Genomic DNA, 57,671 nt, shown 5'->3' with positions numbered 1-57,671 from the left:
TTACTACACACTCGGCATGAATAATCGCGAGCTTCATTAAATTGCCCAAGCAGGAGGATGCCCATGCACTTACGGTTTTGAACAGATTGAAACAAGGTGCTATTTGAAAACAATATCACCCGGGTGCTATCTCGATGTCGATGCAATACGTGAATTCTTGTACGAGTTTATTGACAAATTCGGTAAAGGATGTGTTGAAAATGGGAGAAGTAATAACTCCGGAAATGCGGGATTTTTTCCATACGAATGGTTATATTGTCGTTAAAGGTGTGGTGCCGAAGTCAAACTGCGACAACTTGATCGAGGCGATTTGGCAGTTTACCGGCCAGCAGCCGGATGATCCTGAAAGCTGGTACCGCCCAGCTGCAGGGATGGACACCTTCTGGAAGCATCAGCAGGAAGGAATGCTGCCTCTGTACCATCATCAGGCGATGTGGGACAACCGGCAAAATCCAAGGCTGTATCAGGCGTTTGCTGAATTGCTTGAGGAGGAGAAGCTGTGGGTCAGCATTGATCGTGTAAATATGAAGCCTCCACGGCGCGATGACTTTACGCAATTCAATACCGGCTTTATTCATTGGGATACGGATACATCGAATCTGACTTTTCCGCTGTCGAGGCCCCGCTTTGTTCAAGGGGTATTGTATCTGGCTGACACAGCAGCCAATCAGGGTGGTTTTCAATGTGTTCCTAGCATTTACCGCGATTTCGAAAACTGGATCAAGACTCAGCCCGCGGATCGTCATCCGACCCTTCCCGATACAACGGGGCATGAAATCGTCGCGATTCCCGGAGAGGCTGGCGATTTACTCATATGGGACGGTCTGCTCGCGCATGGCAACGGGCAAAACTATACGACCGAGCCGCGGCTCGCACAATACATCACGATGTTTCCCGCCGCTCCTGGTGTGATCAGGGAAGATGCGGTAGCAAGCTGGCGAAACCGAACAGGATCTTCGTCCATATCAGATGATCCCCGGGGTTGGGAAAGACTTCCGGGAACAGAACCGGCGAAGTTGACGGAGCTGGGCCGCAAGCTGTTGGGTCACGATCCGTGGTAACTATAGTTCAAGGGTAGGTCAATTGTGAGGCCTATTTAGCTCTAGCTGAAGCAGTCAGGAAAAGTCATGCCAGATTAATCATTAATCGGAGGTGTTTGACAATGAGCGAATCAACCCAAAAGTTACTTATTAAACAAGAAGGAATTCCGATCGGATTGTTTGTACCGCCGCCTAATCATGAAATTACGACGGAACGTTACCGTGAAATAAAAGATGCGGGATTTACATTTGTTCTCGGTCTGACAGAGTATGATGGCGGAACCGCTCATATTCACAGAGCTCTTGCTGCCGCGCACGATAACGGCTTGCAGTATCTGGTTTGCGACCCCCGGCTGGTAGCACTCCCCGCAAACGAACTGGATAAGGTCGGGCCATACGTTACGGAATTTTCCAGCCACCCGGCTTACGCTGGCCATTTGTTCATGGATGAGCCCAACATTGCCCAATTCGGAAAGCTGAGAGATTTGAAAGCGGTTTATCAGGAAGCAGCTCCTCAAGGGCTCGCTTATGTCAATTTATTTCCTACCTATGCTTCAAATGAACAGCTGGGTGGTGAGTACGATGAGTATGTGAGATTGTTCATGGAGCAGTTCAAGCCTGATATTTTATCTTACGATCATTATCCTTTTATTGATCTTCGGCCTGACAGAGAGCTGACGATTACGAAGGATTACTATGAGAACCTGGGGATTATTAGAGAAGCCGTGTTACGGAGCAAAGTCCCATTCTGGTTGTTTATTCAGACGCTGTCCTATAATGAATGGAGCCGGGATCCTTTGGAAGCGGAAATACGCTGGCAGGTTTACACAAGCCTGGCTTTTGGAGCTAAGGGGATTCAGTATTTTACGTATTGGACACCTGAGGATGGAAATGAAACGTTCTGCCCCGGCATGATCGACAGGTCAGGCAACAAAACCCGGCACTATGACGAAGTGCAGACGCTCAATCGCGAGATTGCGCCGCTTGGAGAAGTTCTCATTCATTTAACCTCGATCGGCGTGCTGTCCCATGGTAAAGTATCACCACCGATCGAAGGCGGGCTGACGGAATTCGCTCCTATACTACGGATCGAGGGTGATCCGGCTGTTATCGGATGTTTTCACGATGCTGACGATAACGCTTACGCATTGGTTGTAAACGAAAGCTTTCAGGAGTCTTGCTCCCTGAACATATGGCTGCGTAAATCGGAGGAGCCCGTAAGCGTTTGGGAAAACGGACAAAAAACCGTATTGCATCCTGAGCAGGGCTCACTGGCACTGGAGTTAAGGCCTGGTGAAGGGAAATTAGTTTCTTTTTCATAAATCCGCACTGGATAATGTTTGTACATTAATTTGTTCGTCAATTGAAACCGATCATGCCCAATAAACTTAAAGATTAAATAAAGTGTGTCGGAAGAGAGGAAGTGCTTGGATAGTGGTTCGGGTGACGATTTGGAACGAGAATAGTCATGAGCGTCGCGATGAGAGGGTAGCTGCCATTTATCCAAAAGGGATACACGGAGCGATTGCGAGTGGAATAGCCCAAGACGGCTATTCGATCCGGACGGCAACGATGAACGAGCCGGAACACGGGTTGACGGATGATGTCCTGCGGGATACCGATGTCCTTATTTGGTGGGGGCATTGCGATCACGAGGAAGTAGATGATGCTATCGTAGATAAGATTTATGCCAGAGTGCTTCAAGGTATGGGACTCATAGCACTGCATTCCAGCCATTATTCGAAAATATTCAGGAAGCTGATGGGCACATCCTGCTTGCTTAACTGGAGAGTAGCCGACGAAAAGGAAAGGCTGTGGGTCGTGAATCCTGCCCATCCGATCGCACAGGGCGTGGACCGTTATTTCGAGCTGGAGCAGGAGGAAATGTACGGCGAGTTTTTTGACATTCCCGATCCGGATGAATTGGTGTTTCTCAGCTGGTTTCAGGGCGGCGAAGTGTTCCGCAGCGGATGCACGTTCCGGCGTGGACAGGGCAAAATCTTTTATTTCCGCCCTGGTCATGAAACGTACCCAACCTTTCACCATCCTACCGTCCTGCGCATTATCTCCAATGGGGTGCGTTGGGCAGCGCCCGAGCCCGAGCTTAAGCCTATTAGCAATTTCCCTGGTCCGGCTCCTGCGCTGGAACCGATCACGAATGAACATAAGAAACGATGAACCCATGAAAGCATGAACCTATGAAAGCATGAAAGCATGAAACCATGAAACCATGAAACCATGAAACCATGAAACCATGAAACCATGAAACCATATTACTTGCAAAAAAGCGGGGGTGCATCAAATGTCCAAGTCTAAATTGAAGGTTGGAGCGGTCGGAACAGGAAGTATGTTCAAAGGGGTTCATTTGCCTGCGTGGCTGTTGAATTCGGATGTGGAGCTTGTAGCTTTGTGTGATACGAACATCGAAGTGGCGCAGAAGATTGCTGACGAGCAGGGGATTTCCGATGTATATGAAGATTACCGGGATATGCTGGCTCGAGACGATCTGGACATTATTAACATCTGTACACCGAACTTGTATCACTCCGAAGTGGCGGTGGCAGCCTTGCAGTCGGGTAAACACGTATTTTGCGAGAAACCGGATGCCGTCAGCGCGGAGGAAGCGGTAAAAATGGCCGAGGCGGCAAAGGAAAGCGGCAAGGTGCTTATGGTTATGCGTAACAACCGTTTTCGCTCGGTTGCCCAATTTCTTAAAGCCTATGTAGAGAAAGGGCATATGGGAGAAAGCTATACAGGCAGATGCGGGTGGATCCGCAGGAGAGGCATTCCCGGCAAGGGTGGCTGGTTTACAACGAAGGAGCTGTCGGGAGGAGGGCCCCTCATTGATCTGGGCGTCCATATGATCGACCTGGCTGTCTGGTTCATGGGGAATCCGAAGCCAGTAGCCGTCAGCGGCGCAGTATATACGAAATTCGCGGAAACCGAATTGAGTGATTCAGAGCATAGTGAATTCGGTTCAAAAAATGCCGAGGGCATCTTCGATGTAGAGGATCTGGCCACCGGATTTATCCGGTTTGCTAATGGAGCGACGCTGCAAATCGAGTTCAGCTGGGCGTCCAACATTGAACAGGAGACCCAGTTTGTTGAGCTGCGGGGGACGAAAGCGGGCTTCAGCTTGAATAACGAAGAATTGAAGCTGTTTACGGAAATTGAGGGGACGTTGTGTAATATACAGCCGCAAATTTCCAGAAAGGGCAATGGACACGGAGATAACATCCACCATTTCGTCGATGTTGTGATGGGGCGTCAGGAGCCGATTTTTAAACCGGAGCACGGCGTCGATATGATTAAAATATTGAGTGCCATATACGAATCTGCAAAGCTGGGCAAAGAAATTCAACTGACTTAAATCATCGGTTTTAAACCCACCTAAATAATGGATAGAGTGATCAGGAGATTTGCTTCTGACGCCCTGTCCATTTTTTTGTTGTGGGAGGAGAAGCTATTGCTACTTTTTGACGCTGCTCCCCGGGGAGGAGTGGAGCGTGCTTCACTTAACGATGTTTTTCATCGTTAAAGGAAGTGTTTCCGCTCAATCTGTCACGTTAGTGATGTTTTTCATCGTTAAAAGTGGGCGGATGGCCACACTGGGTGCTAAAAAGGGATTTTAACGATGTTCATCGTTAAAGGAAGGTTGTTGAGGCGACCGGGTGCTTTTAGCGATGAAAAACATCGTTAAAGTAGCAGATCTTTCTCAGCTGTGCGCCGCTGCATTCCCGGCGCTCGCGTCCGTTAGGAAATTTCCTCCAATCAAGAAGAAAACCTTGCTGGCTGTCCGTTTGAACTTGGGGTTCGTGCAATTCGTCCGCCTTTAAAGATTTGTTCCAACCTCCCCATCCATTCCAATCAAGGGAACGAATCTTTAACAGCGGCTGGAGCCCACAGCCATTCCCTCTCTCTATGCACCATCGTAATGAACATACTCCTCAAAGGACGTCGCAAGACGTTTTTCTTTTATGAGTATGTTTTCAAAACCTTCACATTTAGCTTGTCGACTAGGTTCGACAGGTAGGTATAAAGCATGATAGAATATGGCGAAAGCGATGTTAGCTTTGAATGGACTAGTGAAATAAGTAGTACATATTGACTAAAGATTCGACAAATGAATTGGATCATCAAGAGAGGAGTTTGGATGAAGACATGAATTTTAAAATTACAAGTATTAGAACGAAAATGGTCGGGTTTTGTATTATTTTATTGATTATCCCTACATTAATTATAGGCGTGGTTAGCTATCAGGTCAGCAAAACAGAAACGAATCAATTAATTGAGAAGGATTTGAAGCATAACGTCCAGTATGCAGCTGTGATTCTAGATTTAATGAACAAAAAGGTGGATTCAGGAGAGATTACGCTGGAACAAGCTCAGGAAGAGATGAAGCAGATTTTGCTGGGCCAGAAAAAAGAGGATGGGAAGCGCGAAATAAATAAGTCTATTGACCTAGGCGATAATGGCTATTTCTTTGTGCTTGATCAAGAAGGTCTGCTTATGGCGCATCCTAATTCTGAAGGTGACAACATATGGGACAAGCAGTCGTCGGACGGCGTTTTCTACATTCAGGATATGATTGCCAAAGCTAAAACTGGCGGCGGGTTCACTTATTATATGTGGCCGCTCCCCAATGAGAAGAAAGAAGCGTTGAAGGTGTCATACGCCCAGTTGGACCCTAATTGGAATTGGGTCATAGCAGCGGGCTCCTATATGCAGGATTACAATATGGGGCAGGCCAAAATTATTAAAGCTATTTTAATTACACTTTTGGCTTGTATAGTTGTAGGCTCAGCCCTTGTTTTGTGGAGTGCAAACCGGATAGCCAGACCGCTGAAGCTCATCACCAGACAAACGCAAAGAATTGCTGAAGGGGATCTTTCACTGGATGACCTTAAGGTTGTAAGTCAGGATGAGATTGGCCAACTGGCCGAACACTTTAATACGATGAACCGCAACTTGAAGTCCTTGGTGACTCAGGCTATATCCACATCTGAGCATGTGGGTGCTTCATCCTCAGAGCTGGTCAGGTCTGCAGTAGAAACCACACAAACCTCTCGTCAGATTGCTGAATCGATTCAGGATATAGCGGACGGAGTGGATCATCAGGCGCAGAACACGGAAGAAAGCTCCAAGAGTATGGAAGAGATGACGCTGGGGATTCAGCGGATTTCAGATACTTCATCGTCTGTACTGGAACTTTCATTAATGACTGCTGAACAAGCAGATAAGGGCTACCGTTCCATTGAACAGTCTGTGGCGACGATAAATAAAGTCAACACTACCTTCGAAGAGCTCTCGGATGTAATTAAGGGGCTTCAGGTAAGGTCAGAAGAAATTGGAGTCATTACATCTGCGATATCTGAATTTGCGGACCAGACGAATCTATTATCCTTGAATGCTTCTATTGAAGCTGCCAGGGCAGGGGAGGAAGGAAGGGGCTTCGCAGTAGTTGCGGCAGAAGTGAAGAAGCTTGCCCAGCAGTCGAGCAGCTCCTCGCAGCAGATCAATGTTATGGTAGAACAAGTTCAGAGTGATATTGTTGATGCCGTGGAGGTTATGGTTAAAACGCAAGCAGAGGTTTCACAAGGTGTTGCATCGATTATGGAGAGCGGCCAGTTGTTCAATCAGATCGTTGATTCTGTAAAAGGAATCGTCGATCAGATGCAAGAGGCTTCCGGCGCAGCCGAGCAAATGTCTGCCAGCTCGCAGGAGGTTTCCGCATCCCTGCAGGAAATGTCGCGATCCTCAAGCCAGGCAGCTAGCAGCTCACAGAATGTGTCTGCGGCTGTAGAGCAGCAGCTGGCAACATTTGAAGAGGTATCCGCGGCTGCAGAAGTACTATCGGAGCAGGCGGAAGCATTGCGAAAGATTGTGCATACTTTTAAGGTTTAGGATGGATTTGACCGATTAATCGGCGTAAATGTCCGCCGGCAATGTTGAACTTGGCTTCCTCGGGGATGTCGGCCTCGGTGATCATCATCATGGCGCTGTTCGGGTCATTGTAAGGGAAATAGGAGCCGAAAATCAGACGATCAATAGCCCGGTCATTGACAAGATATTCCACGCCGCCATGTTGAATCAGGTTATGGGTTTCGATATACAGATTAGGGCACATTTCGAGCAGCCGAATGAAGTAGCGGTTGTGATAGAGCAGCTTCTGGTCGTTCCCTTCAATGATGACGGGAAGCTTCGGGTACTGTGTGCAAATATCATGGACCGTCTCCCAGCTTGCTTCCATGTGCCAGAGGATAAGCGGCAGCCGTCTCGCTTCCATCTCAAGGAGCACATCGCCAACCTGCCATTTCTGCAGGCTGTAGTTTAATTTCTTCGGAAACATGCGCACAGCAGCTATGTTGTGTGCGATCATCCGATCGAGATAGCCGGCGATGTGCTGGCGTGAAGCCGCCAGCTCGGGAGCCCAGATGATCGCCCCGTACACCGAAGCAGAGCCGGATATTTGTTCGATAAGCTGCTCATTGCCGACCCCGGCGTTGTAATCGAGGCATTGTGGGTTAGTTATCAAGACGTCGTGAATGTGGTGGCTTCCAAGCTCCCTGATGAGTACTTCTAGGCCGGTAAGAGGCGTTAGCTGCCCCTCCCCGGTTGATGCACTCCAGCAGTTGAGATCAAAGAAACGGTATTTTGCTTTATTTCCCCGATAGGATTCAATCAATTCCGTCAATTGTATACTCAAGATAAACAACCTCCTTCTAAGTTCACACGAGTTTACTCGGATTTCATCCGAGAATCGATACTTAAACGAGACACATATTAGATTTAAACGTCTCTCATACGTCACTCATACAAATCCCGCACTGTTCCCTTTCGTCAGACTGCTACGACTTTGACCGAAAGCTCCTCGATTTTTTTCAACTCGTCTACAGGAGCTTTATCATCCGTTATGAGCATGTCGATTTCGCTCAGATCAGCGATTTGGATAAATCGGGATACGCCTACCTTGCTAAAGTCTGCGGTCACAATGACCTGGGCAGCATTATTGATCATAGCCCTGCATATTTCAGTTTCGTACGGATGCTCCGATGTGACTCCACCGCTCCCGCTAATGCCGTCCACCGACAAAAAAAGCTTATCGAGCTTATAATCACTCAACTGTTGAATGGCATGATACCCGAATACAGCGTTAGTATCAGGATTATAATAGCCACCCAGCATAATTGTTTTGATGTATGGATTTTTACCGAGCTCATAGGCGGTAATGATCGAATTGGTAACAACAATCAAATTTTTGTGATCCTTCAGGCCTTTGGCAATCTGGAGCGATGTGCTGCCTGTATAAATCATGATCGATTCATTCTCCGCCACGAGATTTACCGCATAATCACCGATCTTTTTTTTCTCCGTCAAATTTTTAATATGACTTTCGTCGAACACATCTTTTAGTTGGTTTTCTTTCAGGCTGACCGTTCCGAAGTTGCGTTCAATCAATCCCTTATTCTCCAAATAAATCAGGTCGCTGCGGATCGTCACCCCCGAGGTGGAGAAAATATCTTTCAGATCAGAGACGCGGACCTGCTTTTCTTTATGAATCAACTCAAATATTTCTTCTCTTCTCTTGGACGCAGATAGCATGGTTACACTCTTACCTTTCTAAATGAAAGCATTTTTGTTATAAGTCTATTATATTTGGTTTAAAGTATCTTTTCAATTAATAATACTCCTTGTATTGAAAAGATTGCTGCATCACTTGTGCTGCTTCCCGTATCCCGTTGATTTCACCATGGGCGATAAGCTGGACGAGGGCATTGCCCACGGCGCTTGCTTCATGCGGGCCTGCTACAACCCTGGTGCCAGAATGCTGCGCAGTCAGCTTACATAAATAAGCGTTCCGGGAACCGCCGCCGATCATGTGAATCTCTTGGATACGCTGCCCTGTCAGCGCCTGCAGTTCCTCCACCGTTTCGGCATATTGAAGGGCAAGCCCCTTCATAATGGTCATGAATATTTCAATTTCATTTTGCGGCTGCCGTTGGCCTGTTAGCTTGCAGTAGTCTACTATTTTGCCTGGCATGTTCCCGGGAGAGCTAAAGGCATCGTTCTGCACATCAATATGGGAACGGAAGCCACTTGTCTCAGCAGCCTTCTGCACCTGCTCATAATCAAAGCCTTTTCCTGAGAGGCTCCACTCCCGTATACATTCCTGTAAGATCCACAAGCCTGTCAAATATTTAACCACAAACGTCGTATCTTCATAATACCCGGCTTCACTGCAGAAATTTTCTTTCATTGCGCTGTCGCTCAGGATCGGGAGTGCAGCAGTTATGCCCACGACAGACCATGTGCCGCAGCTGATATAAGCGACACGAGGCCTGTTTTTCGCTTCAACTGCCAATATGGCGGAAATCGTATCGTGCTGGGCGACGGAAATGAGGGGCAGGTTGATGCTCCCGCTGATGCCCGCATGCTGCTTCACATCCTCCCTAACGCAGCCGATTGTATGACCCGGAGGGCTAATGGCAGGCATTAGCTGGGGCAGGCCAAAAGTGCGCAGAATGGAATCACTCCAGCTGCGCTCTTGCGCGTTATACAGCGCGGAGGCTGATGCCAGGGTAACATCACAATTGATTTCACCAGTTAAGTAGTAACCGAGCAGATTAGGCATGAACAATAAGCTGCTGCTATTTTCAAGTGCCGCTGGCTCACTTTCTTTCATCGCTAACAGTTGAAATAGAGTGCAGACACTGCTTGGTACTTTGCCAGTAACGGAGAACAGTTCTTCCGCGGGCATTTTGAGAAAAGCTTGCTTAGGGATATGCTGCGTCCTTGGATCGCGGTAATGACGGGGCAGTCCGAGCAGATGTCCCTGTTTATCCAATAGGCCGAAATCCTGCGACCAACCGTCGATGCCCAGTGAGATCAGGTTGGAGGATGTCTGGCTGGCTGCCCGAAGACAGTTCAGCACTTCTTTATATAAATGAAAGGTATCCCAATATAAATGGGAGAAGATCACTACCGGTTCGTTCACAAAACGATGAACTTCCTGAAGCTTCATGGTTTGTCCGTCAAATGAGGCTAAGATGCCTCTGCCATTGCTTGCCCCTAAATCGATGCTTAATACCTCTAATGCAGCCAAGGGAGTTCTCCTTTCCGGATCGGTCGAAATATAGCTCATATCTTATCATAAATCAAAATATCTTAAAAGTACTTTGCTAAAAAGGGTTATAAATATTTATATTGATATTATTTTATTTATTAATTATAATACAAATGAAACTAAATTATAAGTAAGTTATAAAAAACTGACAAGGTGGTTATGACTCATGGATTCATTACTTGAACGCATTTATTCTACATCAGCCGATCAAATGGAGGAGTTTGGGCGTCACGTTATGGTGGGAGGGGGTACCCCGGGACCTTGTCTGGTCAAGGGCAAAGGAGTCAGAGTGACAGATAGCAATGGCAAAAGCTATATCGATTGTACCTCGCAGAGCTGGGCGATGTATCTGGGTTATGCCCATGATGAGATCAGGCAGGTGGTTAATGAACAAATGTCCTATTTTTCTCATATTCATCAAGGCTTTCATACCATGCCCAGATACAGCCTGGCTCAGAAGCTGGCAAGCTTGGCACCCAAACATTTAAACCGCGTTTCCTTTACTGTAGGAGGCGGATCTGCTATTGAGGCAGCGATGAAAATTGCCATGAAGAATAAGCCGGAAGCCAAGCATTTCATTACACTGTGGGACGCCTATCACGGCAGTACGTTGACAACAGCGGGAGCTTCATGGACAGCGACGCAAGCATCTGGACAATTTACGGGTGTTAAGCATTTCATGCACAATATCAACAGCAACTTTATCCGTGTTCCTAATCCTTATTGCTATCGCTGCCATTTCGGGCATAATCCCGAGACTTGTGCCCAGCAGTGTGCCGATATGCTGCGAAAGACGATGGAAATGGGCGTCAACGGGCCTGTTGCCGGAGTGATTATCGAGCCGATCCAGGCTAGTGGCGGACAAATTCCATGTCCGAAATCGTATTTGCAAAAGGTAAGGGAAATTTGCGATGAATTCGGGGCCTTGCTCATATTCGACGAGATTCAGACCTATTGCCGGATCGGAGAATTTTATGCAGCTGATTATTATGGGGTTGAGCCGGACATTATCGTACTTGGTAAAGCTCTGGGTGCAGGCTTTCCGATAGCGGCTATCATTATCCACGACCGTCTGCAGGGCTTTGAAATGCATGCCGAGGAATTGCACACCTTCGCCAATAATTCAGTATCGCAAGTAGCTGCGCTGAAGCAGATTGAGATTATCGAACGTGATAATATTCTCGACAATACGCGCAAAATGGGCGCGTACATTGCTGAAAGTGCGAGGGCAATGTCGAAGCGGTTTGAGCAAATCGGTGACATTCGGCAGATCGGCCTCCATATCGGTTTGGAAATGATCGAGGACGCCGATACCAAGCGTCCGCTTTCTTTGGAGAAAGCTGTGCAAATCCGTAATGTAGGACTTGAGAAGGGGATTATTCTGGGTACCGGAGGATATCGTAAAAATTTGTTGAAAATTAAGCCGCCGCTAGTTGTCAAGCAGGAAGAAGTTGACGAATTGTTGAATATTTTTGAGGCAACGCTGGAGCAAGTATTTCATAAATAAGCTGAAGGAGAGAGTGCAAATGCTTAAGATTGATTCTGGATTGACATCGTTTTCTACATGTAATGACCGCTTTGTAAGAAATGGTTATCGGGACCCGCTCAGCTTGGATGAACAATTAGAGCTTGCAGCACAAGTCCCGGGGTTAACAGGGGTCGCATTCGACTATCCGACACAATTCGAGGATCCGGTTCAGACGAAGCAGAAATTGGCTTCCTATGGACTCGTTGTAGGGATGGTCGAAATCGATATGTACAGTCAAGCCAAATGGAAGTATGGGTCTCTTACATCTGCCGATCCGAGGACCCGGAAGGAGGCTTTGGAATTGATCAAGCGAGGGATTGATTTCGCTGGGGTGGCCGAAGCTGCTGATGTACAGCTATGGCTTGGGCAGGACGGATACGAATATCCCTTTCAATCGGATTACTCAATGGCTTGGGATCAGCTCGCCGAAAGTCTTAAAGAAGTGGCTGCATATCGCCCTGACGTAAAAATTACCGTGGAATACAAATCAAAGGAACCACGGGCACGCTGCTTTATCGCCAATGCGGGTGTGGCGTTAGCTCTCGTAAACGATGTGGGGACTCCTAATATCGGAGTGACTCTGGATGTAGGGCATTCGCTTATGGCCAAGGAAAATCCGGCTGAGGCAGCCGTCCTGCTTAGTAAATACAAGCGCTTGTTTCATTTGCATATTAATGATAACTATCGGGATTGGGATCATGATATGGTGCCTGGTACAGTCAATTTCTGGGATACGCTCGAATTTTTCTATTGGCTGCGGAAGGTCGGCTTTGACGGGTGGTTCGGAGTGGATATTTACCCATACAGGGAAAACGGTTTGGAAGCGCTATCTCAAACAGTGCGCTATATACACCGCTTCTACGAAGTGGCCGGAACGCTTGATGAGCACAAGCTTCAGGAGCTTAGAGCTGCAAACGAACCCCTGAAAATTATGGATATGATGATGGAGCGATTTCTGAAATAAACGAAGCCTGGATATTTGGTTGGTAAGAAATAAGGAAGGTGATATTTCCTATGATCGTGGACGCTCATTTTCATCTTGGCTATACATATTCGAGGTTTCATTTTTATGATACGTCCATTGAACAATATTTAAATTACATGGACCGGCTGCATATTGCAACTTGCATGAATATTCATTCTATAGGTCTTGTTACGGGTGAGCTGGAACAGGGAATGGAGGCCAATATAGCCGCCTATGAACAGTCTGCTGGCAGAATTCTGAGCTATCTCGTGTTCAATCCGAATGATGTTGTCCGCAGCTTGAAGGTGATGGAGCGGTACTACGAGGGGAACATTTTCAGAGCTGTGAAGCTGCATCCATCCATGCATGGCGTTTGTGCTGACGATCCCCGTTACGAGGCGGCCTGGGAGTTTGCTGCCGCTCACAATCTGCCTATCATGTCGCATACCTGGACACCGTCGAGCTATAATCCATCCCAGCAATTATCGTATCCCCCTCTATTTGAGGCTTATATTGCTAAATATTCTACTGTCAATTTGATCTGCGGGCATGCTGGAGGAAGAATCGATGGCATTAGGCAGACTATCAAGCTGGCCCGGACCTATGACAATGTCTACATGGATACAGCGGGGGATGTGTACAACAACAAATTGATTGATTTTCTAGTCGGAGAGGTGGGCTCAGATAGAATCGTCTTTGGCTCGGACGGATTTTTGATGGATGCGAGAAGCCAGCTCGGGATGATTCTGGATGCTGCCGTGCCGATCTCGGATAAGGAAAACATGCTGTTTAAGAACGCTATGCGGTTATTTCGGCTTTGAAAATGAATTCAGGCAGGAGGTGAGCCGAACGTTGAACCGCGGAACGTTTCGCAGAAATTGGGATTTATACTTACTGATCTCTCCGGTACTTCTTTATTTTATAGTATTTCACTATTTGCCGATGTACGGAATCCAGATTGCCTTCAAGGATTACATGGCGACGAAAGGGATTTGGGGAAGTCATTGGGTTGGCTTGAAGCACTTCGAACGATTTTTCGATAGTTACTTTTTTGAGCGTCTTATACGCAATACGTTGGAAATAGGTTTATATGGTCTTGTTGTAGGGTTCCCCGTGCCTATTCTGCTTGCACTTATGATTAATGAAGTCAGAAGTAAATTTTTTAAACGAACCGTTCAGACCGTTACTTATGCGCCTCATTTTTTGTCCGTCGTCGTTATGGTAGGCATGCTCGCGATATTTTTATCACCGAAAAATGGTCTTATCAATCAGTTTATCCGCCTGTTCGGTGGCGATCCTATTTCCTTCCTGACAGAGCCTGCATGGTTCAAAACGTTGTATGTGTTTTCGGATGTGTGGCAGCAGATGGGATGGAGTTCAATTATTTACATTACTGCCCTGACCGCTATCGATCCCCAACTGCACGAAGCGGCCAGGGTCGATGGGGCGACACGCTTGCAGCGCATTTGGCACATTAATATTCCGGGCATCAGACCAACCATCGTCATCTTGCTTATATTGAGCACAGGGTCGATTCTCGGAGTTGGTTTTGAAAAGGTGTTTCTAATGCAGAATGACCTCAATCTGGAGAGCTCGGATGTCATCTCCACTTACGTTTACCGTACGGGTATTTTAGGGGCACAGTTCAGCTTCTCCACTGCGGTCGGTTTATTCAATGCGGTCATCAATTTTATGCTGCTGTTTATCGTGAATTTTATAGCGAGAAGAGTAGGCCAAACCAGCCTATGGTAAAAAAAGGAGAGGCTCAAATGTTAATGAGACAGACGGCAGGCGACCGATTATTTGGAGTGATCAATGGCATACTGCTGCTGCTTGTGCTTGCTGCTGTGCTGTATCCGTTATTATTTGTCGTCGTTGCCTCCATCAGCAGACCGGAGGCCGTCATTAACGGTGAAGTATGGCTTTGGCCAAAAGGGATAACGCTTCAGGGCTATGCGAAAGTATTTCAAAATAAAGATATTGTGACCGGCTATTTGAACACGATCCTGTATACGGTTGCAGGAACGGCGCTTAACCTTGCCATGACAGTGATGGCTGCTTATCCGTTATCACGCAAGGACTTCCGCGGTCGCAATATCATTATGGCTATGTTTGTTATTACGATGTTTTTTGGCGGCGGCTTGATTCCTACTTATTTGCTGATTAAAAAGCTGGGCATGCTCAATACGTTTGCTGTTATGATCATACCCGGAGCAGTTTCCGTGATGAACATCATCATTATGCGCACCTTTTTCCAAACCTCCATTCCTATAGAAGTACAGGAAGCGGCACAAATCGACGGCTGCTCGAATATGCAGCTTTTAGTCCGGATTGTATTGCCTTTATCTGTACCGATCCTTGCTGTTATGGTGTTGTTTTATAGTGTTGGACACTGGAATGCGTATTTCAATGCACTGATTTTTTTATCTGATCGGGAAAAATATCCACTGCAGCTCATTTTGCGTGAAATTCTTATTTTAAGCCAGATGCAGGACATGGTGAAAATGGGGGAAGAAACGTTTACCCGCCAATTGATGAATGCGGAATCGATCAAATATGCCGTGATTATCATAGCGAACCTGCCTGTGCTGATGCTCTATCCTTTTTTACAGAAATATTTCGTCAAGGGTATTATGATCGGTGCTATTAAAGGCTGAGAAGAATAAGGAATGATTTCGATTTCATAACTATTTGTGGGGGGATTAACTGAAATGATGATGAAAAAGCGGTTTTCATTGTTGATTTGTATGATGTTGGTGCTGACAATGCTGGCAGCGTGTACAGCAGGCAAGACGGATAAGGAAAATAAGGAAAGCGATCCTGTAAGCGCTACAAAGAAACCAGATTCTACTTCTGAAGCGGCTGGAAAGATGAACCCGACGGGGATGCCGATCATGAAGGAGCCGATTACCATTAAGATGTTCGCAGGTAAACCACCCGCTTCTACCGATTGGAAGGAGCTGATGCTGTGGAAGGAATACGAAAAAATGACCAATATTCATATTGATTGGGTAGAGCAGGTTCCATTTGCCAATCTTGCGGAGAAACGAAATCTGACTTTGGCTAACGGGGACTATCCGGAAGCATTTTATACTTCATATATGCCTGCTACCGACTTAATCCGCTATGGCGGTGAAGGGGCGTTCTTAAAACTGAATGACCTGATCGATGATTATGCACCGAATTTGAAAGAGCTGTTTGATAAGTTTCCTGATGTGAAAAAGGCGGTTACGATGCCAGATGGCAATATATATACGGTTCCTACGATTATTGATCCTGAATTTACGTCCGCACGGACGGGAGGGAAGATCTGGCTAAATCAAAAATGGCTTGAAGTACTAGGTATTGCTGAACCGAAAACGACAGATGATTTCTACAACATGCTAAAAATGATGAAAGAGAAAGATTTTAATGAAAACGGCAAGTCTGACGAGGTGCCTTTCGCTTCTGTTGGTATTGACGGGCTTCTCGGATATTTGAAAGGCGCCTGGGGACTTGGCAACCGGGGTGTGAGCATAGGCAATGTAGATATGGACCCTGATGGAAAGGGATTGCGATTCATTCCGGCAGATCCGAGATACAAGGAAGTGCTGCAGTTTGTGAATAAGCTCTACACGGAGAAGCTGATATCAGAGGATATATTTACTACCGATTATGCCAAGTTTATTGCTGAGGGCTCCAAGGGCGCATTCGGCTCGATTTATGGAGTTGATCCGACGGTGACAGTTAAACAGGAGGGTTTTATCGGATCTCCGGCATTAACAGGGCCACATGGCGATCAATTGTATGCGGCAGTAACGTCTCCTCTGATCTGGATGGGCGGGCTTGTGTTGACGGACAAAAACGAGAACCCGGAAGCGACGATTCGCTGGTTGGATTATTTCTATGGTGAAGAAGGCAGCAGAATGTTTTTTATGGGCTTCGAGGGAGTGACCTATAACAAAGCGGATGACGGAAAGCTGGTGTATGTCGATGACATCAAAAACAATAAGGATGGATTAAATCTGGATCAGGCTGTGAGCCGCTACTTATCCTGGCCGGGAGGGGGCTATGCTGGAGTCGTCAGTCAAAAGTATTTCCAAGGAGCAGAAGGCTCCGAGGCTTCGATTGCTGCGACGAAGAAGCTGGAGCCATACTTCCCTAAAGAAATCTGGCCTTATTTCAGCTTCACTGTAGAAGAAAATGATCAGATGGCGGCACTGGGAGCGGATATTGAGGTTTACACAGCCGAAATGCAGGCTAAATTTATTACCGGGAAAGTACCGTTTACGGAATGGGATGATTACGTAAGTAAATTGAACAAGATGGGGCTTAAAGATTATTTAGGTATCTATAACGCAGCGTACGAGCGTTACAAGCAATAACGGGGTGGCATTGCTTAACAGGCAGAATCGCTTACGAATATTTGAAACCTACGGAGGTATGCACGCTTATGCTGGACAGAGAGCAGTTTGCAGCGGGATTTGATGAATATCGCCCGGTAATGATGTGGTTTTGGAATGATGAGATGGACGAAGCTGAAATTCGCAAGCAAATCGAAGGCTTCCACGCTCAGAGAATTTATCAGTTCTATATCCACCCGCAGAGCACTCTGCAGGTAGAGTATTTGTCGGAAAGGTACTTCGAGCTGATAGGAGTGGCTATAGAGCATGCGAAGCTGCTGGGGATGAAGTTCTGGATTTATGACGAATACAATTGGCCTAGTGGTATGGTGGGCGGCAAACTGCTGCGCGATTATCCGGAGTATCGCATGCTTGTCGTACGGCATAAACAAGCATGGATCAACCAGGGGCAAACGGACACCATTGCCTATTCCGGCCGGCTGCTGCAAGCACAGGCGATGTACGGCGGGAGCGGAGCTGTAAGGGATGTGATACATGAAGGCATATGGGATGAAACTGCCGGTACGTTTACCTGGACCAATCGGGATACTTCGATGGCAGAGCTCCACCTGTTCTCTGAAGAGAAGCAGGGCGGTGTGTTTGCGGCATCGATGCTGACTCCGTACAGCTGGTATCAGGAAGGATATCTGGACACGATGAACCCCGAGGCGGTTCGCAAGTTTCTGGATATGACCCATGAGCAGTATGCTGCTCGCTTCGGAGAGCATTTCGGGCATACGGTAGCTGGTGTATTTACAGATGAAGTCAACCTGGCGAATCCCTTTGATTTCGGGCCAGGCACAATCCCTTGGACGAAGGATTTCGATCGTGTATTTTATGAGGCGAACGGCTATGCATTGCTGCCGCAGCTTGCTAGTCTTGTCATCGATACGGGCGATTACCGGCGCATCCGCTATGATTTCTGGCGGACATTAACCGAACGCTTCGCTGAGGCCTATGCGGTGCAAGTAGCGGCATGGTGTGAAGAACATAATGTGCTGCTGACCGGACACGTATCCGGAGAGGAAAATCTGATCGCCGATTTGCTGCAAACAGGCAACGCCTTTACGTTCCTGCAGCATTTTCATATTCCTGCCATTGATTCCATTTTCTCGAAGCAGCGGATTGTTAATGAGGACTTTAATTTAGCGGGGAAATTGATCGTCAGCATAGCTGAGCATATCGAAGCGCCCCGCACCCTGTGCGAAACGTATACAGGCAGCGGTTGGGATTTAACGATGGAGGAAATGAAGCAAATATTGAACCGTCTTGCTGTACTAGGGGTAAATACGATCCAGTTCATGGGAGCGTATTATTCGCTGCGCGGGCTGCGCAAACGCATGCCAATCACCTACCCGACTACGCATAATTTTCAAATTCCAGCCTGGCCTTATTACGGATTGTTCTCGGATTATACCTCGCGGCTGTGCTTTGCGAATTCCTTCGGTACGCACCAAGCGGATATCGCTGTTCTGATGCCGACAGCTTCCGTATTCAGTGAATATGCGCTGCGTCATGAATTCTGGGATTGCGTCAAGCCTTATGAGGATCGGCCTTATGGAGACTTGGACATCACCGAAAGTACGCTTCAGGGCGTAAACAATGCTTTGCTACAGATTCAGCGTGAGTTCGACCTGCTGCATGAGCCGTCTTTCCTGGAGGCGGAGGTGGGCGCTGGCGGGACCTTACTTTTCCGCGGCCATGCATATAAGCAGCTGATCGTACCTTCTTTGCTTGTGCTTACGGGCGCACTTAGTGACAAGCTGTCTCAGTTTGCAACTGCAGGCGGGCATGTCTGCTTCGTCAATTTGCTGCCTTTCGCAAGTCCTGACCAGGGTGACATAACGGAGGAACTGGAGGGCATAACCGGATTTGCTCCCTATAAGGTGGCGGATGAGGTGCGGAGCTGTTTTGGCAAAAGAGCAGACACGAAGACGGCTGTCTATCAGAGTGGAGCGATTAGCCGAATTGTCAGCAATGAGCTGAAGCAAACGGAGAATGCGGGTCTGCGTGATGCTTTGCAGCAATGCTTGTCGTGGAATGAGCCGCTGCTTTCGCTAAAGGAGGCCTGCAGCCATATTTTTGTCTGCCACAGACATGAGGTTGCGGCTGATAAGAGGGCTGGAACGGACTTGTTCCTGTTGGTCAATGACGAACAGACCGTATATGACGGTGGTCTTCGGATAGGCCGTGATGGAGTCGTCATCGCTCATGACCCGGAAACAGGACGATCACATGTGCCGAAGCAATGGACGGATGAAAATGAACGGCTTGAAGTGCAGCTTTCTTTTGCTGGAGGTCAGGCGTGGATTATTGAAGTCAACGATGAAATAGGGCAAACCAGCGATTTAGCAGATAAAGCTTTGTTGACCTCCTCTTCAGTTCAAGAAGGAATGGATTTATCCGGAGAATGGGAATTTGCAGCGCCCGGTGACTACAATTTAATGAGGTTGGCGATCGATGTAGCCGTTGTAGATGAGTCAGTAAGTATTGAAGCTGTGGCGAAAAGTTTGGAGAATAGTATGGAGAAAAGTTTAGAGAATAGTTTGACGAATAGTTTGTTGAATGAGCGGAAGTGGCTGTCTGCATCGGATTTTTATTTTCCGGCAGGGGTTGGATTTTCTTTAGGAGCGATGTATGAGGCACGGGCTGCGTTCAAGGTTAAGCAAGTGCCTCATAATCTGGAGCTGGTCATAGATCCGGAGGAGGAGCAGCAGGTTTGGGTAAATGGAGTACGGATAGAGCCGGACCGGACGGAGCATGTGTGGGATCGGACCAATTTGATTTTTGAAATCCAGCAATGGGTGAAGCAGGGTGAAAATGAGATTGTATTGCGTGAGCGAATACCTAATTATGGCGCGCAGCACATGCCTGCATTCATGGCACTACGCGGAAGTTTTGGCGTCGACGCCTCAAGATCGTTAGTTGCAATGCCGAGCAGGTTGTCTGTGCCAGGAAGCTGGACCGATCAAGGGCTGCCTGATTACTCGGGCTCTGGTATATATAAACGCATCGTAACTATGGATAGCGATAACTCTATGGCACCTTGTTCCATAGAACTGGTTGCTGAAGACAGCAGAGACATTATGGAGCTGTGGTGCAATGGCGACTACGTGGGCACTAGCTTGTGGAAGCCGCATCAATTTGACTTGACCGGTTTCATGAAGGGAGGGAACAATGAGCTTGAGCTGAGGGTATCCAATACAATGGCTAACTTTATGGAGAACCCCCTTGTAAGCAGCGGTTTAACAGGAAAAGTGAAGCTGCATTTCAGGGATTAAGAGTGTATGGAGGGTACGGGGGAGTGTGTACGGGCAAGTACATACTAGCAAGTGTATGTAAGCGGATGTATTACACTACTCGTACCTTCATTACTTCAATTACCTCAAATACTTCCATTTCTGGATGGTGATAAAAATGGATTCATATGTACACACACCCATTAAATTTAAATTGGAAGGAAATGATCATAAATGGAAAAAAATGAAATGAGTAGAAGGGGCTTTATAGGAAAACTAGGAATGGGAGTAGCGGGCTTGACAGTGGCAAGCTTGCCTATAGTTTCCAAGCAGGCTTATGCACTGGCCAGCAGCAGTATCTACAACGTTCTTGACTACACAACGATTCAGGATGCAATAACAGCGGCGAGTAGTGCGGGCGGTGGTACTATACTTTTTCCGACCGGGGTGCATACAGTAACTTCAAACTTGACCTTTCCGATGCATGTAGACGTTGAGTTTATTAATGGAGCGTATCTAGACATAAGCAGCGGGGTGACTGTCACGATTAATGGGGGTATACTGGCAGGTTTTAACCGGATTTTCAGTGGCAGCGGCAACCTCAGTTTAGTTGGAGCCAGAATCGAGCAAGTGTATCCCGAATGGTGGGGAGACGGTGGTCCCAACGATGCCCCTGCCATTCAAAAAGCAATCAATGCTTTTGATATCGTTTTTTTTCGCAATGTTACCTATAACATCACCTCTACCGTTACGATTCCACAAACCAGAAAGCTGCAATTGATAGGGTCGGGTTTCCGCAATACCACATTTAATATTTCGGCTTCCATTACAGGGCTTTCCTTTCTTCGTGATCCGGGTGTTGGAGGAACCATTGTAGTCATACGCGGCATACGATTTATAGAAAATAATGAAGGGAAGACCGCAACCGGTATTGCATTTAAAGGAAATGATCATACTCATCATGACAACTGGCTGCGGGTGTACGATTGTTCCTTTTATGGATTCAGTCGTGCTGTGCATTTGAAATTTTGCGGAAATTGTTTTTTTAATGGCTGTTATGCACAAAGGAATAATGTGGTCTACTTCCTTGAGAGAGATGCTTCCTTCATTTGGTTTGAACAATGCATGAATCTCGATAATCGTACCTTTATTTATGCCGATGATACGCTTGCTGATGGGATTTCAAATGGTATTTTCATTCATAATTGCTCATCCGTTCTATGTGAAACAGAAGATATTAGAATTGTTGGATGGCAAGGTGTATATATTACTGGCGGGGGAGGTACCGATTTAGGGGGCTATGGAGGCGGTACCAATGCTATTTATCTGGGTAAATGTCAGGATTTTGCTATTAGAGACATGTGGGTAGCAAGTGATCCGGTAAATATGACAAATCGTACGGGCATTCAAATAATCGATTCTCATTCCGGCGTCATAACCGGATGCTCCATTGTGAATAACACGATTGGAATTAGGATTGACGGCAATTCAGTTCACTCGACAAGAGTTGCCATAACTGACAATAAGTTTGAGGGAAATATTTTGAATGATATTTTGTTTGGCAGCTATGCCAAAGCGGTGAAAGTGATGTGCAATCATTTCATGTCTACCGTTTCCAGAACCGCAACGAATTATGAGGTTTACGCCAATACAGGAGGCTCTGACTACAATATTATTAAAAATAATACGTTTAAAGGAGCAAACTACAGTATTATTGCCGGTACGAATTCTATTGTAAATGAGAATATTTTTAGCGTTCCGAATTGAGATGTAAAAAGGAATTAAGAAATCCGCTTGAGACAAGTTCTGATTATTACACATTATCATGTGCTTGCGTGGTGCCGAAGCGGCCGAATGTGTGGAAAACCGCACATATTTAGCCGGCTAAACTGACAACATTGAGTTGAGTAGCAGCCCGCCTCCTCCGAATGGAGCATGTGCTTCACTTAATGATGTTTTTCATCATTAAAGTTATTATTCCAGGTCAATCCGTCACTTTAATGATGTTTTTCATCGTTAAAGTGACGGATGGCCACTTCTTCTGGGGGATAAAAGGGATTTTAACGATGTTTTTCATTGTTAAAGTAGTATATGGAGAGAATCTGGTGCTTTTAGCGATGAAAAACATCGTAAAAGTAGCAGATCCTTTCAGTGCAGAGCGTGCATCCTCTCCAGCCCCTTGCCCACTAGGAATTCTCCTCCAGCCAAGAGAAAAACCCTTGCTGGCTGTCCGTTTGAGCTTGGTGTTCGTACGATTGTAGCTGAAAGAGGTAAGGGGTATGGGTGGAAAAGCGATAGCGTCCGCATTTAAAGATTTGTTCCACCCTTTACATTCCATTCAGGGAACAAATCTTTAACAGCGGTTGGAGCCCATACCCCTTACCTCCCCCAAGCACTAGCGTTGCGAACACGCACATCATAGGACGCCGCAAGGTGTTTATTTCAATTACACATTCATCAAAGCATCAAGGATGCCTATTCTTCCGGTTGGGGACCAGCTCATGGCCGCCCAATTGTCAGTGTAATGGGTGTGGTTGCAGGTAACGGCTTTGATGGAGTTCCATTCAGGCAGAGCTTGAATGTTTCTGAAAACGATCTCGTCCGCAGGATAGTAAAATTGACTCTGAATAAATAAATGATCGGTACCCAGGTTAGGAAATTTATCGGGTGAGAATTCTATATTCATGATGGTTGTCGGTACACAGTAGCCCGGCTTCAATCCAAGGTCTGAATAGATCAAATCGTTGAGTGGATGATTATTTGCTCCTTGAATGCGGATCAGCTTATCCATAACTCTCATCAGTGTCACGGTCTCATTGCCAAAGCGTTGGCGCAAAGCGCTTCTGGCATGGGTCAGCTTCCTCTCCAGCCTTTTAATATTATGCTCAGCTTCGTTCTCCCGGCCAATTACTTCAGCAATTTGTTTATGAACGACTCTCCAGTCCATACTATAGCTGAATTTAACAGTTGGAGCGATTCCTTTGAGCTGTTCGAAGTACGGCTGGTGAAGATGATCGCAGATGATCAGCTCGGGCTCAGCTTGCCTGATATCCTCCATACACTTGGCGAGCCACGCCTGGTGTTCTTCCTCGTTCATTGTTTTTCGCTTATGGCAATTTGTTGAAACAACCGGCTCGATTCCCAGCGACTGGAGAATATCCTCAAAGCGGAAGCACGAGGTGACGGCGATTCGAATGTCTGTTCTTTTCATATAGAGTGTGGGTGAAAAACCGGTTTCCCTTTTGAACATTCGGCTGAAGTAAAACTCACTGATAAATCCGCTGGATGCGGCCACCTCTTTAATGGAATGATTTTGCACCAGAAGCATTTGTTTGGCTTGAGCAATTCGGTGGGCGTTCAAATATTCGATTGGAGATTTGCCGTATCTTTTTTTGAATTCTCTGGAATAGGAGGTAGGTGTGAAGCCTGACATTTCAGCGAGTGTTTTCAGCTGGATTTTGTGGTGATAATGCTTGTGTATGTAGGCAATGCTTTCTTCAATTCCTGTGTCTGCTTCCTTTAATTTACTTAGTGTAAGAATGCTGAGAATAATCACATGAAGGAGCTCTTGAAATTGAGCGTTTAACTCAAAGCTATTGGATGCTTTATTGGATAAGCTGTTGGGCACTGACTTGTTTATGGATATATACAATTGATGTATCCGTTCGTGAACAGCGGGAGCATTCATCAGTGGAACCATTCCGACTGTCAGAGGAAGCAATTCTGTGTACGGAGGGCTCAGCAAGCGCACGGTCCCAGACTTTTTATTCACGCCTAAACAATCGACGAACAATAAGTAATATTCACAATCATCGGATTGTAAAAAAGCTTCTATATGCATGCCCTCTATAAAAAAGTACAATTGCTGGGGTTTTATCGGATGACTGGTGTCGTCGATTTGAAGCGTGCCTTCACCTCGAACGACGTAGCAGAGAACGTTATGAGGGAGGCTTTTGATTTTTATCGTTTTATGGCTTGTATAGTGACGGTGATGAAGGGATGAAAGGAATAGAGTGGGGGTGCTCGTCATAATGGTCCTCCGCCTATTTGTGATGAATGCAGATATAGTGAAAACTATTCTCAATTATATAGGAGATGAGCTTTATATTCAATTGGCATGGCCGCCATATGGGCAATAAACTGCATTTAAATCGGATATAATCATGCATGTACAAACGTATAGCGTGTCTTTATAATTGATAAAGATTCTCAATTAAATTCAATTTATAGGAGGTTTGGCATTCATGTCCGTATTTAAAGGGAAGGTCAAAAAAATTCGTAGCATTACGGTAAGTATGAGCATTATGCTTGTATGTATACTGCTTGTATCAGCATGCGGCGCCAAGGATACAAACAGTAGTCAGGCAGGTCAGAACGATAAAGATCCCAAGTCATCACAAGCCTCTCCATCTCCGCAAGCCTCAACCGAGGCATCAACGGCTGCTGAGCAGACTGCGGCTCCGGATGCAGCAACGCGTACAGTAAAGGATGCTTTTGGAGAAACAACTATTCCTGCGAAGCCATCGCGAATTGTTGTACTGAATACAGCAGCATTGGATAATTTATTAGCGCTTGGTGTGAAGCCTATCGGGGCGCCATACAGTATCTCAGTCAATGCCAACTTCTTCAAGTATCTGGCTTCACAGGCTGAAGGTGTTGAAAATACAGGAACAGTGGATCAACCGAATGTGGAGACGATTGCTAAGCTGAATCCGGATTTAATCATTGCTTACAAAGATGATCATGAGGCGATTTATGAGGATTTGAAACGAATTGCTCCTGTGTACGTGACGACAGCAAGCCCGGGTCAATGGAAGCAGGCTCTTCGCGAGCATGCGGATGCAGTAAATAAATCGGCAGATGGAGACAAGCTGCTGGCAGATTTCGAAGCCCGGATAGCCAAATTTAAAGCAGACATGGGAACTAAATTAACGGAGAAAACCGTGAGTTTGATCCGCCCAAGAGCTGATCATATCCGGGTTCAGATGGCGGGCTCTTATTCTGGAGCTATTGTTGCTGAAGCGGGAATTCCGCGCCCAGCTGCACACGAGGGGAATATGGAGCACCATGTACCTATTACGGAGGAGCAAATTGCTGATATGGACAGCGATGTTATCATCTCCTTCGGGCGTGAGAATGAAGCGGACTTCTTCAACGATAAGATTCAAAAGAATCCAGTATGGAAAACGCTGACGGCAGTGAAAAATAACGAAGTTCATATGCTTGACTGGGAGACATGGCTTAGCGGCGCTGGTATTCAATCCTCCAACCTTATTCTGGATGATCTGATTCGTATTTTTAATAAATAAAAATAGATCTAATGGGAGGTTCCCTTGCGTATTCGACTCACAGGACTGGCGATAGGTGCCATGTTCATGATCTTCTCTTTGGGGGCAAGCATTGTCTTCGGCAAAAATCCGATCCCCTTTTCTATTGTGCTCGATTCATTAACCTCATTTGATGAGAGCTCCAGGAATCATCTGATTGTTCATTCCGTGCGGATTCCCCGTGCCTTGATCGCGATGGTGGTTGGCGGCTGCCTTGCTATGGCCGGAGCTGTTATGCAGGCCATCACGCGCAATGCTTTGGCGGGCCCTGAGCTTTTTGGTGTGAATCAGGGGGCAGCGCTTATGATTGTGATCCATATTTTCTTGCTTGGCAAAAGCTCCTTGACAGGGTATATCGGGTTTTCTTTCTTGGGTGCTGGGGCAGCAGGCATTATCGTGTACGCACTTGGGTCCATGGGGGCAAGGGGACTAACACCGGTTAAATTGATTTTGGCAGGCTCAACAATCAATCTGTTATTTGCCTCTTTAACACAAGGAATTCTCATATTTGATGAGGAGTCTCTGGATACGATGCGCTACTGGTTGGCTGGTTCTTTAACGGGCCGAAGCATGGAGCTATTTATGCAGACACTTCCGTTTATGCTTGCCGGCCTGATTGGCACACTTGCAATGGGCAGGCAAATTAATTTAATTAGTCTGGGTGAGGACGTGGCCCGGGGACTCGGCCAGAGAACAGGGTGGATCAAGGCGGGTTCGCTTGGGCTAGTCATCTTATTGGCTGGGTCTTCGGTGGCGATAGCGGGTCCGGTTGGTTTTGTAGGGTTAGCGGTTCCGCACATAGCCCGGTTTATCGTGGGCTCCGATTACCGCTGGATCCTTCCTTATTCTGCTGTGTTCGGAGCCATCTTGCTGCTGCTTGCAGATGTTGCCGCCAGGTTCATTGTGCCTTCACAGGAAGTATCAGCCGGGGTGGTCACAGCTATGCTGGGCGCGCCATTTCTTATTTATTTGGCACAAAGGAGGGTCTAGCCGATGCTGTCTCGTGCCTGGAGCAAGGTTGGATCGGTTGGGTTCTTTCCTCTCGTTCTAATTGTTTTAGTAGGTATGAATCTGGTTATCCTTTGCTTGCAAATTGTGCTCGGGGATTTTCCGATATCCGTCAATGATGCGTTCAAAGCTGTTGCTGGAATAGGGAATGAACGTTACGATCTCGTTGTGAACCGATTCAGATTCCCACGGGCGCTTGTTGGCTTTCTAGTTGGGGCAGGTCTTGCGCTTTCGGGTGTTATTCTTCAAGGTATCACGCGCAATCCGCTCGCTTCTCCCGGTGTTATTGGTTTGAATTCAGGAGCGGCCCTGCTGACGGTCTCAGCCATTATTCTGGTTCCTGCTTTTCCTGTTGCTCTGCTTCCCTTCGCAGCTTTTCTGGGAGCTTTCCTTGCCGCTGCGTTGTCCTATATGCTGGCTTGGAGGCGTGGGTTATCTGCCGTTCGCCTTGTGCTCGTTGGAGTTTCCATTTCTGCATCAGCAGGGGCTTTCGTCACCTTTCTGCTGACCTTCAGTGATATTTATGATGCCAAAAGGGCAGTAGTCTGGATGACAGGAAGTATATACGGCAGAAGCTGGGAGCATTTCTGGCCGCTGCTGCCATGGCTGCTGGTTCTGTTCCCACTCTTGATGCTGCTCGGCAAACAGCTCGATGTCATTCAATTGGGAGATGAACTGGCCAAAGGCTTGGGGAGCCGATTGGAACGTTCCAGAGGCATATTGCTGCTGATCAGCGTCAGCTTAGCGGGCGCTTCAGTCGCAATGGCTGGAACAATTGGATTTGTCGGATTAATGGCACCCCACATATCCAGGTATTTGGTGGGAGCTGCCTCCCGAAGACTAATGCCCACGGCTGCCTTAATAGGCGGCATGATTGTTATGCTAGCAGATTTGTTGGGGAGAACGCTGCTCAGGCCGATGGAAATTCCATGCGGGATTCTTATCGCAATGATCGGGGCTCCCTATATGATTTATTTGTTATACAAGAAACGTAATATGTGAAGCTGGAAGCGATGGAAAGCGATGGAAAGCGATAGGCTTATGGACAGTGATAAGTCGATGAGCAACGATAGGTTGATGGGCAGTGATAAGCTAGTGGATAGTGATAGGCTGATGAGCAACGATAAGATGATGGCAAGCGATAAGCCGACGGAAAACGATACGCTGATAAAATCTGAACATCCGTATAAGGTGGCGGAAGTGATTCGTTCAAGGCGAACCATCCGGCAGTTTAAGGCGGAGCCCGTTTCACAGGAACTGGTGCTGGAGCTGCTTAACGTTGCTAACTGGGCTCCAAATCACGGACGCAGGGAGCCGTGGAGATACATTCAATACAAAGGTGAAGCGCGCGCTCAATTTGCTGAAGCGGTGATTGGGTCTTTCACAGCAGAAGAAAAAATCAAATATGCCGAGCATCGATTGAAGTATTACATGGAGATCCCCATCCATCTCATTATTGTTATGAAGGAAGATCCCAGGCAAAAGCAGTGGGATGAGGATTTCGGAGCCGTATGCTGCTGGATTCAAACCTTTCAGCTGGCAGCGTGGGAGCGTGGTCTTGGTGTCGTCTGGAAAACCAATACATATATCTACGCTCCCGCTTTTCGCGAAGCTGTTGGTGTGGAGGCCGGGGAGAAAATCGTTGGAGTGCTGCATGTGGGATACCCGGAAATAATACCTGGTGCACAACCTCGAACTGCAGCCGAAAACCGCCTGATCGTTCATGACAGTTCTATGCAAGAGGTTGAGTAATGAGTAAGTGGCACCCTGGTAACGGACATCAGAGGCCGTAATTTAGCTTTCAAAAGGGTTTTTGGGAACGTTGCGGTCCTGAAAGCCGCTATTGCTGCTGGAAACGCTCCAAATTCATGGATTTGGGGTAAATAGCGGAACGTATGTCCGCAACCGGCTGATTCTTCTCCGAACCCATGATTTATTGATCGATAAGCACTCTGACCAGCTCCTATGGGCCGGTCTTTTTTTTATGAACAAAATAATTTCAATTTCACAGTGCAGCTTTGCAGTGATAAAGTGGCTTAGAGTATAATTCATACTCCAAGGGGAGTCAGTAAGGAAGCGCAGTTTTTTCCTATCGCCACTATCCCTTTCCCTCAGAAAAGCAGCCTCTGCTGATAGTTCGAGCGTGGCATTTCATGTTCAGCATTTTTGAAGCTGAGACTGATAGGGAGGGGATGTGGGAGGATGAGCGATAGTAGGCAGAATTAAGTAGCATTAAGCAGTAGTAGGCAATAGTAATCAGCAGAAAGCAATAGCAATCAAAAGTAATCAATAGTAAGTATCAGTGAGCAATAGTAAGCATCATTAAGCAACTGATAAGCAGCCCACCTTCCCGGAATGGAACGTGTGCTTTCACTTAAAGATGTTTTTCATCGTTAAATTAAGTGTTCCAGGTCAATCCGTCACGTTAACGATGATTTTCATCGTTAAAAGAGGAGAGATGGCCTCACTGGGTGGTGAAAAGCCATTTTAACGATGTTTTTCATTGTTAAAGTAGGGTTGTGGGGCCGGCCTGGTGCTTTTAACGATGAAAAAACATCGTTAAAGCAGCAGCTCCTTCTCAGCTGCGTGCGCTCGTCATTCCCAGCGCCCGCGCCCGCTAGGAATCTCATCCAGTCAAGAGAAAAACCTTACTGGCCGTCCGTTTGAGCTTGGTTTGAGCTTAGTCTGAGCCTAGCGTGAACTCGGTGTTCATGCGATTTAGCTGAGAGGGAAGGGATGTGGGTGGAAGAGCGGTAGCGTCCGCCTTTAATATTTATTTGTTCCAACCTCCTTATCCCTTCCATTCAAGGGAACAAATCTTTAACAGCGGCTTGAGCCCACAGCCCCAATGTTGATAGGTTAAGCAACTTCGCAGGCGATACGCCGAGCAACCCGAGCAACGGCACGCGGAGAGCGGACGGATTTCTAACGGACAATTTTGCACCTTAGACGCGTTTTTTTCATCCGTCGCCCATCCTAACGGACATCAGCGACTCTTAACCCGCTCAACAAGGGGAAAATACGCTCCGTTAGGGCTGTAAGAGGCGCTAATGTCCGTTAGAATTCCAGCTGGGCTTTTGTGGTGCGCTAAGGAGCGCTGGTGTCCGTTACAGTTACTGGCTTCCCATTCGCGTCCGCTGCCCCTCGTTAACCTGACAACATTGGCCCACATCCCTTTCCTCCGTAATGCACCAACGCCAGAAACACGCTCCTCAAAGGAAGCCACAAGGCATTTTTTCTTATGGAATTATTAAAAGTATAAGTTTTGGGGATGCTGGAGGGAAAAAATTTATTCGCATGGTGCAGCTTTATAGTAAAGAAGTAAACGGTGTGACTGTTCAATCATCTAGGGGATCAGAAAGGAAGCGCAGATTCTCCTATCGCCACTATCCCCTTCCCTCAGAAAGCAACCTCTATGGGTCCGTATGAGGTGTGCTTCACGATGTTTTTTAGCGTTAAAGCATCAGGTCCTCCTCAACTGCGCAGGCTCCTTATCTCCAGCGCCTGCGACAGCTTGGGCATCTCTTCTAACCAAGATAAAAAGCCTTGCTGGCCGTCCGTTTGAACTTAGTGTGTGCCTGGTTTTAACTTGCTTTTGAGTCTGGTGTGAGCTCGGTGTTCGTGCGATTGTAGCTGAGAGGGAATGGCTGTGGGCGGAAGAGCGGAAGCGTCCGCATTTAAAGATTTGTTCCACCCCCCTCATCCATTCCATTCAAGGGAACAAATCTTTAACAGCGGCTGGAGCCCACAGCCATTCCCTCACGTAACGCTCCCAAGTTTCCAGTGTGCACCTCAAAGGAAGTAACAAGGCATTTTTTCTTATGTAAACGCTACAAATCTTAATGTGTATAGAGTATGATGGAGTAAAATGCTTCCAATGGAGGGGTGCGAATGTTCTCGATTCTTATAGTGGATGATAATTACTCGGACCGGATTGGCATTCATGGCTTAATTGAATGGGACCAACTCGGTATTGAAGTGGTGGGGCTTGCAGTGGATGGTGCGGATGGTTATAAGCAAGCTGTGCAATTGCGGCCTGACTTTATTTTGACCGATGTGGCTATGCCTGTGATGGATGGATTGAAGATGACGCAGCACATTAAAGAGGAGCTGCCGGATACGAAGTTTATTTTCATGAGCTGCTTTGATGATTTCGATTACTTGAAAGGCGCGATTAATCTGGAGGTGTATGGATACATCTTGAAGCCGATTGATTTAAGTGAGCTGACGGATTCGCTATACAAGGTTAAGCAGCTAAGGGAGCTTGAATTGGAAAAGGAACAGAGTGATCAAAATTTGCGCAAAAGGATTCAAGAGAGCATGCCGGTGCTTCAGGAGCAGCTGATCCGGGATCTTTTGTCCGGAAAATTCGAGAGTGAGGGCGAGATCCGGGAGCGGATGCAGTATTTGGGCATGCCATTTCCGTTTGAAGGCTACTCCGTTCTTTTTCTGCAAATAGATAATTACGAAACGCTTTATGTGGACATTACGACCGAGGAGCGGCACTTACTGATCTACAGTGTACAGAAGTGTATCGAAGAAACGATCCTGAATGAGCTTCCCGGCTATATAACGAGCCAGTCTTACAGCAGTGCTGCCATCATCCTTCTAGCGAAAGAACGGGAGAGCGAGGAAGGGCTGAACGGAATTGTTGAAGCGGCAAACAGGTGCAAGGAAAAGGTGAACAGCAGTATCGGCATGCAGGTTACGATCGGGATCAGCGATGTTTCCGGCCGGCTCGGGGAACTGCCCAAGCTATATGAAGCGGCGCAATATGCGGTTAAATCGAAGTTTTACAGCAGCGGGAACCGGATTATCCTGGCCTCGGAAGCAAGAGCTCCGGAAGCGGATTTCCAGTATAACATGCTGGAGATTAAGCAGAAGATTGAAGGCCTCCTGGAAAGAGGCAGCGAAGAGGATATTGTACATTTTATCAACCATTGCTACCATGCTGACATTCGATATCCAGAAACGTATATCAAGAGCCTGACCTATTCGATTATCCAAATCATGCATATGATATTGCTGGAAAGGCAGGAGAGCTACAGCTCTATTTATGGCAATGATCTCGTTGTCTGGGACAAGCTGCAGCGGTTTGAAACGATTGAGGACATCAAGCAGTGGCTGGTGAGCATCATTGAGACCGTCCGTTCCTTTGTACATAAAGGGGAAAGTGGGCGGTACGGCAAAGTCATTGAGGACATTAAGTCCATTATAGATGAAACCTATGCCGAAATCGAAAATGTGGGCCAAATCGTGGCCTCGCTTTATATTAGTGCCAGTCATGCTAATTTTATTTTCAAGCAGCAAACCGGGCAGACGATTTTCGATTATTTAATGATGAAAAGAATGGAAGCCGCCAAAAGGCTGCTGATGGATCCTTATATGAAAATTTATGAAATCGCTGAAAAGACCGGGTATAAAACGACCTCTTATTTTACTTCCGTTTTCAAAGAATACACGGGAGTCACGCCGAAACAATTCAGGGACAAATATGATAAAAAATAAAATTTTCCGCCATTTAATTCTGTTCACCACGATTCCTTTGCTGATCATCGCCACTTTCATCTGTATCTTTATGTATCAAAAAAATACGAAAGATGTTCGCGACGAGATTACGGATAAATTGAACGGGACTATCGATTCGATCAACGAAACGCTCGTCAAGTATATCGATAAAAGCAGCTACATTATCACGAATCAGTATCTGATCCACCATATCCAAAAGGATTATTCGAATGATCTGGAGCAGATGGTGTATTTTATGGATAACATTAATGCAATGATCGGAGAAGCCTATACAGACAATGTAAAAAGCCCATACATCATTCATGCTTACAATGAAACGCTGTTTGCCGGCAAGTTTGTTGAAGGGATGGATAGTATGGAGGGCAATGAAAGTGCTCGCAGGGCCATGAAGGCACAACCTACAGAAATTGTATGGGAGCCGGAAGCGACATTGAAAAATGGCCTGAAGTACATTACTTTTTACCGGAATATTGTAAATATTCATCAGTCTGTTGGCATACTGGAGGTCAATATCCCCTATAATGCGCTGGAAACTAAAATGGACACCGTAGGAGTTCCAGAGAATGGATTCATGTATTCGTACAATGAGAAGGGAAGCCTGCTGTATATGGTTAACCTGACGAACAGAAGTATTACTGACATTAGCGAGGTTACGCCGAAGGCTTATATCATGGTGAGCGGCACGGTGAAAAGCGGGCATACGATCACTGCGGCCACCCCCAAGAAAGTCGTGCATTTGAAAAATCTGATCACTTTTGCTGTAGTATCGTTCTTTTTCCTGATCTATATTGCTTTGATGCTCCTTGCCTCGAAAATCACAGCTCAGAAAATTACGGGCAATATGGAGAGCTTCATTAACAAGATCAAGCGAAACGACAACATGCTATTGCATGATGACCTGATTCAAATCAAGGGCAGCGACGAGGTGTCCATTCTTAAGCTGAAGTTTAAAGAACTGATAAGCAGAATGAATGAAATGTACAAGGAAATGGTCAGTGTGAAGCTTGCAAACAGCGCCATGGAAATTGAGCTGCTGCAAGCGAGAATTAACCCGCACCTGCTGTACAATTCCTTATCCGTAATCAAGTGGACCGCCTTGTGGAACAAAGACCGCAAAACGGTGGAGCTTATAGATGCGATGACCAAGTATTACAGGACAGCCTTGAGCAAGGGGAACAATATTATCAGTATAGCGTCCGAGCTGGATATGATTCATGAATACGTCCAAATAAACAGATTTGCTCATTCCGCAAGCTATGAGCTGCAAATTGAAGTGGATGAAGGGATTATGGACTGCTATACGTTGAAGCATCTGCTTCAGCCGATTGTAGAGAACTCAGTGTTGCATGGACTGAATGGCCAAGGGGAAGGTGCCCGAGTCATCATCAAGGGGTATAGGGAGCAAGCGGATATCGTGTTTGAGGTCAGCGACAATGGACGCGGGATGGAGCCGGAAACGATCGCCCAAATTATGAACTTCAACTTTACATCAGGCTACGGGGGATATGGGGTCAGAAATGTGATGAAGAGAATCCAGGCCTATTATGGCCATAACTATGGGCTCCACATCGAAAGTGAGGTTGGCAGCGGGACTAAAGTGATTGTCCGAATCGAGGGGTTGTCAGAGCAGCAATTGAAGGAAAGGATGCAATCTTCCATAAGTCCTGAATAAGCCCTGAATAAATCTTGAATAAACTATTTGAATGCAGATTCATCACATATTGATATTTTTCATCAGATTGTAGGCTCGTTATTCCGTCTTTGCTTTTTTATAATGAGAGTACAAACTAAGAAAGAAATCAACTAAAGAGGGTGTGTGGATGGAGCTCATTCAAAAAATGAATCGGTACAAGTTTTTATATGTACTTCTTTCCGGGGCATTAATCTGGACACTCGTATTTTGCTACGTGCCCATGCTCGGGATCATCATGTCATTTCAGGATTTTAACATTTTTAAGGGCTTTTTCGGAAGTGAGTTTGTAGGGCTGAAGCATTTTGTAACCATTTTCACAGATCCAGTATTCTTGAAAGCGATTTGGAACACCCTGCTGTACAACTCAGTTATTCTTTTTCTGGGATTCCCTTGTCCGATTATTCTTGCCCTTTTGTTTAACGAGCTGAGAGGCGTGTTTTTCAAAAGAGCGGTTCAAACGATCAGTTATCTCCCGTATTTTTTATCCTGGATATCGGTTGTTGCCTTGTTTTATGCCTTTTTTGAGATGGCGGGGCCATTTAATGATCTGAAGGTGTTGATTTTCGGAGAGCAAGTGGAGCGGACGAATATTCTGATGGATCCGGACAACTTTTTGGGCATTTTGTTTGGCTCGCATTTATGGAAAAATATTGGATGGTCTTCGGTCATCTTTCTTGCCGCCATTGCGTCGATTGATTCACAGTTATACGAGGCGGCTGTTGTGGATGGGGCAGGAAGATGGAAGCAGGTGCTGCATATTACATTGCCTAGCATTTGGCCGACCGTTATGATCATATTCATTCTGTCGTCAGGAAGCCTGGTGTCTTCTAATTTTGAGCAGGTTTTCGGATTTCAGAATTTGTATACGATGGAACAGACGCAAGTTGTTAATACCGTTGTTTATAAGCTTGGCGTGCAGCAGGGCAATTATTCACTGGCGACGGCCTTTGGTTTGGCACAGGGGATTGTATCTTTCCTGATTGTTTATGTGGTGAACTTGGTAGCCAAGAAAGTAAGCAATGTTGGCATCTGGTAAAGGAGAAGTCTATGATTAGAAACAAGAGCGAGCGACTATTTAACGTTGTTAATATCCTATTTATGCTGTTTTTATGTGTGGTCACTTTGTACCCTTATTTAAATCAGCTGGCCGTTTCTCTTAATGATGGTCAGGACACGATTTTTGGGGGCATTACGATATATCCGAGGGATTTTACCTGGGAGAACTATGTAACCGTTTTTACGAATGCAGGCTTTGTCACTTCACTCCTCGTTTCCCTGTTGAGAGTAGTGGCAGGTACGATTCTGGGTTTAGTGCTCATTACTGGCGCTGCCTATGCGATTTCAAAGAGAAATTTGCCGGGAAGAAATTTTTTCATTTTCTTCTTGATTATTCCGACCTTTATCTCAGGCGGCCTTATCCCGACGTATATCCTTTATAAAAACTTGCATTTGATGAATCATTTTATGGTATATGTGCTTCCGATGGCTTTTGTTTTCTTCTATATGATCATTATTCGCACCTATCTGCAGTCCTTACCGCCAAGTCTTGAAGAGTCTGCCGTCATCGACGGGGCGAATGAATTTCAAATTTTGTTCCGCATCATGATTCCGCTTTCAATGCCGGTTATGGCGACGGTGATGTTGTGGCTGGCTGTGGCTCACTGGAATGACTGGACCACGTCGCTTTATTTTATAACGAAGAAAGATTTATTCACCTTGCAGTATGTTATGTACAAAGTGGTTAAAGAAGCTGAGCTCATCAATGAAATGATGGTTTTAAGAGCAATGACCTCCGGTGGCGGGGGAGCCTCCCAGCAGGTGACTGTAACGCCCGAATCTGTCAAAGCGGCCACCATCATTGTCGCCACGCTGCCGATCGTTATGCTGTATCCGTTCCTTCAGAAGTACTTTATTAAGGGCGTTATGATCGGCGCTGTCAAAGAATAAGCAGACCCCGGGTACAACACATCATGTGTTTATCAATAAAAAATGGTAAAGGGTGGTAAGAACATGCAAAGAACAATGGCCAGATGGCTAAGCTTATCCCTGGTTTTGATCATCGCTGTAGGATTGCTCGCAGGCTGCTTGGAGAAAGATAAGCCAACTGCAGATCCTGGCAAAGAATCACCAGCTCCACAATCAACCAAGGAGGGGGATGGGGCGGAGCAAGGCTATGTGCCGGCCAAGGAGCTCGATTTGACGATCTGGAATACGCAAGGGACTGATGTGCGTGCAGTTGAGAAACCCAAGGAAGATATTCCTGGAGACTGGCTGGCTAATAAAACGAAGGTGAAGATTAAGGAGTTTTATGGAAATGGCGGAGGCCAGTGGGAAGCCAAGCTTACGACGCTGGTAGCTAGCGGGAACCTTCCGAATCTTGTTCTTACCCAAGCAGGACAGGGGCCAGCCCACCATGCCAAGCTTCATGAAGGGGATCTGAACTGGGAGCTTACACCTGATATGATTCAGAAATATGCTCCGGATGTGTGGAAGAGTATTCCTTCGTTTGTGTGGGATTCCATTAAGATCGATGGGAAAATTTATGGTATTCCATTTGGTATGGCTGTTGATAAAGAAATAGATCCTAATTTGGGTGATGATTTTGTTACCGCATTCACTGTTCCGAGGGAACGTATAACAAGTACATCCGGCACGTTGATGGTCAGAGACGATATCCTAAAAAGCTTAATTCCCTCAGCATTAAACTATGAAGAAATTATGAAGCTCATTAAAGAGAAAAATGCTCCAATCGGCGACAGCTTCGTATTGCCAATCCAATCTACAGATGAATATGTAAAGTTTATGTATGATATCAAAGCTTTAAATTTAAAAGAAGGCAACAAGCCTGTGTATGCGACCGGTTATGATGGAGGCGACAATTGGTTCGCTCTAAGTGTTTTAGGTGCTGAAATGCTCGGATACAAAGGCTATTACTATACAGGCTGGCTCGACATTCCGCAGAAAAAAATGGGGTTCGGATATTTAAATCCCGTATTTAAAGAAGCCGCCAAAATACAAAATAAAATGATTAATGATAAAGTAATAGACCCGGAATCACTGGTGCATAATGCAGAGAAGTATAAAGAAAAAGTGATGAACGGACAATATGCGATTATCTGGAACGCAACAGCCGGAGATGTGAATCCGCTTCTGGAGAAGGCAGGAAAGACTTTCAGATATGTTCCATTTTACACACAGGTTCCACAAAGACCCGAATTTCCTGCTTACAAAGAAGGACCTCCAACCTTTTCTTCGGCATTATCTTTATTGAAAACTTTGAAAGAGGATGAAGTGCCCCAGGTTCTTAACTGGATCAACATGATGTTCACGGATGAGTGGGAGGACATTAAGTATTGGGGAACTAAAGAAGCCGGATTATATGAAGAACTGGCAGATGGAAAAAGACAATTCAAAGATGCCAATATGCAAAAGTTTCTCGTTGAGCTGGATATGACAGCGATGGACTGGAAGGATGCTAAAGGCTTGAGCTTTGATAATCAGCCGCTAAATGGAGGATCTCCCGGCTATTGGCAAGGTGTCGTGAAATGGAATGGTCTCGGCAGCAGTAAATACAATCCTCAATTTTTTAATAAAACGATTCAATATGCAACATTAAATGATGCTATGAAGTTTCCTTCTTCAAGTCCATTTGCATCAGGCTTTATACCTGTGCCCAATGTTCAGTCATTTTCAGCGGAATACGCGAATGTACCTGAAGTTCAGAAGCTTTGGTCAACAAGGGCTACATGGGATGACCCGTTCAAGGTAGCTATGACTGCGAAAAACGAAGAACAGTTTAGTAAAAACTGGGATGCTGCGATTGCCAACTTCAGAAAAACGATTGATGTTGACAAAATGCTGGAGGAACAAACCCAAATCGCACTGCCACTACTTGAGAAGCGTGCTGCGCAGGCCAAATAACGCATAGTGGAAACGCATACCATCAAGTACACGATTTTCATAATAATTGTACTTGGTGGTGTGTTTTTTTAGCTGGGAAAATAAGGAGGTATATCATGGTTTCGAAGAGAAAAAGCAATCCCATATTTATCTTATTCTTAATGACTTGTCTCATTTATTCTTCTTTAGGCATAGCGGGCCCTACGGTTCTCGGTGCAGAGGCGGAGGGGAGTGGTAATGCTGCTTCACCCCAGAATACATTCCCGGATGTGAAGGGACATTGGGCAGAGAATCCACTGAAGGAATGGATAGCTTCTGGTCTAATCCAGGGCTACTCGGATGGTACTTTGAAGCCGGATCGTACGGTTAATCGGGGGGAAGCATTCGCGCTAATGAATCGCTCCTTTGGTTTTTATGAGCAAGCACAAATCAACTTTTCTGATGTAACCGTTTCCGATTGGGAATATGAAGAAGTGGCCAAAGCGGTGAAGGCCGGCTATGTGGAGGGCTATGAGGGTGGAACTATTGGCGTCAAGCAGCCAATCAGCAGACAAGAAGCAGCGGTGATCATCACCCGTTTGCTGGGTCTGGAAGGAAATGAAGAAAGTGCAGCTGCGAACGTCTTTACCGATGCCAAGCAGTTTCCACAGTGGAGCAAAGGGGCTATTGCATCTGTATCAGCCGCAAAAATTATGGAGGGTTATGAGGACGGAAGCTTCAAGCCGGAGGCCCTCATTACTCGTGCTGAAATGATAGTCACATTGGATCGCGCTCTCAAATCTAAAGATAGCACGTTGGAGAAGGAACCTTTGCCGACTAATGGTCCAGGGGACGAATCTTCGGGACAAGGGGGCTCTCAAGGGACGGGCTCTGGGGTGACAAGCCCTCCAGTGACAGGTCCGGTTACGGGTACGCCCGGAGGCGGGGGGAATATCGGAGGAGGAGATGGCGGAACTACAATAACACCTGTACATATCGTTTCGGTATCTGCTGTAAACGGAAAGATTAACGTTGCGTTAGATGCCGTTCCGGATGCAGTACCTACTATTGATAATTTTACGGTACATCAAGTTATTAACGATGCAGCTCCAATATCTGTAACACCAAGCCTTATTGCATGGGATCCGAGCTCCAAGTCAGCGGCTTTAACGGTTCCGAGCGTTTCTCCTGGTGAGGCGGAGCAGTCTATCAGGTATCAAGTGAGTTATCATGGCGAGGCAGCAATCGAATCGGCAGCGTTTGTTGTATGGGCCGATAACGGGGGCGCTGGCATTTATGTGGATCATGTCAATGGCAGCGACTTGAATCCGGGGACAATTAATTTCCCTTTCAAAACCATTGAGAAAGCCAGAGATACAGCGCGTCTCAGCCTCCCGAATATGACGGAGGATGTCATTGTCTACCTGCGTGGTGGAACGTATCCCTTAACACATACACTAAAGTTCGATCAAGGAGACTCTGGAAAAAATGGACATAATGTCATCTACAAAAACTACAATGGGGAAACGCCTGTCATCAGTGGTGGAAAAACGATTACCGGTTGGAACTTATTTGATGGTTCCAAAAATATTTGGGAAGCCAGTGTCGACGCTTCGCTGGAAACACGGCAAATTTATGTAAACGGTACCCGTGGCATACGGGCAAAATCGGCAGGCGGATTGCCAGGGGCTACCCTCACTTCGGGCGGCTATACAACTATAGATACGAATATGCAATATTGGGGAAATAAAAGTGATATAGAGTTTGTATACAATAATCTTTGGATCGAACCCCGTGTCGGTGTAGCCAGTATTTCGGGAACTGCGATTACGATGAAGCAGCCAGCCTGGGACATGGCATTTCAAGGTGGAGCACCGCTTACGATTAAAGAGGATGGACCCATTCCGACTTTTATAGAAAATGCGTATGAGCTGCTTGATGAAGAAGGGGAATGGTATCTGGACCGGTCTTCCAGGAAGTTATATTACAAGCCAAGAGCAGGGGAAAACATGGACTCGGCTGAGGTTGTGGCTGCCTATCTAAGCACGCTTGTCAGCGGCTCAGGGAATGTAGACAATCCTGTTCATAACATTCAATTCGAAGGCATTACCTTTGCTCATGCAACCTGGCTATACCCTAATGGCAACGAAGGATATACGCCTATACAGGCTTCTGTCTATTCGAAACCTTACGCTTCGCCAGAGTATTCGTATGATTTGGACAACTGGATTGTGATGCCTGCTAATATCAGCTTCAGCATGGCCAAGAATATCCGTTTCGAAAGAAACAAGTTCATCCATCTCGGAGCTTCCGCTCTTGGGTTTAGCAACGGAAGCCAGGACAATGTGATATCCGGGAATGAGTTTACCGACGTCTCGGGATCGGCCGTACAAATTGGCGGTGTCAGCTTGAATGACAGTTACCCGCAAGACCTGCGTTATGTGGTAAAGAACAACCAGGTGACGAATAACTATATTCATCAAATAGCCGTGGAATACCGGGGTTGTGTGGGCGTGTTTGTTGGCTACACGGAAGGTACGCTGGTCAGCCATAACGAAATTGCTGATTTGCCATACACAGCGATTACGATGGGCTGGGGCTGGGGAGACCGGGACTTTGCCGATAAGCCTGATAGAATCAGTAAAGCGGAGGATCGGTGGAGAATCCTGTACAATGTGCCATCATCCAGCAAAAATAATGTGATTTCCCACAATCATATTCATAATATTATGAGTTATTTGAAGGATGGAGGCGGAATCTACAATTTAGGCGCCCAACCTGGAGGCGTTATTGAAGGAAATTATGTTCACGGTGTGAATAACGAATATGGCGCGATTTATCTGGATTCGGGAAGCCGGTATTTGACTGTTGCCAACAATATTCTCCATAGCTATGTGAGAAATTTCATTATTTCCTTTTATGACAATGATGTGGAATTCAACTACTGGAATGCAGACAATGGATATTGGTGGGAAAAAACCGGATTGGTAGCCAATAATTATAAAATCGGAAACGGCAATGTCCCTGCTTCGATTTTGGATCAAGTTGGCCTGGAACCGGCTTATGCCAATTTATTGCCAACATCCTCCGTTAATTTTGCTCTAGGGAAGTCAGTTGCAGCCTATTATAATGATGGCACTCCCGCAACCATGCAAGCGAACACGGAAGTTTACCAAGCAGTCGATGGCGATCCTTCTACCATCGCATTGGCAGCCAATCAGTTTGCATGGACAATGGAGGTTGATCTGGGCAATACTTATTTGATCGATAGAGTCGTTACTACTTTCATGTCAAATCCTCCATTTTTCACTAACTTATGGGCGACCGATTATGAGATACAAGTATCGGATACAGGCGGGAACGGGAACTTCACAACGGTTAAAACAGTCACGGGGTCTGCAGGAGGCCAGGATGAGCAATTATTTACTCCGGTAAATGCGAGATATGTACGTGTAGTAGCGTTAAAACCCGATGGACCGGGACAAACTGGCTCCCAGATGGCTATAGCGGAACTGGCTGTGTATGGTAAAACTGCTTTTACTCCGTTACCTCTTCCCGACAGGGCACCTGCTATCGTACCGAATTATAATCTTGCTCTTGGGAAAAAAGCCGCTGCTTATTATCAGGATGGCACAATCGCATTGATGCAAGCGGGAGCAGAAGCTGATAAGGCAGTTGATGGCAATTCCGTTACAACTTCCATTGCAGCCAATCAATATGCATGGACGTTGGAAGTGGACTTGGGCAGCATTTATAACATTAACAGGGTAAAAACGCGGTTTGCCCCGGGTTTATACGCAACTGAATATGACATTCAGGTTTCGACAACCGGAATCAGCGATAGTTTTATAACGGTCAAATCAGTCAAGGGCTCTACTGGGGATGTACAGGAGGAAACTTTTGTACCGGTAAATGCCAAATATGTGCGCATTAAAGCTATAAAGCCAGCTGGAGGCAATCAGACGGGAAGCCAAATGGCGATCAGCGAAGTGGAAGTCTATGAATATTTTAATTACTCACTAAATAAGACGGCAACTGCCTATAACATCGACGGAAGCCTTGCCGTGATGCAGCCGGGGCATGAAACTGACAAATCAGTGGATGGCGACACCACTACAGGGGCTATGGCAGCCAGTGAATATGCCTGGATGGAGGTCGTTGATCTTGAACATGTTTTCGACATTGAGCGAATTTCTGTCATTTTCGATGAGAATCATTGGCCAACGGATTTTGAAGTCGCGGTTTCTACTGATGGCGTGAATTACAACATGATTGATCATCTTACTGATTTTACAGGCAGAGCTTATGGTTATTGGTTATCCAGGCCCGTTATGCACGTGGAAGCCAGATATGTCCGTGTGAAGGCGAATAAACCGGATGGTCCGAATCAGACTGGCACGCGGATGCAAATTAATGAAATCAGTGTATATGCCTCAGACCGGGTGCTCAAAATGTCACAAAAGACGGACAATCAAGCAGGAGATAAATACTATTACCGTACGATATCGAATCAAAGCTTTACCTTTGAAGCCGGTGATGTGATCGAATACGATGTTAAACTGAATACCGATGATGCTGGAATAGGCGGTATAGATATTAGAACTACGGATCAGACCGTATTTGGGAATGTATATTGGGAGGACCAGAACGGAATTACAGGTACACCATGGAATGATCTGAGAGCGAATGCTTTTGGAAAATGGTATCATCGTGAGCTAACAGTTCCTGACGCTATGGCTGGCAAAACATCATCAGGCTGGATGCTAGCATTCGAGAACGATTCCGTTTCGAAAGTATTGCAGGCTTCCTATGACAACATTGTTGTGAAAAGAGGCGGGAATACAGTATTGACGGTTTATAAAAGCGGTCAGCCCCAAGTCAACGTGATGGATCGCTCCAGCCATTTTGATACGGATGCCCCTGCTAGTGTGGTCAATAGAAATTAAAGTTCAAATAAATATGTTAGGGGTGTGATCATGATTTTAACCAATTATAAGAAGAGAACCTTTCTGCTTTTTATGATGTTTTGTCTTATTTTTTCAACGTATGGTCCGGCAGTTGGCACGGTTTTTGGTGCTGAATCGGATTCGAAATCGGATTTGGATTCAATGGATACCTCCAGCTCATCCCGGACAGTGTTAGCCGATCTAACTAATCATTGGGCAGAAAAGCCTTTGACGGCTTGGATGGAGGCTGGTCTCATCCATGGCTATTCGGATGGTACATTCAAACCGGATCGTATCATTAACCGGGGAGAGGTGATCGCTCTCATCAATCGGTCCTTTGGCTTTAACGCAAAGACTCCGATTCACTTTACAGATCTTTCCGCTTCCGACTGGGAATATGAAGATGCTGCCAGAGCGGTACAAGCAGGCTACATCGATGGCTATCCCGACGGTACGATCGGTACGAAGCGATCCATCAGCAGACAAGAAGCGGCAGTTATCATCGCTCGTATAATGAAGCTGGATGTGCAGGCAGAGAGTGGGGCAGCGAATAGCTTTGCAGATGCGAAGCAGATTCCGGAGTGGAGCAAGGGGGCGGTGGCAGCTGTAGCTGCTGCTGGGCTCATGGAGGGTTACGAGGATGGAAGCTTTAAGCCTGAAGCCTTCATTACACGGGCAGAGGTTGTTGTTGCTTTGGATCGTGCGCTGCATGCAAGTACTGCGTTAGAATACAAGGAAGCGGGCGTATACGGAGCAGCTGCAAATGATGTCCAAGCGATAAACGGCGATGTCGTTGTCCTCGTTCCCGGTGTGACGCTGCAAAACATGAAAATCACAGGAGATTTACTGTTGGCAGAAGGCATTGCAGAAGGGGAAGTTTTCCTGAAGAATGTAGAGGTCCTAGGGACGACAGCGGTTAAAGGCGGTGGTATCAACAGCGTACATGTGGAAAACAGCGCCATAGGATCCATGATCGTCGATAAAGCATCGGGTGTCGTGCGTATTGTTGTGGAGGGTAACACAGTGATAGCCGCAATGATTGTAAGGTCTTCGGTTATTTTGAGTGGATATTTTGATCAAGTCGACGTTGAAGCTAAGAACATTGTTGTTGAATTCACGCAAGGTGTAATCAAGCAATTGTCAATCGCTGAACAAGCAGCGGGTACACATATAAGTGTAGATAAGAATGCCAAGATTATTTCGCTAATTTTGCATCAGATAACTAAAGTAATGGGTCAAGGCATAATCGAAAAGGCAGCACTTAGTGAAAAAGCGAAAGGGACGACGTTTGACAAGCAGCCGTTGCTGCTGACAGGTGCGGGGGCCCCGGCTCCAGTCTCTGGATCGTCGTTCTCGTCGGGTTCGTATAATCCGAATCCTTCAACACCTCCAGTTCTAGAGGAGACGGTCTCTTATTCAGCAGTCAACGGGGCAATCACCGTTTCGTTTGATAAGTTACCGGGCGAAGCACCTGTGATTGGCGACTTTGTGGTTAAGCAGATCATTGGTGGTACGGATGAAATACTCGTGATGCCAAGTGATATTGCATGGTATCCAGCTGAGAAAAAAGCGGTTTTAACCTTGCCAACGATTTCCCAATTGCTGGTGGAGCAGCGCGTAGTCTATCGGGTTTCCTATAAGGGAAGAGCGACTGTTGATACCCTGCCATTTGTTGTGCCAGTGCTGGATTTGCATGAGAATAACATCCTGCAGTATGTATTTGATGAGATGCCAGCTCAAGTGCCAAGCGCAGGTAATTTTAAGATTGAGCGGATGGACAATGGTGACATCGTCAATCCCATGCATATTGCGTGGGATGAGACGACATTAACTGCAGCACTGACAGTTCCAAGCATTTCACCGCTTCCATGGGAGCAGTACGTGGAATACGAAATCACTTACGATGGGAAAGAACCAGTTAGAACAAATGCTGTTACCATTGCGCGAAAGAATGGTTACACATCGGTCCTGGCCAATTCTTCCTTTGAACAATGGACGGGTGCTTCTGCAGATAGCTGGTTGTTTTGGGGAGAAGGCTTTACGCATTCGGATACGATCAAGCGGAGCGGACAGTACAGCCTTACTGTGAATGGGTTGTCTGCCAACCAGAATGAAGTTGGCGGCGGCGGCCCCATTCAAATTACGAACCTCGAACCGGGTCACTATGTTGGGGTATTCCATTATCTGACTTCGGCACAGACAGCGGGAACGCTCCGTTATGTGCTGCAATATAGAAACGAAGATAGCGTTATGATCGGATCCACATTAGGAGAAATCCAGCAAGGCGGAAAGTCAAATGGCAAGTGGACGACAGCTTCATTCGAGTTTGATGTGTACCCGGATTACAGCGGTCTGCAGATGTCGAGCGCTCAGTTAATTCTGAACATTCAAAATTTCCATGAAGGGGAAAGCGTCTATTTGGATGACATAGAGCTTATTCGTCAGGATGATGTTGTGCCTTTCATGCAGGCTTCAGCAGAAAATGGAACTGTGCGGCTTATGTTTAACGAGGAGCCGGCACGGGTGCCAGTGTTAAGTGATTTTAAGATAGAGCATGTGGGTAACGGAGGCTTCAGTGGCTTCGTCACTCCGACGCATATAGAGTGGGATGCTACAACATTAACTGCAGCATTGACGGTGCCAAGTATTGCATCGCTGCCATGGGAGCAGTATGTGGAATATGAAGTTACTTACAGCGGAAAAGAACCCATTCGTACGAATTCAGCTACAATTACGCGGCAGGAAGGCTACACCTCGGTGTTGGCGAATTCTTCTTTCGAGCAATGGTCGGGTGGAGGTGCGAATAGCTGGCTGTTTTGGGGAGAGGGCTTCGCGCCTTCGGATACGTTTAAGCGGAGTGGACGGTACAGCCTTACTGCGAATGGGTTTTCTGCCGGACAGAACGCAATGGGTGGAGGAGCACCCATTCAGATTGTGCACCTTGAACCAGGTCACTATGTAGGAGTTTTCCATTACCTGACTTCAGCGTATGTGGATGGCAATCTCCAATATTTGAATGCGAAACTTTTTTATCAGGTACAATTTAAAGACGCAAATGGCTTGCTGATTGGAACAGCCAACGGACCGTTCGAGATAGCGGGAACATCAAACGGCAAGTGGAAAACAGTCTCCTTTGAGTTTGATGTTTTTTCGCACTATGCTGGCAGACCGGCGGTAAGTGCGGAATTGATTCTGCTCATTCAAAATTTTCGTGAAGGAGAAAAAGTGTATTTGGATGACATCGAGCTGATTCGTAAGGACTAAAATAAAAAGCCATACTAAGTAGGAGTGTCAAGAATGGAAAAATAAGAAATCGCACGGCTGAATCGCTCAATCTTATGCTGATGACAGCTTATCCGGTACCATTCTGGCCAGTTGTGGAGAAGATGAAGGAGCTGAAGGAGCTGATCGACTCCAAAGCGTATGGTGAAGTTTTTCAGTTATCGATTTGGACCGAGCAATTGACGATTGTCGAGGAAGGACAATGGGGCAGCTTGGCGAAACGGCTAGGGGGCGGTTAATTTTTCAGCCATGGCTGCCATTACGTCGATTTGATGCTGCGTTTCCTGAGGAATCCGGTGAAGGGTGTGCACAGGAGGACGAATCAAGGAACGCTGTTGATGGAAAAAGAAGGAACGAGCAATGTGACAATTGAATTCGAGAATGGCGTGTTGGGCTACCATTTCGGCACTTGGGGAGCCCGTGGCACCCGGCTCACAGCTTTCACGCGCACTCGAATATGAAACAGAGCAAAACAACACGGTTGCCGATCTGCGGGGACTCGGACTGAATGAGGATTGGGAAAATCCAGCTTTAAAGACGAAAGTTCAGTTGACTTAACTTTGTAACAAGAAACAGAACCAAGAGCCAACATATTAGCAACATCAAACTTTCGCTACATCCTATACCAAGGCCCTGTTTCCTGCATTTGGCGGAAAGCAGGGCTTTTTATAACAAATATGAGTGCTGTATAGTGCTAAAGGATAAAGTGGGGTTACCCTTTCTAATTGAACTAAAAGTAAGTTGAAGTTTTATAGGTAAAAGCATCCTCGGAGCAGCCGGCTATCCCAAATCGAGTGGTAACTTTCACTTAACGATGTTTTTCATCGTTAAAGGAAGTGTTTCCAGGTCATCAGTCACTTTAACGATGAAAAACATCGCTAAAAGAGGCTAGATGGCCTCTTTGGGTGGTAAAAAGGGACGATGTTTTTCATTGTTAAAGTAAGGTTGTGGAGACGACTCGTACGTTTAACGATGAAAAACATCACTAAAGTAGCTGCTCTTCTCAGTTGTTCATCCCCAATGCCTTACCCGTTAAGAAATCTCTTCCAATCGAGAGTAAAACTCTTGCTGGCTGTCCGTTTGAGCATGGTGTTCGTGCGATTGCAGCTTCGAGAGGTAAGGGGTGTGGGCGGAAGAGCGATAGCGTCCGCCTTTAAAGATTTGTTCCACCCCCATATCCATCCATTCAAGGGAACAAATCTTTAACAGCGGCTGGAGCCCACACCCCTTACCTCCCAAGCACTGCGTTACGAATACGCTTATCAAAGGAAACCACAAGACGTCTTTGCAACTTTAGCCCTTTTCGGGAATGAATTCAAGTAATTTGGGACGTATTTTAATACTTGCGTGATCTATAATTGGATTGTCAGGAAAGCTGAAATCAATTATATTTAGGAGGGTTTATCCTATGACCAATTCTACACCGAAATTGCCCTACACCTATGAATTTGATAAGGAAGAATTAGAGGCAATCCGCGCATGCAATGAACAGCATGGATTTGCCGTTGTGAAAGATCTGCTTCCCCAGAACCTGGTTGAAAAGTTGAAAACCGAAGTCCTGCAAACGCTGGAGCAAGCATGCGATTCCCGTCCAGGGACAACACATTTTTCTACCAATTTTGTCGAGCTATCACCAACTCTTTTCAGCTTGTTAACCTATGAACCTTATATGAAAATTGTACGACACTTGTATGGAAATGCTCCTATTTCACTAAACAGATCAGCCGCCATTTACAAGAAGCCAGGAGCTGCTGTTGGAGCTTGGCATACGGATTGGGAGCCAAAGATCCACCCTTACCGTTGCAATGCAGTATTAAATACAACCGGCGCGTCTTCGAACTGGTTCTACTTAAATGGGACACATCCTGAAAGAGCTGGAATCGCTATCATTCCTGATTCGCATACAGAGGAGTGGGTAGCGCCTGAAGGGTTCGATTTTACCGCAAATCGCAAATCGTTTTACCGTCTTGGGACGGAGCCGAAGGATTGCTTGGAAATGGACTTTGAGGGTGTGTTTTCCCTTTATACCGAGCCTGGTGATCTGATTATTTTTGCAGAACGAACCTACCACGGTGTTCATGCACATAATGGCAATGAAGCCAGACTAAGCTGTGCGCTTTCTTTTCGTACCAAGGGTCAGGATTTTTCCGAATGCTGGCCATTGCCAGAATCTGCACAGCATTTTATCTCAAGCTGCTCGCCGGAAGTGAAGTCGCTCGTCGAAGAATATTTGGGAATCGATACCGGTTGGGTAAGCACAAATTAATTGTATAAAGCGAGGTAAGTCGATGGGACTTCTAGACATAAGTAAAAGTGTTAAGCTTATGTTTAATCCTGATAAAGTGGCAGGCGTGCAAATTATCGAGTGGACTTTGGATCGGGTTCAACAACAAATCCATTGGCATCCAACACTGGAACTATGCTTATGCTTATCTGGACATGGCCGGTTTACGTTCACGGAAAAGCAATATGAGCTAGGTCCCGGAGATATTATACTAGTTAACAACACGGAGCGGCATACAAGTCAGTCGAATCCTGGTGATGACTGTGTGTGCCTGGTTTTTTGCATTAACATGAGAACGATCCATGACTACGATCGGGATTTGCTGCTGCCATTTATATATGATCCCAAAACCTTCAATCATCTCATACCTGCTGAGTCAGCAACCGCTCAAAAAGTCGGACGGCTACTCTTGGAGATGAACTTAGAGATGAGTGAAGGGCAGAGTGCTTCCCGTAAAATCGTGAAAAGCATACTCTTTCAAGTTTGTGCCCTTCTTGTGCGTTACTATAAAAGTGATGAAATGATAAAGAGCAGGAAGCAAATTACTTGGAAGTTCATTATGCTGCAGCCCGCCTTATTGTATATCCAAACCAATTATCAGGAGCCATTGTGCTTGGCGGACATAGCCGGGATTTTGTCGCTCAGTCCATCCAGGAGCCGGCATTTGTTTCAGGAAGTGTTAGGGGAGGGCTTCAAATCCTATCTCCTGCAAGTCCGCATCCAGCAAGCCAAACAATTATTGGCCCAAACCGATACACCCATCACAGACATTTACTTGAGCTGTGGCTTTCAGAGCTCCACCTCTTTTTATCGTGAATTTAAAAAGATAACAACTATAACACCTCATGAATTTCGCAAGCAAGCTAGCGAAATTCATGAGTAGTAGTGTTAATAGCGAATCAACAAAAGCCCTGTTTCCCGTATGCGGTGGAAAGAAGGGCTTTTTATTGAGCTTAGAAAGAATAGATGTTGGGGAAGGCTTAAGGTATCGCCCTTTGAATGCGGCATCACAGATTTACAGCCTTACAGCTTCATTTCTCTATAGTTTTGCAGGTCTGTTGATTTATCGCTTTACAGTGGTAAATCAACAGAGCTTTAAAGTGTGCGTGGAATGTCGAATATTGGAAACATGAATTTCCTTATAGTCACTATCCCTTTAGCTCAGGGAGTAGGAAAATCCTGCTGATTGTCTGTTTGAGGTTCGGGTGTTCCTAGGCTTATCAGTTGAAAGAGGGAGCCAACTCCCCAATGTTGTCACAGGTTAACGAGGGGCAGCGGACGCGAATGAGAAACCAGTAACTGTAACGGACACCAGCGCTCCTTAGCGCCCCCCCAAAAGCCCAGCTGGAATTCTAACGGACAGGAGTGCCTCTTACAGCTCTAACGGAGCGTATTTTTCCCTTGATGGGCGAGCTAAGAGTCGCTGATGTCCGTTAGATGGGCGATGGATGAAAAAAATGTGTTGAAGGTACAACCTTGTCCGTTAGAAATCCGTCCGCTCTCCGCTCTCCGCTTGCCGTTGCTCGGGTTGCTCAGCGTATCGCCTGAGAAGTTGCTTAACCTGGCAACATTGGCCCACATCCATTCCCCAAGTACTTGGCGTAACGAACACGCACCAAAAAGGACGCCCGAAGGCGTCCTATTCATATCAGAACCATATGAAGACGTCCTCACCCCGCATAGATATGGGGATTTTGCCGTCGGCATTCTTCCATGACGACCATCTGCTGGCGAATTTGCTGGGGGGTTATTTCCAGCGGCGCACCGGTTGTAAGGGAACGGTGCAGCATCTGATACAATTGTCCCGTCATAGTCCGGAACATGCTCTTGTTGTCCTCCAGTGACAATTCCCAACGGTCCTCGTGCCAAGTCAAGGTTTCGCTGCAATAAGTAGGAATACCTGCTTTGTCCATCAGGGGTTCCTTGATTAATTTTTGTTCAGGTGCTTCTTCAGGTTTGAAATATTTCCATTGCAGCGATTCTGTATTGCCGCTTAGGCCGCCGTTAGTGCCTTGAACAGTAAACTGCGCTCTTGGAAATGTCGAGCATGAAGAAATTTCAAGATCAATCGTTGGCCGGCCTTCTCCTCTGAGAATCAGCTTCACATAATCTTCTGCATCCCCAAAGGTATTGGCCCGATCCATAATACAGGTGATCTGTGGAACTACGTCTGTACCAAATAATTGCAGCGCCTGATCTACCGGATGCGGACCTGTGTTGAGCAGGTTGCCGCCATTGTTGCTCTGCAGCGTCTGCCAATCCCATCTTCTTGCGAAGCCGTTATTGGTAAAATCAATTTGAACGATACGGCCCAAAACGCCGGATTCGATAACTTTGCGAATTTGCATAAAAGCCGGCTGGTAGCGCGACTGCTGGAAAATGGCGAGCACTTTGCCTGAGGCTTCGGATGCCTGGATTAACTGATCCACTTCAGCTGGCGTTTTTGCTAATGGTTTTTCACAGAGAACGTTAATGCCCCTCTTTAAGAGATCCAGGGATATGGGGAAATGCAGATCACTCGGCGAAGCGTTTACAACGAGATCAAGCTCCTCTTGCTCCACCATTTCCTGGTAGGTTGAATAGGCACGGCAGCCGTAATCTTGAATGGCAAGCTCTCTGCGTTCCTTTATGCCGTCTGCGATAGCCGCAATCTGATAATGTTCCGTCATGTTCACCAGGTGAGCCGCGTGAATATCTCTTCCGCTGCGCCCTTGCCCGATGATTCCCACTTTTAGAGGCCGTGTATCACTCATGGTTTCGTTACTCCTTTGTCGTAACATCTTTGGTCCATTTCGGTTCAACCCCATTGAAATGGCTACCATTAACAATACCGTTTGGCCGCTGCGATTGATTGCACTATTTTGTTAAATGTTTGCCTTATTTTTCGTTATTGAAGAAAAGTTTCTTATAGGCGGTGGGAGCTTCCCCAGTCCGTTTTTTGAAGGTGCGGATAAAATGGCTTAAATTTCGAAAACCCACGTGAAAACAAATTTGCGTCACCGTATGCTCATTTTGCCGGATCATATCCATAGCCCGTTCGATGCGGATCTCATGCATGAACTCGATGAACGTTTGGCCGACTTCCTTTTTGAACATATGGCTGAAATAGGCTGGTGTCATGTGGGCGATATCAGCGGCCTGCTCCAGAGAGATGTCTTGACTGTAATTGTCATACAAATAGCGAATTACCTTATCAAACTGCGCCTGATGGGATTTTAACTGTATAGATGGCCGGATTGTACGGCTGCTTCTGCGGAATTCTCTGTCAATAAGAATCAGCAGGTTAACTAAATTGATTTGAATCGAGAACTCGTAGCCTTCCTCTTTGCTGCTAAGTTGATCTGATATATCCTGAAGAAGCTGTTCCACCAGCAGCTGCTTTTCCTGAGCAATGTGCAGCCAGGGGTGCAGCCACTCGGATTGGGATTGCAAGTCCCTTTGATGGAGCAAGTGATAGTAAATCGTTTGGGAAAAAGGGCTTAGTTTATCATCAATAAAATACGGAATAAAATCAAGAATAATCAGCTCAAAATCCTTGTTGTGGAGGGCGTTCAGGCTGTGTTCCATCAAGGGAGGAATAAGAAAGATATCTCCTTTGCCGACAGTTAATGTTTGATTGCAGAAATGATGAGTACATACCCCCCGCATTACGTAGGCAATCTGAAAGTAATCATGCATGTGCACCTGCTGCTCAAGCTCCGTACCTTTGTGGCGGATGAAGTTGAACGGAATATCATTTTTGGCCTGATCCTTGAATTTCAAAAGTGTTGCTGCCATATCACACCTCCATGAGGAAAATAAGCATCTGTGTGTTAATACGAGAGTTGGATCAGATCATTAGTCTCTATAAAATAGCATAGTACAAATCGACTGCATTGACAACGAAAAATGAATCCGCGAGCGTATGAAAATAAATGAAAATCCGAGGGAGGGTTAATGCGTTTGCGAGTGAATGGCTCCGTGCACGTTATGGTCGTCAAACGCTTAAAGCTGTCGAAGAAGCTGCAGGGGATATGAATGTTATTATCGCTTTTCGTGCAATGGAAATAGACGGAGGGCAAGAAATTACTTTTAATGATAGGATTAAAGCTCAATAACCTTATACCTTTCTTTCTAGAGCATTCAATCAGGATGCTCTTTTTTTCTTGCCATTCTAGATATGACTAATAAATAAGCCGGTCAGGGGCAAGTGTGAGGTGAAAATAAAGCTACCTTCACAGGTGAATTAGCTATGTGTGATATAAAGGGATGAACGGGGGGGGGATGGAACCTCACTAGATCACATCCGTAAGAGATAATAATACTCGGTACGTAAAATGTTTAAAGAGGTGATCAAATGTTCGGATTAATGAATTTTTTGTTGTATTTAGCTTCGGTTTTGTTCATAATATTTTTGGTTTTTGGGCTTATACAATGTAGAAAGCATCATTTCACTGAAGGCTTTTACTTCTTTCTTATCATCTTCATTCTGAAGGTATATGGTGTATTAGCGCCTTATGTACTTAATCGTTACATGGATTCCCACTGGAACAATAATCATAAATTACCCATGGGGATGACTTTGGGAGAAATGGTCGCAATGACTGCATACATTCCTTTAATTATTGAAGTTTTTGCTTATAGTTTGTTAAGTATCGGTCTATATCGCAGGTGGAATGCTAGGTCCTCAAAACTATGAGCATTGGAATATTGATAAACATCCCGATCATGTAAATTAGTGAAAAACTATGGAGCGTGATTACAAAGGAATATCGTTGAGGTATTATATGGTAATAAATACTATTCCGGGGGATGTGTTGATATGATACTATGAACATAAGATTTCTTTCCCGGTAATCCTGTAGACAAAGTTCCATAAGGAACAAATCGGCAGGTCTTTTATTCAAAATAGTTTCAACTGGATCTCTTCTGAATGAACATTCATTTCACTGCTGAAATATTCCATGGTACATCAAATAGGGGGGCTTATGAGGAAAGCGAATGCCAACTTAATGAAAGAAATCAACATGAACAATGTACGCGAAGCGATGCAGCAGCTTGAAACGGCAACAAAGCCACAATTGTCGTCGCTGACTAAACTCAGTGTTGTGACAATAAACTCTCTGGTCAAGGAGCTGCACGAACGGGGAGAGTTATTTGAAGATATGATCATTCCATCCAATGGCGGTCGACCTGCGCAGACCTATCGCTATAATTACGATTTCAGCCTTGCTCTCATCTTGTATCTGAAAGAGAAGCAGGGACAGGAATTGGTTTCAGCGTCGGTGGTTAATCTGGAAGACCAGATGTTATCAAGAGAAGAATATATGATGCCTGTTTTTGACAGACAGCATTTTCATAATATTGTCGCTCATTTTATTGCTATGTATCCTTCCATCAAGATAATTGGCATGGGCATTCCAGGGCAGGCAGTCAATGGTGAAATAACGGTCAGCAGCCACCAAGAGTTGAGAGGTTCCCGTATGGTCGAAGAAATCGAATCCGATTTCGGATTGAGGGTATTGGTCGAAAATGATGTCAATGCCGCTATCAGTGGATACTGTATGAAGCAGGGGGAAGCAGAGGAACAGTGTATATTAGGTATCTACTTTCCGAATAGTTATCCTCCAGGCATGGGCATTATTTTGGATGGAAAAGTGGTCAAAGGCAGACATGGCATGTCTGGCGAAATCAAGTTCCTCCCCGGGAGTCCTGATTGGTCACGTGAGATGGCTTCAAATACATTCGTAGATGTCGTCTGTCAGATCATTCAAACGGTAAACGCGGTTCTCGCTCCAGATAAGATCATCATTTATCAGGACAGAGTGGTGGAAGATAGTTGGGAGCCTGCTTGGGAATTGTATCGGGATAGTCATCCGATGCCATCGTATCCTGAAATTATTTTGGAGAAAACCTTTCAACAGGATTTCGAGACAGGTCTTCGCAGGATGACACTGAAAGCAATGCAATCAAATTTGGTACCGCTCCTATAAAATCCCCGGAATGTGATTCCGAGGATTTTTTTTCTTTTCAGATACTCATATATTTTTATAAAATGGATATCTTGACAAGGTTGATATTGTACAGCATATTAAATAAGTAATCTTTATAAAGTTTATTTATTAAGTGCGGTTAAAGAATCAAATCATTTGCAACAATATTTGTATTAGGAGAGGATTATCTATGGCAACCTGGTTTTTAATTGTGATCTACCTTGCTTTTATTAGTCTCGGTCTTCCGGATTCTCTGCTTGGCTCAGCATGGCCCGTCATATGGCCAGAAATCGGTTCTTCTTTGGGCTCGGCAGGATTGGTATCCATGATTATTGCTGGAGGGACAATCGTTTCCAGTCTGGCAAGCGGGAGAATGATTCAACGTCTGGGCACTGGAAAGATCACTTTATTCAGTTGCCTCCTTACCGCAGTATCATTGCTTGGTTTTTCCATTGCTCCCTCAATGTTTTGGTTTGTCATTTTGGCCATTCCACTTGGTCTTGGGGCGGGCGCGGTAGATGCAGCATTAAATCATTATGTTGCTGAGAACTACAAGGCGCACCACATGAACTGGCTGCACTGCTTCTGGGGAGTAGGAGCAACCATGGGACCGATCATCATGGCCACTTATATGGCAGGTCAGCATTCATGGAGAGGCGGTTATGCTGCAGTAGCCATTATCCAGGTCATTCTTGTAATAATTCTTTTGGTAACTTTACCTTTATGGAAGCGTGTGGCTGCAAAACGGGATTTAGAGGATTCAGAGCACACAGTTCAAGACATACCTCGTGAAGAAAAGGCAGAATCGGCTTTCCCAACAAAGGTACTTCGCTTGAGGGGAGTTAAACCCTCACTGCTTGCTTTTCTCCTGTATTGTGGAGCAGAAACGACTGTTGGACTATGGGGAGCAAGTTACCTGGTGGGGACAAAAAATGTTACAGCAGAAATGGCTGCTGGGTGGATTTCTTTGTACTACGGAGGCATTACCATTGGAAGGTTAATCACTGGTTTTATCACGTTGAAAGTACAAAATCGACTGTTAATCCGTTACGGTCAACTTGTAACCGTTGCAGGAGGAATCATTCTGTTACTTCCTTTCTCCGCATCATTTTCTATGCTGGGGTTCATTCTAATCGGACTCGGTCTCGCCCCGATCTATCCAGGACTTCTGCATGAAACACCTGCTCGATTTGGAAAAGAGCATTCAGCAAAATTGATGGGCTACCAAATGGCTGTAGCTTATAGCGGTACTACGCTTCTACCACCCTTATTCGGACTCCTTGCAGCAAAAACCAGTACGGACTTGTTCCCAACCGTGGTACTTATTCTATTAGTTCTCATGTTATTCAGTGTAGAGACAGTGAATCGTATGCTAAGCAAACCGGGAAAAGTTTATGGGTAAGAAGTCAGCACACACCGGTGCTCTTTAAAATAGGCTAGTAGGAAATTGTGCTAGCTTTGCAAATAGAAAAACGACAATGTAGAATTATAATTGGACTTGAATTAGACTTAATGATCCTGGATATGAAGGGAACGATTCATTTATGTACACATCCATCTCAGCTGAGGAAGCTACGTTTTCCAATCAGGACTTTTGGTTGTTTTATCTTGCCGTTGCCTATGACCGCGCTTTTGACGAGCAAAAAGAAATCAATTTCACAGATGTGCTGGAGGAACGGAATTATATCATACATGCAGAGTATGTGGAGAAATACATACTAATAGAAATTCGTGAAGGGTTGACCTTGGTTGTAGAATTCAATCCAACAGATATCTCTTTCTATATGAATGATTTTAATATCGGGTACACGGGTGGACATTTTCATCTGAAATTTCTTACCTGGACGGAACTGCTGAAGCTCGCGGCTGCCTCTGATTATGGGAGGCTTTTGTTCCTACTCTTTCTGCCTGTCGTTGCTGTTGAGCAGCATGAAGCTGGGGAGGCTGCCCACCAGATCGCTCGGAGGCTGGAGGATTTGCCGATAAAAAAGCAGGATTGCGATTATTTTTCGAAGTGTATCCTCAATGGATTAGTAACAGAAGATGGGAATTTTGAAGAGATTCCGGGTAAAGGGCTGATCAGCAAAGCGAATCACAGCCTGCGTAAGTTTAGTGGTGAAGCGGGAGGACAAGATGACGAAGAGCAGCAGGAGCTATTGAAAATTAACCAGCTGCTTGCCGCGTTATAGCCGAGGTGGAGCCGGGGGTACTAGTTTGACAACAGAGCATGGAAGGTGGCCGGGGGGCCTCTTTTGCTCTTTTTTGGTGCTGAGAGAGAGACTGCTGCAAAAAAAATGTTCCCGCAAGTCCATTGTCCATTTGCTGAGAAGTCTATTCATAACAATTATTGTTTGTTATTATGGAATTATCAGGAAGGGTTACTTCCGAGGTACATTATACGTGCGGAGTGATGATAATGAATTTATTGGCGCTTGCTGGACAAATTGACGCAGGGAAGTTCCAACCTCATTTAGAAAACCATTTGCCTGCTGAAACCATCTCACGACTGCATGAAATGAATGTTGAAGGGATCGATAATCAGCTAAAGCAGGTAATTCGCAACCCCATTGATCTAACTGGAGAGATGAGCAAAGATTTGCTTGAACTGTATTACACCGCTTCATGGTTTAATTTATTCGAAATACTGCGTGTTCCGCCAGATGCGGCCGTTTTTGAAATTGCGGCTGGTGATACTATTTATATCCCGAGAGCACTCAACGCTTATTCTGGCAACACTACTAACGCTACTAACGCTACTAACGCAACTTATGTAACGGCCAACCTGAACAAAGAACTGTCTAAGGGCTTTTTTCAAAAAACGGCGGATCTGGACATACAAATCAAAATTATTGAAGATGACGGTGTGAACCTATTAGATTATTATGAACACGATTCGTTTGAAGTGGTTTCTTTCCATCACGCGCTTAATGATATTATACAAACGATTATCGCCGATATCGAAGGGATTGACACCGTTAATAACAATTGGTGGACGATCGAGCCTCAAATGCTGCAAGCAGTGATGCGATATAACGATCAGGGAAAGCTGAAGGAGGCCGCATACGAGCCTTTTATTAAAATCATAGATACCTGTACGAAACTGTTAAAAAAAGGCGGGTATATCATTTTTGACAATTGCACGTACGCTGGATATGAGCAGATCGGTTATTCGTCAGAATTCCATAGCTCCTACATACGTTTAGCCAGAGAGTGGATCACAGAGGCAAATTTAGATCTTGAAGAAGTCGAGCTGGATTTGTACGACAAGAACTGGTGGATGATTTTAAAAAAATTGTAGTTAGTAAGCGGCAGAGTAAGTAGTATGAAAGTTCAATAAAAAGAAACAAGTCAAACATCAAATTTTCACCAAAGGAGAAACCCTCACTAGCCATTACGGTTGGTGAAGGTTTTTCTTATTTTTATAGAATAGAACTCATTTTAAAAATCAACCTGCAGCCCAGACATCTAGTTCAA

44 protein-coding genes (1 of these 44 only partly in view) are annotated in these 57,671 nt (G+C 45.8%); 36 read left to right on the top strand and 8 right to left on the bottom strand.

Annotation, left to right across the window (positions count from 1 at the left end):
* Positions 1–200: 200 nt before the first annotated feature.
* The 6 genes from J2Z66_RS25580 (at position 201) to J2Z66_RS25555 (ending at position 6,944) form a co-directional block, all read left to right on the top strand.
* The gene (locus tag J2Z66_RS25580; RefSeq protein WP_209975570.1) at positions 201–1,061 is read left to right on the top strand and encodes a phytanoyl-CoA dioxygenase family protein; all 861 of its coding nucleotides are present in this window, start codon (positions 201–203) and stop codon (positions 1,059–1,061) included.
* A 101-nt stretch (positions 1,062–1,162) separates the two neighbouring features.
* Positions 1,163–2,362: a beta-galactosidase gene (locus J2Z66_RS25575; RefSeq protein WP_209975569.1), complete on the top strand. Its 1,200-nt coding sequence runs from the start codon at positions 1,163–1,165 to the stop codon at positions 2,360–2,362.
* A gap of 112 nt (positions 2,363–2,474) precedes the next feature.
* Complete coding sequence (locus J2Z66_RS25570) at positions 2,475–3,218, top strand: ThuA domain-containing protein (RefSeq protein ID WP_209975568.1); 744 nt, start codon at positions 2,475–2,477, stop codon at positions 3,216–3,218.
* A gap of 124 nt (positions 3,219–3,342) precedes the next feature.
* A complete protein-coding gene (locus J2Z66_RS25565) occupies positions 3,343–4,410 on the top strand; it encodes a Gfo/Idh/MocA family protein (RefSeq protein WP_209975567.1) in 1,068 nt (355 codons plus the stop codon).
* A gap of 313 nt (positions 4,411–4,723) precedes the next feature.
* Positions 4,724–4,876, top strand: coding sequence for a hypothetical protein (locus tag J2Z66_RS25560; RefSeq protein ID WP_209975566.1), 153 nt, complete (start codon positions 4,724–4,726; stop codon positions 4,874–4,876).
* Positions 4,877–5,201: 325 nt separating this feature from the next.
* On the top strand, positions 5,202–6,944 hold the full coding sequence (locus tag J2Z66_RS25555; RefSeq protein ID WP_209975565.1) for a methyl-accepting chemotaxis protein: 1,743 nt from the start codon (positions 5,202–5,204) through the stop codon (positions 6,942–6,944).
* Here J2Z66_RS25555 and J2Z66_RS25550 read toward each other — a convergent pair.
* The 3 genes from J2Z66_RS25550 to J2Z66_RS25540 form a co-directional block, all read right to left on the bottom strand.
* Entirely contained in the window at positions 6,934–7,746 is an 813-nt protein-coding gene (locus J2Z66_RS25550; protein ID WP_209975564.1) for an amidohydrolase family protein, read from the bottom strand. The two genes, J2Z66_RS25555 and J2Z66_RS25550, sit on opposite strands and share 11 nt — an antisense overlap.
* A 134-nt stretch (positions 7,747–7,880) precedes the next feature.
* Positions 7,881–8,642, bottom strand: a complete 762-nt coding sequence (locus tag J2Z66_RS25545) for a DeoR/GlpR family DNA-binding transcription regulator (RefSeq protein ID WP_281068889.1) — start codon at positions 8,640–8,642, stop codon at positions 7,881–7,883.
* Between the two features lie 76 nt (positions 8,643–8,718).
* Positions 8,719–10,143: a rhamnulokinase gene (locus tag J2Z66_RS25540; protein WP_209975562.1), complete on the bottom strand. Its 1,425-nt coding sequence runs from the start codon at positions 10,141–10,143 to the stop codon at positions 8,719–8,721.
* A gap of 187 nt (positions 10,144–10,330) precedes the next feature.
* On the opposite strand from J2Z66_RS25540, the gene J2Z66_RS25535 reads away from it, so the two are divergent.
* The 9 genes from J2Z66_RS25535 (at position 10,331) to J2Z66_RS25495 (ending at position 22,538) form a co-directional block, all read left to right on the top strand.
* A complete protein-coding gene (locus J2Z66_RS25535) occupies positions 10,331–11,671 on the top strand; it encodes an aspartate aminotransferase family protein (protein ID WP_209975561.1) in 1,341 nt (446 codons plus the stop codon).
* A gap of 19 nt (positions 11,672–11,690) precedes the next feature.
* Positions 11,691–12,656, top strand: coding sequence for a sugar phosphate isomerase/epimerase family protein (locus tag J2Z66_RS25530; RefSeq protein ID WP_209975560.1), 966 nt, complete (start codon positions 11,691–11,693; stop codon positions 12,654–12,656).
* A gap of 50 nt (positions 12,657–12,706) precedes the next feature.
* Positions 12,707–13,477, top strand: coding sequence for an amidohydrolase family protein (locus J2Z66_RS25525; RefSeq protein WP_209975559.1), 771 nt, complete (start codon positions 12,707–12,709; stop codon positions 13,475–13,477).
* 31 nt (positions 13,478–13,508) lie between these two features.
* Complete coding sequence (locus J2Z66_RS25520) at positions 13,509–14,408, top strand: ABC transporter permease (protein ID WP_245375832.1); 900 nt, start codon at positions 13,509–13,511, stop codon at positions 14,406–14,408.
* Between the two features lie 23 nt (positions 14,409–14,431).
* The gene (locus J2Z66_RS25515; protein ID WP_209975636.1) at positions 14,432–15,313 is read left to right on the top strand and encodes a carbohydrate ABC transporter permease; all 882 of its coding nucleotides are present in this window, start codon (positions 14,432–14,434) and stop codon (positions 15,311–15,313) included.
* A gap of 54 nt (positions 15,314–15,367) precedes the next feature.
* Positions 15,368–17,020: a type 2 periplasmic-binding domain-containing protein gene (locus J2Z66_RS25510; RefSeq protein ID WP_209975557.1), complete on the top strand. Its 1,653-nt coding sequence runs from the start codon at positions 15,368–15,370 to the stop codon at positions 17,018–17,020.
* 68 nt (positions 17,021–17,088) lie between these two features.
* The gene (locus J2Z66_RS25505) at positions 17,089–20,319 is read left to right on the top strand and encodes a sugar-binding domain-containing protein (RefSeq protein ID WP_209975556.1); all 3,231 of its coding nucleotides are present in this window, start codon (positions 17,089–17,091) and stop codon (positions 20,317–20,319) included.
* Between the two features lie 192 nt (positions 20,320–20,511).
* Positions 20,512–22,044, top strand: a complete 1,533-nt coding sequence (locus J2Z66_RS25500) for a twin-arginine translocation signal domain-containing protein (protein ID WP_209975555.1) — start codon at positions 20,512–20,514, stop codon at positions 22,042–22,044.
* 161 nt (positions 22,045–22,205) lie between these two features.
* On the top strand, positions 22,206–22,538 hold the full coding sequence (locus J2Z66_RS25495; RefSeq protein ID WP_209975554.1) for a hypothetical protein: 333 nt from the start codon (positions 22,206–22,208) through the stop codon (positions 22,536–22,538).
* A 185-nt stretch (positions 22,539–22,723) separates the two neighbouring features.
* Here J2Z66_RS25495 and J2Z66_RS25490 read toward each other — a convergent pair whose 3' ends face one another.
* Positions 22,724–24,307 carry a helix-turn-helix domain-containing protein gene (locus tag J2Z66_RS25490; RefSeq protein ID WP_209975553.1) on the bottom strand — a complete coding sequence of 528 codons (1,584 nt, stop codon included), beginning with the start codon at positions 24,305–24,307 and terminating at the stop codon, positions 22,724–22,726.
* A 214-nt stretch (positions 24,308–24,521) separates the two neighbouring features.
* Between J2Z66_RS25490 and J2Z66_RS25485 the strand changes: the two genes are divergently transcribed.
* The 16 genes from J2Z66_RS25485 to J2Z66_RS25415 all read left to right on the top strand — a co-directional run bounded on the left by J2Z66_RS25485 (position 24,522) and on the right by J2Z66_RS25415 (position 49,108).
* The gene (locus tag J2Z66_RS25485; protein ID WP_209975552.1) at positions 24,522–25,586 is read left to right on the top strand and encodes an ABC transporter substrate-binding protein; all 1,065 of its coding nucleotides are present in this window, start codon (positions 24,522–24,524) and stop codon (positions 25,584–25,586) included.
* Between the two features lie 24 nt (positions 25,587–25,610).
* Positions 25,611–26,594 (top strand): FecCD family ABC transporter permease, encoded by a 984-nt coding sequence (locus J2Z66_RS25480; RefSeq protein ID WP_245375831.1) that lies wholly within the window; start codon positions 25,611–25,613, stop codon positions 26,592–26,594.
* Positions 26,595–26,597: 3 nt separating this feature from the next.
* Positions 26,598–27,614: a FecCD family ABC transporter permease gene (locus J2Z66_RS25475; RefSeq protein WP_209975551.1), complete on the top strand. Its 1,017-nt coding sequence runs from the start codon at positions 26,598–26,600 to the stop codon at positions 27,612–27,614.
* A gap of 21 nt (positions 27,615–27,635) precedes the next feature.
* Positions 27,636–28,364 carry a nitroreductase family protein gene (locus tag J2Z66_RS25470; RefSeq protein WP_245375830.1) on the top strand — a complete coding sequence of 243 codons (729 nt, stop codon included), beginning with the start codon at positions 27,636–27,638 and terminating at the stop codon, positions 28,362–28,364.
* 2,139 nt (positions 28,365–30,503) lie between these two features.
* The gene (locus J2Z66_RS25465) at positions 30,504–32,120 is read left to right on the top strand and encodes a response regulator (RefSeq protein ID WP_209975550.1); all 1,617 of its coding nucleotides are present in this window, start codon (positions 30,504–30,506) and stop codon (positions 32,118–32,120) included.
* Entirely contained in the window at positions 32,107–33,813 is a 1,707-nt protein-coding gene (locus J2Z66_RS25460; protein ID WP_209975549.1) for a sensor histidine kinase, read from the top strand. The genes J2Z66_RS25465 and J2Z66_RS25460 overlap by 14 nt, the downstream gene beginning before the upstream one ends.
* Before the next feature lie 148 nt (positions 33,814–33,961).
* Positions 33,962–34,870 (top strand): ABC transporter permease, encoded by a 909-nt coding sequence (locus tag J2Z66_RS25455; RefSeq protein ID WP_209975548.1) that lies wholly within the window; start codon positions 33,962–33,964, stop codon positions 34,868–34,870.
* A gap of 11 nt (positions 34,871–34,881) precedes the next feature.
* Positions 34,882–35,781, top strand: a complete 900-nt coding sequence (locus tag J2Z66_RS25450; RefSeq protein ID WP_209975547.1) for a carbohydrate ABC transporter permease — start codon at positions 34,882–34,884, stop codon at positions 35,779–35,781.
* Between the two features lie 63 nt (positions 35,782–35,844).
* On the top strand, positions 35,845–37,755 hold the full coding sequence (locus tag J2Z66_RS25445) for a type 2 periplasmic-binding domain-containing protein (RefSeq protein WP_209975546.1): 1,911 nt from the start codon (positions 35,845–35,847) through the stop codon (positions 37,753–37,755).
* 95 nt (positions 37,756–37,850) lie between these two features.
* Positions 37,851–42,659 carry a discoidin domain-containing protein gene (locus J2Z66_RS25440; RefSeq protein ID WP_209975545.1) on the top strand — a complete coding sequence of 1,603 codons (4,809 nt, stop codon included), beginning with the start codon at positions 37,851–37,853 and terminating at the stop codon, positions 42,657–42,659.
* A 30-nt stretch (positions 42,660–42,689) separates the two neighbouring features.
* A complete protein-coding gene (locus tag J2Z66_RS25435) occupies positions 42,690–45,923 on the top strand; it encodes an S-layer homology domain-containing protein (RefSeq protein WP_209975544.1) in 3,234 nt (1,077 codons plus the stop codon).
* 74 nt (positions 45,924–45,997) lie between these two features.
* Positions 45,998–46,180, top strand: coding sequence for a hypothetical protein (locus tag J2Z66_RS25430; RefSeq protein WP_209975543.1), 183 nt, complete (start codon positions 45,998–46,000; stop codon positions 46,178–46,180).
* A gap of 33 nt (positions 46,181–46,213) precedes the next feature.
* Positions 46,214–46,402: a hypothetical protein gene (locus J2Z66_RS44145; protein WP_376774479.1), complete on the top strand. Its 189-nt coding sequence runs from the start codon at positions 46,214–46,216 to the stop codon at positions 46,400–46,402.
* A complete protein-coding gene (locus tag J2Z66_RS25425; RefSeq protein ID WP_209975542.1) occupies positions 46,311–46,499 on the top strand; it encodes a hypothetical protein in 189 nt (62 codons plus the stop codon). Before J2Z66_RS44145 ends, J2Z66_RS25425 begins: the two co-directional genes overlap by 92 nt.
* An 850-nt stretch (positions 46,500–47,349) precedes the next feature.
* On the top strand, positions 47,350–48,207 hold the full coding sequence (locus J2Z66_RS25420) for a phytanoyl-CoA dioxygenase family protein (RefSeq protein ID WP_209975541.1): 858 nt from the start codon (positions 47,350–47,352) through the stop codon (positions 48,205–48,207).
* Between the two features lie 22 nt (positions 48,208–48,229).
* On the top strand, positions 48,230–49,108 hold the full coding sequence (locus J2Z66_RS25415; RefSeq protein WP_209975540.1) for an AraC family transcriptional regulator: 879 nt from the start codon (positions 48,230–48,232) through the stop codon (positions 49,106–49,108).
* 530 nt (positions 49,109–49,638) lie between these two features.
* Here J2Z66_RS25415 and J2Z66_RS25410 read toward each other — a convergent pair.
* The 3 genes from J2Z66_RS25410 to J2Z66_RS25400 form a co-directional block, all read right to left on the bottom strand.
* On the bottom strand, positions 49,639–49,806 hold the full coding sequence (locus tag J2Z66_RS25410; RefSeq protein WP_209975539.1) for a hypothetical protein: 168 nt from the start codon (positions 49,804–49,806) through the stop codon (positions 49,639–49,641).
* Positions 49,807–49,895: 89 nt separating this feature from the next.
* Positions 49,896–50,978 carry a Gfo/Idh/MocA family protein gene (locus J2Z66_RS25405; RefSeq protein ID WP_209975538.1) on the bottom strand — a complete coding sequence of 361 codons (1,083 nt, stop codon included), beginning with the start codon at positions 50,976–50,978 and terminating at the stop codon, positions 49,896–49,898.
* Positions 50,979–51,102: 124 nt separating this feature from the next.
* Complete coding sequence (locus J2Z66_RS25400; RefSeq protein WP_209975537.1) at positions 51,103–52,002, bottom strand: AraC family transcriptional regulator; 900 nt, start codon at positions 52,000–52,002, stop codon at positions 51,103–51,105.
* A 137-nt stretch (positions 52,003–52,139) separates the two neighbouring features.
* Between J2Z66_RS25400 and J2Z66_RS25395 the strand changes: the two genes are divergently transcribed.
* The 5 genes from J2Z66_RS25395 (at position 52,140) to J2Z66_RS25375 (ending at position 57,495) form a co-directional block, all read left to right on the top strand.
* Complete coding sequence (locus tag J2Z66_RS25395; protein ID WP_209975536.1) at positions 52,140–52,322, top strand: hypothetical protein; 183 nt, start codon at positions 52,140–52,142, stop codon at positions 52,320–52,322.
* 870 nt (positions 52,323–53,192) lie between these two features.
* Entirely contained in the window at positions 53,193–54,197 is a 1,005-nt protein-coding gene (locus J2Z66_RS25390; protein WP_209975535.1) for an ROK family protein, read from the top strand.
* Between the two features lie 190 nt (positions 54,198–54,387).
* Positions 54,388–55,599 carry an MFS transporter gene (locus tag J2Z66_RS25385; protein WP_209975534.1) on the top strand — a complete coding sequence of 404 codons (1,212 nt, stop codon included), beginning with the start codon at positions 54,388–54,390 and terminating at the stop codon, positions 55,597–55,599.
* A gap of 142 nt (positions 55,600–55,741) precedes the next feature.
* Positions 55,742–56,386, top strand: coding sequence for an Imm19 family immunity protein (locus J2Z66_RS25380; RefSeq protein ID WP_209975533.1), 645 nt, complete (start codon positions 55,742–55,744; stop codon positions 56,384–56,386).
* Between the two features lie 227 nt (positions 56,387–56,613).
* Positions 56,614–57,495: a hypothetical protein gene (locus J2Z66_RS25375; protein WP_209975532.1), complete on the top strand. Its 882-nt coding sequence runs from the start codon at positions 56,614–56,616 to the stop codon at positions 57,493–57,495.
* Between the two features lie 147 nt (positions 57,496–57,642).
* Here the strand turns inward: J2Z66_RS25375 and J2Z66_RS25370 are convergent, their stop codons facing one another.
* Positions 57,643–57,671, bottom strand: partial view of a RidA family protein gene (locus tag J2Z66_RS25370; RefSeq protein ID WP_209975531.1) — the end only. Its footprint extends 376 nt past the window's final position; 29 of the gene's 405 nt are visible here — the last part of the coding sequence; the start codon falls outside the window, past its right edge; its stop codon occupies positions 57,643–57,645.

Source organism: Paenibacillus eucommiae (genome assembly GCF_017874215.1).
GTDB classification, from domain to species: Bacteria; Bacillota; Bacilli; order Paenibacillales; family NBRC-103111; genus Paenibacillus_AI; species Paenibacillus_AI eucommiae.
Note: the sequence above shows the minus strand (reverse complement) of the source record. Positions and strands in the feature narration are given on the sequence as shown.

Excerpts from the sequence above, each read along its gene's own strand:
- J2Z66_RS25580 (WP_209975570.1), top strand. The coding sequence starts at position 201 with ATGGGAGAAGTAATAACTCCGGAAATGCGGGATTTTTTCCATACGAAT.
- J2Z66_RS25575 (WP_209975569.1), top strand. The coding sequence starts at position 1,163 with ATGAGCGAATCAACCCAAAAGTTACTTATTAAACAAGAAGGAATTCCG.
- J2Z66_RS25565 (WP_209975567.1), top strand. The coding sequence starts at position 3,343 with ATGTCCAAGTCTAAATTGAAGGTTGGAGCGGTCGGAACAGGAAGTATG.
- J2Z66_RS25560 (WP_209975566.1), top strand. The coding sequence starts at position 4,724 with ATGAAAAACATCGTTAAAGTAGCAGATCTTTCTCAGCTGTGCGCCGCT.
- J2Z66_RS25555 (WP_209975565.1), top strand. The coding sequence starts at position 5,202 with ATGAATTTTAAAATTACAAGTATTAGAACGAAAATGGTCGGGTTTTGT.
- J2Z66_RS25545 (WP_281068889.1), bottom strand. The coding sequence starts at position 8,642 with ATGCTATCTGCGTCCAAGAGAAGAGAAGAAATATTTGAGTTGATTCAT.
- J2Z66_RS25535 (WP_209975561.1), top strand. The coding sequence starts at position 10,331 with ATGGATTCATTACTTGAACGCATTTATTCTACATCAGCCGATCAAATG.
- J2Z66_RS25530 (WP_209975560.1), top strand. The coding sequence starts at position 11,691 with ATGCTTAAGATTGATTCTGGATTGACATCGTTTTCTACATGTAATGAC.
- J2Z66_RS25525 (WP_209975559.1), top strand. The coding sequence starts at position 12,707 with ATGATCGTGGACGCTCATTTTCATCTTGGCTATACATATTCGAGGTTT.
- J2Z66_RS25515 (WP_209975636.1), top strand. The coding sequence starts at position 14,432 with ATGAGACAGACGGCAGGCGACCGATTATTTGGAGTGATCAATGGCATA.
- J2Z66_RS25510 (WP_209975557.1), top strand. The coding sequence starts at position 15,368 with ATGATGATGAAAAAGCGGTTTTCATTGTTGATTTGTATGATGTTGGTG.
- J2Z66_RS25505 (WP_209975556.1), top strand. The coding sequence starts at position 17,089 with ATGCTGGACAGAGAGCAGTTTGCAGCGGGATTTGATGAATATCGCCCG.
- J2Z66_RS25500 (WP_209975555.1), top strand. The coding sequence starts at position 20,512 with ATGGAAAAAAATGAAATGAGTAGAAGGGGCTTTATAGGAAAACTAGGA.
- J2Z66_RS25495 (WP_209975554.1), top strand. The coding sequence starts at position 22,206 with ATGGAGCATGTGCTTCACTTAATGATGTTTTTCATCATTAAAGTTATT.
- J2Z66_RS25490 (WP_209975553.1), bottom strand. The coding sequence starts at position 24,307 with ATGACGAGCACCCCCACTCTATTCCTTTCATCCCTTCATCACCGTCAC.
- J2Z66_RS25485 (WP_209975552.1), top strand. The coding sequence starts at position 24,522 with ATGTCCGTATTTAAAGGGAAGGTCAAAAAAATTCGTAGCATTACGGTA.
- J2Z66_RS25475 (WP_209975551.1), top strand. The coding sequence starts at position 26,598 with ATGCTGTCTCGTGCCTGGAGCAAGGTTGGATCGGTTGGGTTCTTTCCT.
- J2Z66_RS25470 (WP_245375830.1), top strand. The coding sequence starts at position 27,636 with ATGGAAAGCGATAGGCTTATGGACAGTGATAAGTCGATGAGCAACGAT.
- J2Z66_RS25465 (WP_209975550.1), top strand. The coding sequence starts at position 30,504 with ATGTTCTCGATTCTTATAGTGGATGATAATTACTCGGACCGGATTGGC.
- J2Z66_RS25460 (WP_209975549.1), top strand. The coding sequence starts at position 32,107 with ATGATAAAAAATAAAATTTTCCGCCATTTAATTCTGTTCACCACGATT.
- J2Z66_RS25455 (WP_209975548.1), top strand. The coding sequence starts at position 33,962 with ATGGAGCTCATTCAAAAAATGAATCGGTACAAGTTTTTATATGTACTT.
- J2Z66_RS25450 (WP_209975547.1), top strand. The coding sequence starts at position 34,882 with ATGATTAGAAACAAGAGCGAGCGACTATTTAACGTTGTTAATATCCTA.
- J2Z66_RS25445 (WP_209975546.1), top strand. The coding sequence starts at position 35,845 with ATGCAAAGAACAATGGCCAGATGGCTAAGCTTATCCCTGGTTTTGATC.
- J2Z66_RS25440 (WP_209975545.1), top strand. The coding sequence starts at position 37,851 with ATGGTTTCGAAGAGAAAAAGCAATCCCATATTTATCTTATTCTTAATG.
- J2Z66_RS25435 (WP_209975544.1), top strand. The coding sequence starts at position 42,690 with ATGATTTTAACCAATTATAAGAAGAGAACCTTTCTGCTTTTTATGATG.
- J2Z66_RS25430 (WP_209975543.1), top strand. The coding sequence starts at position 45,998 with ATGCTGATGACAGCTTATCCGGTACCATTCTGGCCAGTTGTGGAGAAG.
- J2Z66_RS44145 (WP_376774479.1), top strand. The coding sequence starts at position 46,214 with ATGCTGCGTTTCCTGAGGAATCCGGTGAAGGGTGTGCACAGGAGGACG.
- J2Z66_RS25420 (WP_209975541.1), top strand. The coding sequence starts at position 47,350 with ATGACCAATTCTACACCGAAATTGCCCTACACCTATGAATTTGATAAG.
- J2Z66_RS25415 (WP_209975540.1), top strand. The coding sequence starts at position 48,230 with ATGGGACTTCTAGACATAAGTAAAAGTGTTAAGCTTATGTTTAATCCT.
- J2Z66_RS25410 (WP_209975539.1), bottom strand. The coding sequence starts at position 49,806 with ATGTGGGCCAATGTTGCCAGGTTAAGCAACTTCTCAGGCGATACGCTG.
- J2Z66_RS25405 (WP_209975538.1), bottom strand. The coding sequence starts at position 50,978 with ATGAGTGATACACGGCCTCTAAAAGTGGGAATCATCGGGCAAGGGCGC.
- J2Z66_RS25400 (WP_209975537.1), bottom strand. The coding sequence starts at position 52,002 with ATGGCAGCAACACTTTTGAAATTCAAGGATCAGGCCAAAAATGATATT.
- J2Z66_RS25395 (WP_209975536.1), top strand. The coding sequence starts at position 52,140 with ATGAAAATCCGAGGGAGGGTTAATGCGTTTGCGAGTGAATGGCTCCGT.
- J2Z66_RS25390 (WP_209975535.1), top strand. The coding sequence starts at position 53,193 with ATGAGGAAAGCGAATGCCAACTTAATGAAAGAAATCAACATGAACAAT.
- J2Z66_RS25385 (WP_209975534.1), top strand. The coding sequence starts at position 54,388 with ATGGCAACCTGGTTTTTAATTGTGATCTACCTTGCTTTTATTAGTCTC.
- J2Z66_RS25380 (WP_209975533.1), top strand. The coding sequence starts at position 55,742 with ATGTACACATCCATCTCAGCTGAGGAAGCTACGTTTTCCAATCAGGAC.
- J2Z66_RS25375 (WP_209975532.1), top strand. The coding sequence starts at position 56,614 with ATGAATTTATTGGCGCTTGCTGGACAAATTGACGCAGGGAAGTTCCAA.